Below are 42957 nucleotides of genomic sequence, written 5' to 3' on the forward strand. Positions count from 1 at the left end.
CGTGAAGGGCATCATGCGCCCCGACGACGCCCGGCGCGCGGTCGACATCGGCGCCACCGCCATCTCGGTGTCGAACCACGGCGGCAACAACCTCGACGGCACTCCGGCCCCGATCCGGGTGCTCCCCGCCGTCGCCGCCGCCGTCGGTGGCCAGATCGAGGTCCTGCTCGACGGTGGGATCCGGCGCGGCAGCGACGTCGTCAAGGCCCTCGCCCTGGGCGCCAAGGCCGTCATGATCGGCCGCGCCTACCTGTGGGGCCTCGCCGCCAACGGCTCGGTGGGCGTGAACAACGTCTTCGAGGTGCTGCGCGGCGGCATCGACTCGACCCTGCTCGCCCTCGGCCGGGCCTCCATCGACGACCTCACCCCGGACGACGTGATCACGCCTATCGACTTCACCCACGGCCTCGAGAAGTGAACAGCACAGGAGCGAGAGCGATGCCCACGACGAACCGCTTGACGGTCTCCGAGGTCACGCCCGCCTATTGGCGCGTGGTCATCGACAATCCGCCGATCAACCTCTACGACCCGGAGATGTTCGCCGAGCTCAACGTCCTCATGGACACGATCGACGCGGCTGCGGAGCTGAAGGTCGTCGTCTTCGAGAGCGCGAACCCGGACTACTTCATCGCCCACTACGACCTGGCGCGCGGTGAGGTGGTGCCGGACCAGCCCGGAGCCGCCGAGTTCAGCGCGTGGCCGAGGTTCGTCACCCGGCTGGCGCAGTCGCACGTGGTCAGCGTCGCCAAGCTGCGCGGCCGGGCGCGGGCCCACGGCTCCGAGCTGGCGCTCGCCTGTGACATGCGCTTCGCGTCGAGGGAGAAGGCCGTCCTGGCGCAGGTCGAGGTCGGCTCGGCCGTCGTCCCCGGCGGCGGCGCGATCGAGTGGTTGTCCGCTCTGGCGGGCCGTTCGCGTGCGTTGGAGATCATCTGCGGCGCCGACGACTTCGACGCCGACACCGCGGAGCGCTACGGCTGGGTGAACCGTTCGATCCCCGATGTCGAGCTCGACGCCTTCGTCGACGACTTCGCCCGCCGCGTCGCCAGCTTCGAGAAGCGAGCGCTCGAGCTCGCCAAGAACCTCGTCAACGCCCGCGCCGGCGTGCCGTCGGAAGCGGACCGCTGGGCCTCCAACCAGTCGTTCGTCGGCACGACCTCCTGGCCCGAGACGCAGGCGCTCATCGGCAGGCTGATGGAGCAGGGCCTCCAGGCGGAAGGCGACTTCGAGCTCCGGCTCGGTCACCACATCGGCCACGCCGCCCGCTGACGCAACGACGTCGGCCCCGGCTCGCCGCGCCTGCGCCGGGCGAGCCGGGGCCGTCGAGCGTTCGGGGGAGGGAACGCTCGGTGCCATCGCGGCCCGGGCGGTCAGGCTCCGGCCCGAACCGACTCGGCGAGGGAGTCGGGGAGGGAGACGACGCCGGCGGTGATCTGGGCCATGATCCAGTCGTTCACCAGGGCGGAGGTGCTGTCGCCGCGCTGCGAGGCGATGGTGCTGATCAGCGCCCGTTCCGGCGACGCCCAGTACGGGGCCCACTCACCGGTGAGGGCCATCCAGTTGAGCGGCTGGGCCCCGGCCATGGTCATGCGGACCTTGGCGTCGTCGTGCGCTTCCTTCGTCACGCCGCCCGAGCAGTCGCTGACGAAGTAGACGTCGTAGCCGTCCTTGCGGGCGGCGAGCACCGACTGGGCGAGGCACACCTCGGTCACGAGGCCGGCCATGACCAGCTTCCTGCGACCCGTCGCCTCGACCTGACGACGCACCTCCGGGTGCGACCAGGCGTGCGACGACGGGCGGTCGATCGGCGTGACCTCGGGGAAGGCCTCGCTGATCTCCTTGAAGATGGGGTCGACGAGCACGCTCCCCTGGGCGCCGACCGTGGTGAGCACCGTCGGCACGCCGAATCCCTTGGCGACAGCGCTGAGAGCCGCGACGTTGTTGGTGAGGAGGCCGTGATCGATGGAGTGCACGTTCACGGCCACCGCAGGCTGGTGATCGATGAGCAGCAGCACCGAGTTCTCGATGGTCAGCTCGTTCGGATTTTCGGTGATGGTGATCGGTGTGTTCATGGATCGAGCCGACCACGGCGGACGTGGGTCGGTCCTCCGTAGTCCCTACCGGACTTCAGTCGGGGACTACTGACCCGCTCAGGAGGTGGGTTGGTTGCGGAGGGCCTCGGCCAGCTCGTGGCGGCCGGTGATCCCGAGCTTCTCGTAGGCCCGCTGGAGGTGGCTCTCGATCGTGCGGACCGAGAGGTGCAGGTCGCCGGCGATCTGTTTGTTGGTACGCCCCGCCGCGGCCTGGAGCGCGGAGTCGAGCTCGCCGGGTGTGAGGTGCACCCGGGCGGTGATGGTCTCCACGGGGGGCGTGGCGGCGCCTTCGCACCGGGCCAGGAGGCGCGCCGCGTGCTGCCCGGCGGCGGCGCCCTTCCGGGCCTCGCCGGCGTTGCGGAGGAGGACGGCGGTGTCGGCCCGGGCCTCGGCGGCGTAGAGCATCGCGCCGAGGTCCTCGAAGTCCTGGGCGACCTTGGCGAGGGCCTCGCGGTCGCGGGCGGCGATGGCGCCGGCGTAGGCGGCGCGGGTGGCGACCAGGTCGCCGTCGACCTCGTTGGCCAGCGCGGCCAGGCGGGCGGCCACCTGGCGGGCCCGGCCGAGGCGGGCCAGTCCGTGCAGGGCGCTGGTGGCGCCGATGAGGTCGCCGATCTCCTCGCCCACCTCGGCCGCGGCTTCGAGCCGGTCGCGGGCGGCGGGCAGGTCGCCGGCCGCGGCCGCGGTCCAGGCCCGGGCCTGGAGCAGCTCGGTCTGGGTCATCAGGAAGGGCGGCAGGCCGAGGGCGTCGAGCGCGTCGAGCGTCTCGGCCGCCCGGTCGGGCTGACCGGTCAGCGCCAGCGCCTGCGCGGCGGCGACGTAGGGCCACCGGGCGGCGTAGGTGCGCCCGAGCTGCTCGAAGAGCGTGTAGGCCTCGGCGGCCCGGCGAAAGGCGCTCACCGGGCGGCCCTGCTCGAGGTGCACGAGCGCGAGGTCCACGGCGACGAAGGCCCTCGCCTCGGTCGCCGGCTGGTCGACGAGCTGGTCGTAGGCCCGGGTGAGGAGCGCTTCGGCCTCGACGAGACGGCCGGCGTAGATCTGCGGACGGAGACGGCCGACGTACAGGGCCCACTGGTCCCAAGGTTCGTCGGACGCGGGCGTCGCTCCGCTGTCGTCGGGCGTGGTGAGCAGCCGGCTGGCGTCGTCGAGGCGGCCGAGTCGGGTCAGGCTGTAGCCGACCATCAGGTGCGCGGCGCCGAGCGTCGCTGACGGTGGGCGCTGGAGCAACGACGCCGCGGCCTCCACCGTGGCCCGCGGCCCGCTGGTCATGCTCATGACGAAGAAGCGTCGGCTCAGCAGCTCGTCGTGCCAGAACGGATCGGTGACGGCGTCGAGCGCGTCCTCGATGAGCCGGAACTCGGCGCGGCCCTCGAGGAGGTAGGTGTTGTCGAAGCGGAGGAGGGCGACCCGGGCCTGGTCGGCGTCGGTGGTGGCCTGTGTCGCGAGGGCGGCCAGCTCGTGTTCGGCCTGGTCGTGACGGCCTTCGACGTTGGCGGCCTCGGCGGCCAGGAAGCGGGCGTCGAAGCCGGCGCCGTCGTCGATGGCGGCACGGGCCAGCCGTTCGGTGAGGGCGTGGTCGTGGCGGGCCCGCGCCGCGCACGCCCCGGACAGGAGGAGCTCGGCGCTACCGCCGCCGCCGACGAGGCGCCACGACGCCACCAGCAGCGTGTCCTCCCGGCGTCGTGCTCCGGTCGCCTCGACCACCTCGGCCCGGGCGCGGGCGAGGTCCCGTTGGCGCAGGGCGCTGATGCCGACGCTCACCACGTCGCCGTAGACGGGATGGGCCAGCCAGACCTGGACCCGGCGGCCGTCGACACGGCTGGTGATCAGCCCCCGGCGCTCGAGGGTCTCGACGGCGGCCGGGTCGGTCAGCCGGGTCAGGGTCGCCTGGTCGAGCGGCTCGCCCAGGGTGAGCAGCTCCAGCACGGTGCGCTCGGGGTCGGTCAGGTCGCCCAACCGCAGCGCCACCAGCTCGACGAGGCGGCTCGTGGGTTGCAGGGCGCCCCGCAGGCGCCAGATCCCGACCACCTCCTCGACGAGCGCCCCGGTCTCGAGCGCCCCGGTCACCAGCTCCCGCAGGAACAGCGGGTTGCCCTGGCAGTGGTCGGCCAGCTGACGCCGCGACGCCGGCTCCACCGGTCCGCCGAGCACCCTGGCCAGCAGTTCGTCGATCGCCCTGCCGTCCAGGACGTCGACCTCGATGCGTTCGGCCGGGCCGTCCTTCCACAGCGCCACCACCGCGTCGGGCACGGCCTCCCCCGACCGCACGGTGGCGACCACGGTCGCTGCCCGGGTCAGGGCCAGCTGGTGGACCAGGGTGGCCGACCCGGCGTCGAGGTGGTGGGCGTCGTCGACGAACACCACCAGCGGGCGCCCTCCGGCCCCGTCCACCACCGCCTGGACGTAGCGTCGCAGCAGGTCACCGTGTTCGCCCCGGGCAAGACGGTCGTCGGCGGCATCCGGCGGTAGCAGCGATGCGAACGCCCCGAACGGCAACCCCCGCGACGCCCGGGTGGCGGTCGTGCGGGCCAGCGCCATGCCCCGCTCCTCGGCCAACTGCAGGGCCGCGGTGGCCAGCGTCGTCTTGCCCACCCCGGCTGGCCCGGTGATCACCGCCCCCTGCTGCGCCTCCACGGCGCCGGTCAACCGGGCGAGCTCGTCACTCCGGCCGACCAGTGGCCACGTGTCCACCCCCGAACCGTACCGCCCGTGATCAGGATCCCCGTCGGTCCCCGGGGCCAGAGTCCAGTAGTGACTACTGAGGTCTGGTTCCCCCCGCTGTGGTCCGCTGCACCCATGGACGAAGTCCGGTAAGACGAGCCGTGAAGGGGACAGCCACCATGACCGACCACAACTCCAGCCCCCGGGCGGTCGCCGAGCCGGCCATCGACCTCGCCGACATGTACGCCTTCCCCAGCCCGTCCCAGCCGGGGCGGCTGGTGCTGGTCATGACCGTCTTCCCCAACGCCCGGCCGGGAGCGCTGTTCTCGGACGCCGCCAGCTACCGGTTCCGCATCCGACCCGTGACCGTCCCGGCCGGCGGACTCGCTCCGCGCTTCGAGGTCGGCACCGACGAGTACGACGTCACCTGCACGTTCACGGCGCCGGTGACGTCGGACGACGCCGGGCTGCCGGTGCAGGAGGGCACGTGCACGCTCCCGAACGGTGCCACCGTCGCCTTCCGCGTCGACGACGAGCAGGCCGCATCGGTGCCCGGCGCGCGCGTCTTCGCCGGGCTGCGCATGGACCCCCTCTTCATCGACGGCGTCGGGTACATCAGGACGCTCGGCACCAGGAGCGTCGCCTTCCAGGCGGAGGGCACCAACTCGGCCGCCGGATGGGACGTCCTGGGCATCGTCGTCGAGCTCGACGTCGCCACGATGCTCGGGGGAGCGCCGGGAACGCTGTTCGCCGTCGCCTCGGAGACCGTCACGATGGGCGCCTTCCCGACACGGCTGGAGCGGTTCGGCCGGGTCTTCGTGAAGAACCAGCTGCTCGGCGAGTACGGCGTCGACACCGTCAACCAGGACCTCGACCTCCGTGAGCTCTACAACCAGGAGGACCCGTTCGACCTGGCGCCCAACTACCTCGGCGCCTACCGCGCCCGCCTGCACGCCAACCTGGCGGTCCTCGACGGCATCGACGGCAAGGTCGACTGGCCCGTGCAGCCGGACGGGGCCCACCCGCTGACCGAGCTGTACCTCGGGGACTACCAGGTCGTGGACGTCGCCAAGCCGTACCGCGAGGACAGCTACCTGGAGATCGAGCAGGCGCTGCTCCGGGGCCGCGCCCACGAGACCTCGGGCGGGCGGTCCCTCAACGGCGACGCGGTCGACGCGAACCTCACGTTCGTCGTCACCGGCGGCGACGGCCCGCACATCAGCGACGGTGTCGACCAGGCGACGGTGCGAGCGTCGGACACGTTTCCGTACCTGGCACCGCCGAACCTCGACGCCGCCGAGGCCGGCCGGGTCCTGGTCCCCTCCAAGCTGGCCGACCAGCTCGCCTTCCTGGAAGCCGCGTTCGGTGCTGCAGCCCGCTGAGCCGGCCGTGCGGCCCGGGCCGGGGCCGGTGACGACGGCGGGGGTCATCGCCGTCCGGAACCTCGAGGCGCGGATCGAGGGTCAGGTCGCACGAGCAGCAGCGGGACCGCCCACCGTCGACGACCGCATCGAGCTGATCGAGCTGATCGCCTTGCGGGGCCACGTGCTGGGCCGCGTCGCCGACGTCGAGCTGGCCGTGGCGTACGCGGACGAGCTCGTCGCCCGGGTCCCCATCGACGCCCGGTCCTTCGTGGCCCGGGCCAGGACGAGCGGCGTCTTCCACCGGTTCACGTCGGCCCTGACCGACCTCGACACGGCGGCCGCCTTCGGGGGCGACCGCGCCGAGATCGACGCGGAGCGCGCCGGGATCTACCAGGCGCTCGGGCGCTACGACGATGCGCTGGCGATCCTTCGACCGGCCGTCGACGGCCGGGCCGACTTCGGCCCGCTGGCCGCGCTCGCCGGGGTCCACGGCGAGCGCGGGGAGATGGACGAGGCCGAGCACTGGTTCGGGGCGGCCACGCACTCCTACCGCGGCACCTCGCCGTTCCCGCTGGCGATGCTGGAGCTCCAGCGCGGCCGGCTGTGGATCGACCATGACGACCTCGGCCGCGCCCGGGACTGGTGCGAAGCCGCGGTCCGCCGGCTCCCGGCCTACGTCCCGGCACAGGGCCACCTGGCCGAGATCGAGGCCGCCCTCGGGGAGACGGCGACGGCCATCGCCCGGCTGCGGCCCCTGGCGCTCGCCTCCGACGATCCCGACTACGCCACGCAGCTCGCCCGCATCCTCGGCGACGTCGGCCGGACCGACGAGGCGCAGGCGTGGCGTGACCGCGCGCAGGCCCGCTACGACGACCTGCTCGGTCGTCACCCGGAGGCGTTCGCCGACCATGCCGCCGAGTTCTGGCTCACGGTCGGCGGCGATCCCGCTCGAGCGCTCCGGCTCGCGCGGCGGAACCTCGCCCTCCGCCCGACGGCCCGAGCCCGTGCGCTCGTGCGCCGTGCGAGCGGCTGCTCTGACCCCAAGGAAAGGAAACATCGATGACGAAGGTCCTCTACACGGCGCATGCCCGTGTGACCGGCGGGCGCGTGAACGGTCACGGTCGCAGCAGCGACGGCCAGCTGGAGGTGGACCTCCGCGTCCCCGAGGAGATGGGCGGACAAGGCGGTGGGACGAACCCGGAGGAGCTGTTCGCCGTCGGGTACGCGGCGTGCTTCGAAGGCGCTCTCGCCACCGTCGCCCGGCGTCGTCGCCTGGATGCCGGTGACGCCACGATCGACTCGGCGGTCAGCCTGTTCCCGACCGGTGACGGCGCCTTCGAGCTCTCGGTGACCCTCGACGTGGCGCTGCCGTCGGTCGACGACCGCGAGACGGCCGCCGAGCTCGTCCGTGCAGCGCACCAGGTGTGCCCGTACTCCAACGCCACCCGCGGCAACATCACCGTCGACCTCCTGCTCGGAGGCCGGCCCGTCGGGGCAGGCACCCAGGACCCGCCGGCGTCCCGGTAGCGTCGAGAACCCTTCGGCATGACCATCACGACGATCGATCCGGCGACGGGCCAGCCCATCGCGACCCACGAGGAGACGAGCGCGGCCGGGGTCTCGGTGCTGCTCGACCGCGCCCGCGAGGCTGCGGTCCGGTGGGCGGCGGTCCCACCGGAGGGGCGGGCCGGGTCGCTGCGGGCCCTGGCCGTCGCCTTGCGGTCGGACGCGGGCGCGCTCGCGGCGCTGGCGACCCGGGAGATGGGGAAGCCCCTGGCCGAGAGCCGGGCCGAGGTCGAGAAGTGCGCGGTGGCCTGTGACTGGTTCGCCGACCACGCGCCTGACCTGCTGCGCCCGGAGGAGGTGAGCACCGGGGCGCGGCGCACCCGGCTGGCGCACCACCCGCTCGGCGTCGTCCTGGCGATCATGCCGTGGAACTTCCCGTACTGGCAGGTGGTGCGTGCCCTCGCCCCGGCACTCGCCGCCGGCAACGGGGTGGTCCTCAAGCACGCGCCGTCGACGACCGGGTGCGCGCTCGCCCTGGCCGGTGCGGCGCAGCGCGCAGGGCTGCCCGACGGCCTGTTCTCGGTGGTCGTGGTGAGCGCCGAGCGGACCGACGAGGTGGCGTCCGGGCTGATCGCCGACCGTCGCATCGCCGGCGTCACGTTCACCGGCTCGACGCGTGCTGGGCGGGCGGTGGCGGCTCGGGCCGGCCAGGCCCTGAAGAAGTGCGTCCTGGAGCTCGGGGGCAGCGACCCGTTCGTCGTGCTCGCCGATGCCGACCTGGAGAGCGCCGCGGCCTGGGCCGCGCGCAGCCGCTTCCAGAACGCCGGCCAGTCGTGCATCGCCGCGAAGCGGATCATCGTCGAGGAGGCGATCGCCGACGCGTTCACCGACGAGCTCCTGGGCCACGTCCGTGAGCTGCGGGTCGGGGATCCGTCCGATCCCGGCGTGACGGTCGGGCCGCTCGCCCGGGCCGACCTGCGCGACGCGGTGGAGCGCCAGGTGCGCGAGTCGGAGCGCCAGGGCGCCCGCGTCCTCATCGGTGGCGAGGTCCCCGACCGGCCCGGCTTCTTCTACCTGCCGACCGTGCTCGACGAGGTCGAGCCGGGGATGCCGGTGCTCGAGGAGGAGGTCTTCGGCCCGGCCGTGCCGATCCTGCGGGCACGGGATGCGGAGCACGCATTGGGGCTCGCCAACCAGACCGACTACGGCCTGGGCAGCGCGGTCTGGACGTCGGACCTCGACCGCGGCGAGGTCCTCGCGCTGCGACTCGAGGCCGGCCACACGGCGGTCAACGGGATGACTATCTCCGATCCCCGCCTGCCGTTCGGCGGCACCAAGGAGTCGGGCTACGGCCGGGAGCTGTTCCGGCACGGCCTGCTCGAGTTCGTGAACGTGCACGCCATCGTGGTCAACGGCCCCCACGGCCCCCGACGAGGACCGAACGACGGCCAGCGAGTGAGAGGTGCGAAGTGACGACGAACGGTGAGCCCGCAGGGGGCGTCGCGCGCCTGATCGTGCGGTGCCTGGAGAACGAGGGCGTCACCCACGTCTTCGGCATCCCGGGCGAGGAGAACATCCACCTCGTCGAGGCGCTGTCGGCGTCGTCGATCCGCTACGTCCTCGTGCGCCACGAGCAGGCGGCGTCGTTCATGGCCGAGGTCTACGGCCGCCTCACCGGCAAGGCCGGCGTGTGCTCGGCGACGCTCGGCCCCGGCGCCATCAACCTGCTCCTCGGGGTGGCCGACGCGACCACCAACTCCACGCCGGTCGTGGCGCTGTCGGCGCAGGTGGGGATGGACCGGAAGTTCAAGGAGTCCCACCAGGGCGTCGACCTCGTGTCGATGTTCGCGCCCGTGACCAAGTGGTCGGAGCTGGTCGCGACACCGGAGGCGGTGCCCGAGATGCTGCGCAAGGCGTTCAAGCTGGCGCAGACCGAGCGCCCCGGCGCCGTCTACCTGGCGGTGCCCGAGGACGTCGAGAAGGCCGCGGCGCCGCCGGGCGCCCGGCCGCTCGTGGTGAACACCCCTCGCCCGGACGAGCCGTCGGCGGACCAGCTGCGCCGCGCGGCCGACGTCCTGCGCACCGCTCGGAACCCCATCGTGCTGGCGGGCCACGGCGCGGCGCGTGCCGGCGCGAGCGACGCCCTGCGCCGCTTCGCCGAGACGCTCGGCCTACCCGTGGCCACCACGTTCCACGGCAAGGGGGTCTTCCCGGACGACCACCCGCAGGCCCTCGGCGCAGTCGGCTTCATGCGCCACGACTACGTGAACTTCGGGTTCGACGAAGCCGACGCCGTCGTCGCCGTGGGCTACGAGCTGCAGGAGTTCGACCCCGTTCGGATCAACCCGAACAGCGACAAGAGGATCGTCCACATCCATCGGTTCCCCGCCGAGGTCGACCTCCACTACGAGATCGAGGTCGGCCTGCAGTCGGACATCGGCCGCACGCTGGACGCGCTGGCCGCCGCGGTCGATCGGCGCTTCGACCCCGACGTCAGCGACCAGCGGATCCGGGCGAAGCTCGCCGGCGAGCTCGAGCGCGGACGACACGACGACCGGTTCCCCCTGGCGCCGGCGCGGATCGTGGCCGACACGCGGGAGGCGCTCGGGCGGGAGGACATCGTCCTCGTCGACACGGGCGCCCTGAAGATGTGGATGGCGCGGCTCTACCCGACCTACGCGCCGAACACGTGCCTGATCTCGAACGGTCTGTCGACGATGGCGTGGACGCTGCCGGGGGCGATCGGCGCCAAGATCGCCCGCCCCGACGCCCACGTGCTCGTCGCCACCGGGGACGGGGCGTTCATGATGAACTCCCAGGAGATCGAGACCGCGCTGCGGGAGCGGATCCCGATCGTCGTGCTGATCTGGGTCGACGACGAGTACGGGCTGATCCGGTGGAAGATGGACCTCGAGCTCGGGCACAGCGTCGACACGGCGTTCGGCAACCCGGACTTCGTCGCCTACGCCGAGAGCTTCGGCGCGCGCGGCTACCGCATCGACACACCCGGCGACCTGCTGCCGACCCTCCGCCGGGCGCTCGCCGACGACACCGTCTCGGTGATCGCCTGCCCGGTCGACTACTCGGCGAACCTCCAGCTCACCGACGCCCTCGGCGAGCTCGACGAATCGCTCTCGTGAACGCTCGTCGGGTGAACGAGCGGATGACCACCTGGCCCGCCCGGCCAGCCGATTGAGGAGCACCTCATGGACACCACGCCGCCGGCGAACGGCCTGACGCTCGGTCTGGACACGTTCGGCGACCTCACCAGCGACGACGAGGGCCGGCCGCTGACGCAGGCCCAGACGATCCGCAACCTCGTGGACCAGGGAGTCCTGGCCGACCAGGTGGGGGTCGACTACTTCGGCATCGGCGAGCACCACACCGAGATCTTCCCCCTCTCCGCCGGCGACGTCGTGCTGGCGGCGATCGCCTCACGCACCTCCCGCATCCGGCTCGGGTCGGCCGTCACCGTGATCAGCTCCGACGACCCGGTGCGGGTGTTCCAGCGCTACGCCACCCTCGACGCGCTCTCGAACGGCCGGGCCGAGGTGATCCTCGGCCGCGGGTCGAGCACCGAGTCGTTCCCGCTGTTCGGCTACGACCTGCGCGACTACGAGGAGCTCTTCGAGGAGAAGGTCAACCTCTTCGCCGAGCTGCGCAAGGAGGGACCGGTGACCTGGAGCGGCAGCACGCGCCCTGCGCTCGACGGCCTGGAGGTCTATCCCCACACCGAGTCGGGATCGCTGTCGACCTGGATCGGCGTCGGCGGCAACCCGGAGTCCGTCGTACGTGCCGCCCGCTACGGGTTCTCGCTCATGCTGGCGATCATCGGCGGCTCCCCGCAGCGGTTCGCCCCCTTCGCCGGCCTGTTCCGCGAAGCGCTCGCCAGGTTCGGGTTCCCGGAGCAGCCGGTCGGGGTGCACTGCCCCGGCCACGTCGCCGCCACCGACGAGCAGGCCCGCGAGGAGTTCTGGCCCTTCTACCTGGAGATCCTCTCCAGCGTCGCCGCGGAGCGCGGCTTCCGGGTGCCGACCCGAGCGTCGTTCGACCACGAGGTCGGGCCCGACGGCGCCCTGCACGTCGGTTCCCCCGAGACCGTGGCCCGCAAGATCGCCGACACCCTCAAGGCGCTCGACGCCACGCGCTTCGACCTCAAGTACGGCATGGGCGGGCTCTCCCACCCGAAGCTCATGACCAACATCGAGCTCTACGGCACCCGGGTCGCACCCCTCGTCCGCGACATGCTCGCCTGAGCACCCTCGTCGGCCACGGTCACGACCTTGCCCACGAAGGGCGAGGTCATGGCCCTGACCAGCGCGCTGTAGTTGAGCCGGAACGACACCTCGGCGCCGCTGGGCAGGCGGTCGCGCCCGGCGTCGAGGATCAGGTGGTCGCTGCTGGCGCCGAGCACCTCGATGCCGGCGGGTGCCAGCAGTCCGGACGGGTCGACGTCCTGGTGCCCCACGGCCACGATCGTGCGCACGCGATCCCCCCGGTCCCTCGTCGGCACCGCGGCACCGAACGCCGTCTCGCCGATCTCGCCTCGCGGCTGCGACGGCTTGCGCTTCGACTCGATCACCTCGGCCACCAGGGTGACGGCGTCCGTGTGCAGCCCCTCGATCGGGCGGCGGTGCAGCGGCTCGCAACCCAGCAGGATCGACTCGCCCAGGCGCAGGTCGTTGACGCGGCCGGGCACGACGGCGTCACCGAGCGCCCAGTCCAGGTTGCCGGAGTTGCCGCCGGACACCGTGTCGATCGTCAGGCCGAACCGGTCCTCTATCGAGCCGGCGAGCGCCGACAGCTCGCCCATGTTCGCCGCGTCGGGTGACACCCCGCTCTGGCAGGCCAGGTTGGTGCCGATGCCGGCGAGGACAACGGCGGGCAGCCGCTGCACGTCGCGCACCATGCCCATGAGGTCGCCGGGCAGGATGCCCTCGCGCAGGTCGCCGAGCTCCACCATGAGCACCACGCGGTGGGTGCGTCCCGTGGCCTCGGCGGCCGCGGCCAGCGCCGTGATCACGTCGAGCTCGGTGTTGAAGCTCACGGTCGCCGAGGCGACAACCCGGTCGACCTGGCTGAGCATCGGCGAGCGGACGAGGATCAGCGGCGCCGTCACCCCGGCGCCGCGCAGCCGCTCGATGTTCTCGATGCGCGAGTCGCCGAGCGAGCGCACGCCGGCTCGCAGCATGGCCCCGGCGACGTCGGGAGACCCGAGCGTCGCCTTGGTGATGCCGGTGACCGAGATCCCCCGCGGCGACAGCCGCTCCACCAGGGTGCGGGCGTTGTGGTGGAGCTTGAGGAGGTCGATCTCCAGCCGCGGAGCCTTCATCGGGCGACGGCGGCGAGCTTCTCCTGCAGCGCCGGGAAGGCGGCGACGACCATCTCCACCAGCCGGTCCGGCGAGCGGGTCAGCGCATCGGTGGCGGGCACGCCCAGCTCGATCTCGTACATCGCGATGGCGGCGGTGACCTCGGCGTCGGTCATGTTCTCGTGGTTGATCGTCAGGCCGATGACCTTGGTGTCGGCGAACGTCTCGATGAGGTTGATCTCGCTCGCCGGCGTCGGCATGGGCACCTTGCCGAAGTCGCCGAGGTGCGTGCGGCCGGGCGCGTGCTGCAGGACGACGCCCTGAGGCCGGCTGCCGCGCAGGATGAACGTGGAGGTCAGGTAGGCGGGATGGCTCAGCGCGCCCTGGCCCTCGACGATGATCACGTCGGGGTCCTCGCCCTCGAACGCCTCGACGACGGTGGCTTCCATCTCGCCGGAGCAGAACTGCGAGGGGATGGCGTCGAGCGCGATGCCGTAGCGGGCGCCCTGGATCAGGCCGGTCTGGCCGGTGCCGATCATGACCGCCCTGACGCCGCGATCGTTGAGGGCGCGCGTCAGGATCGTGGCCGTGGTGCGCTTGCCGATCGCCCCGTCCGTGCCGAGCACGGCGATGCGCGGGCAGGTCACCTCCTCGATGCGTCCGCTGAACATCCGCAGGTCCTTCTTGGCCCGCGGGCGGCGGACGTCGCGGATCTCGACCTCGTGCAGCGCGCTGGCCGCCACGAACTCCGGGTCGTCGTTCAGGAACTCGTGCAGGCCGTTGACGATGTGCATCCCGCGTCCGATGGCGTCGAGGACGACACCCCGCTCACGCGCCGACAGCATGCCGCTCGACGGCGCCATCCCGAAGATGAACCAGTCCGGCACGACCCCCGCCTGGGCCAGGGCGTCGGGCAGGTCGCGACACACGGGCACCCCGTTGGGTGCGTCGTCGAGCACCTCGCCGGCGTCGAGGCCCTGCTTCTCGCTGTCGATCACCGCCAGGATCTCGTAGAGCTCCGAGTGCCGGACGAGCCCGTTCGCCGTCTTGCCGTCGAGGGCACCGAAGTTCGCCTCGCAGTAGACCACCGCGGTGGCGCGGCGGTCGGTCGTGGCGGGCGTGGGGGGCCTGGCAGGCAGCGAGGCTATGGACATCTGCTCTCCTCAAGACGGGCTCAGAGGAGGCGACCAGGTGGCGGCGGCCGCTGGCGGCCGGTGGTCAACGAGAGGTCCCCACTAAGGCGTGGCGTGACTTCTCAATCTTACCCCCCGTTGTGGTCGCGCACCTCCGTCGAAGACACCTGTCAGGTCCAGCAGGTGTGACACGTCGACGCCGTCCTCGAACGCCTCGCAGCCCTCGCGCTGGAACAGGCGGGCACGCCCGGTCACGGACGCGTGGTCGCCACTGACCCGCAGCCAGGTCCCCTCGTACAGGGCGAGGACCGGGCAGTGGTTCTCCTCCAGGAACTCCTCGATGCGCTCCTCGCGGGTCTCGCCCATGTGGGTCGACGTGGGGTCCGCGTCGACGTAGTGGAGGTTGATCTGGAACGGCACGAGACCGAGCGCGTCGAAGAGCGGGGGCCGACAGATCGGCATGTCGTTGGTGGTGCGGATGGTGGGGCAGGCGACGTTGGTGCCGGCGGAGGCTCCCATGTACCGCGTGGCGCCGCTGCGCACCCGCTCGCCCAGGCCGTCGATGACGCCCAGCCCGTAGAGCGAATCGAGCAGCCGGAACGTGTTCCCGCCGCCCATCATCACGACGTCCGCCTCGAGGATCGCCCGGTCGGGTTCGGCGGCGTAGTGGGCGGAGGTGGCGTCGACGCCGAAGCGGCCCAGGGCGGCGATCGCCCGGGCGGCGTAGTCGTCCCAGTCCGCCAGCGCGAACGGGATGAACGTCACCCGGTCGCCCGCCGCGACGTCGACGAACGCGTCGGCCGCGTGCGAGAACATCGGCCGGCCGAAGTTCATGGAGTTGGACAGCAAGAGAAGTTCCATGGTCGCCGATCTGCTGCCCCGGTGAGCTCCGGCCGCCGCCCGCACAGGCTACGGCCGAGGGGCCGCACCAGCCACGACCTCCGGCCGCGGAGAGGATCGCCCGGGCGTTGACAGCGGCGGGTGCGGCTGGGACGATCGGTGGGGGCCGAGGGGTGCTGCGACGGGTGTTCCCGCCACGCTCGGTCCCGGTCCGTCAACCAAGGGTGCCCTGTCTCGAGGAGGCAGGCCATGGGCGGATCACCCGTTCGGGTTGGCGCTGAGGTCGGGCGGGTCGCGGCGGTGTGGCGCTATCCGGTCAAGTCGATGGCACCCGATGCGGTGCCGAGCGCGGAGGTGTCCTGGCACGGCGTGGCCGGTGACCGCCGCTGGGGGTTCGTCCGGGAGCGCGGCGAGGGGAGCGGGTTTCCCTGGCTCACGATCCGCGAGCGCCCGGACATGGTCCGCTACCGGCCCCGGTTCGGTGACCCGGAGCGGCCGAACCTGTCACCGGTCGTGGTGACGACGCCGACGGGGGCCGAGCTCGACGTGACCGACCCGGCGCTGGCCGCCGAGCTGGGTGGTGGCGTGCGGGCGTTGAAGCTCGACCGCGGGACCTTCGACACGCTGCCCCTCTCGCTGATCACCAGCCAGTCCGTCGGCGGCCTGGGGGTCCTCGCCGGCCGGCCGCTCGACGTGGGGCGCTTCCGGCCGAACCTCCTGATCGACGCCCACGCCCACCGTGGCGCCGCCTTCCCCGAGGAGGACTGGACCGGCTGCACCCTGCGCATCGGCGACGCCCTCGTCCACGTGGACGCACGCGACCAGCGCTGCGTCGTCGTCAACATCGACCCGGCGACCGCGGCGCGCGACCCGATCGTCTTCCGCACGATCGCCCGTGCCCGCAAGGCCCGCCTCGGCGTCTACGGCACCACGGCCCGACCCGGCCGCGTCGCGGTGGGCGACCCCGTCGTCGTGGCCGCGCTACCCGACCCCCACCTGGTGTCGACCCCCTGACGGGACGCCAGGCGGGCGCGCGCCCGGGCGGGAACCCCGGGGCGCGCCTGGTGGCGGCTCAGTCCTCGGGCGCCACGAACTGGAGCTCGAGCTCGACCGCGATCCTCTTGCCGAGGGCGAACCTGTCGATGCCCAGCGGCACGTTGAAGTCGATGCCGAAGTCGTCGCGGTCGACCGCGGTGGTGGCCGAGAAGCCGGCGTGGGTCGTGCCGTCGGCGGGGTGCGTCTCGACGCCGTTGAACTCGACGTCGAGGGTGACCGGCCGGGTGACGCCGTTGATGGTCAGGTCGCCGTCGAGCGCGTGCGCGCCGTCACCCGCGGCCCGGATGCCGGTGGAGCGGAACGTCATCAGCGGGTGCCGGTCGGCGGAGAAGAAGTCGGTGCCGAGCAGATGGGCGTCGCGGTCGGGTTGGTTGGTGTCGACCGAGGACATCTCGATCGTGGCCTCGACCCGGGTGTCGGCCAGGGTCTCGCCGACGCTGAGCGTGGCGTCGAAGCGGTTGAACCGGCCGCGCACGTTGGACAGGCCGATGTGGCGGACCTTGAAGTGGACGCCCGAGTGCATGGCGTCGAGCGGCCAGGTGCCGGTGGCCAGGGGCAGGTCGGCGGCGATCGTGGTGGCGGGATCGGTACTCATGGGTCTTCCCCTGCGATGTCGGGACGGATACGTGTCTGTACCGATGACACCCCGGGGCGGGAAGATGTGACCGATGAGCGAACACCGACGTGACAGGACCCCGGTGGCGGGCAGGTCCTGGTGATGCGATGGCTCGGATGACCAGGGCCTCGACGCTCGACGAGGCGGTGGACGCGTTCGTCGACCACCTCCTGCCCGTCATCGAGGAGCTGGCCGCCGAGGTCGCCGGCGTCGACGTCGGCCGGCTGCGCTCGGACGTCGTGGTCGACGCCTACAACCTGACGTGCGGGTTCGTCGACGCCGACGAACGCCACGGCGACGACGAGCTGTGGGATCTGATCTCGGTCTTCGGTCACCGCATGCCCACCCAGCTTGGCCAGGCCGCGCCGGCCGACCTGCGGGACGCCGGTCTGCTGGTCGGGCGTCGCTCGGTCTTCGACGAGCCCTCGGCGTTGCTCGGCCTGCTCGTCGCGGCCGACGCTCGTGACGGTGGTGACCGCGCGGTCCGCTACGGCCGGCTCGGCACCCAGATCGGCTACGTCGTGGCGTCCGTCGACCTGCTGCCGTCCCCGTCCGAGCTCGAGGCCATCGATCGGTTCCGGGCCATGGTGCATCGGACCATCGGGAACGCGCCGAAGGCCGGGGGCACCGCGACGGCTGCCGGGCCGGAGCCGGCGGCGGTGCCCGCTGTGCCGCCCCCAGCCCGCGAGCTCGAGGACCTGCTGGCCGAGCTCGATGCCCTCATCGGCTTGGAAGGGGCCAAGCGCGAGGTGCGCCTGGTCGCCAACCTCCTGCGCGTCCAGGAGATCCGCCGGGAGCGGGACCTGCCCGTCGCCGATCAGAGCCGCCACCTGATCTTCACCGGCAACCCCGGCACGGGGAAGACGACGGTGGCTCGCCTGTTGGCCCAGATCTACTGGACCCTGGGCGTGGTCGAGCGGGGCCATCTGGTGGAGACCGACCGGGCCGGGCTCGTGGCGGGGTTCGTCGGTCAGACCGCCAAGCGGGTCGTCGACGCCTTCGACCAGGCCGATCAGGGCGTCCTGCTGATCGACGAGGCCTACAGCCTGGCCAGGGGCGGCGAGAACGACTTCGGGCGCGAGGCCATCGACACCGTGGTCAAGCTCGTCGAGGACCGTCGCGACCGGGTGGTCGTCATCCTCGCCGGTTACCCCGAGGAGATGGCGACGCTCGTGGACGCGAACCCGGGCATGGAGTCCAGGTTCCCGAGGACGATCCACTTCCCCGACTACAGCAACGACGAGCTGCTGGCGATCGTCGAATCGCTCGGCGTCGAGGGTCGCTACCGCCTCGACCAGGCGGCCCGGGCTGCGGTGCAGGCCTGGCTGGTGGCCCAACCGCGCGACCGGGGGTTCGGCAACGGCCGGTTGGCGCGCAACCTGTTCGAGTCGGCAGTGGCCAACCAGGCGAGCCGCCTGGTGGCGATCGACGACCCGACCGACGACCAGCTCACCACCCTCACGGCCAGCGACATCCCGACCCCGGGCGTCGGGTAGCAGGGTGCGCTGAGCGACCGTTTCGGTTCGTCGGCGCCGCAGCGTGTGCTGGCCGGGTGGACCCGTGGTTCAACGGCTGGTGAACACCGAGGCGTCGGCGTTGAACGTTCGGTGGCGTCCGGGTGACATCTGCGTGCGAATCCCTTCGTGGTGGTCCTCCGAGGCGTAGACGTTGGACCCGGTTCACTCGGCCGACATGTTGGGAGGGAGGGATCTCGTGCGTGTTCTTCGCCTGTGCTCGGTATTCGAGGCGCCGCTGGGGGATCAGACGGTCCGTTTCGATCCTGTCGGGGGGATGCAGAACCACACGGCGGAGCTGACCCGTCGCCTCGACGGGCTGGGTGTGGAGCAGGTGGTGGTCACGACCAGGCCGCCGGGGGCGCCCGCCGAGCATGTCGTCGGTCAGCGGGCGCGGGTCGTGCGTGTCGGGCTACCGGTGCCGGCGTTCCGTCAGATGTGGTCCGTCCCGGCGTTGCGGGAGGCGTGGCGGCTGGCCGGGAGCGTCGACCTGGTGCATGCGCATCTGGCCGAGGACCTCGCCGTCGTCCCTCTGGCGCTTGCCGCGGCGCGCCGTGGTGTTCCGCTGGTCGTGACCATCCACACCAGCCTGAGCCACACGCTTCGGGTCACCAACGCGAGGGCGGTGGCGCTCAAGGCGCTGGGGGCGCCGTTGGAGCGCTGGGCTGAGCACCACGCGGATGCCGTGGTGACGTTGACGCCTCGCCTGGCGCGCCTGCTCGAGGGCAACGGGATCCGTCCCGATCGGCTCCACGTGATCCCCTCCGGCGTGGACTTCGGGTTGTTCGACGGGCCCCACGACGATCCGTTCCCGCACCTCGGCCGACCGAGGGTGGCCTTCGTCGGCCGGCTGGCGCCGCAGAAGGGCGTGAGCGGGCTCGTGCGCGCGGCGGCACAGCTGCGCACCCCGAACGTGCAGACGCTGCTCGTCGGCGACGGACCCGATCGCCAACGGCTCGAACAGGAGATCCGCGCTCTCGACCTGGCCGACCGTGTCCAGGTGACCGGGTTCCTCGCCCACGACCGGATCCCCGCGGTGCTCGCCAACGTCGACGTGCTCGTGATGCCGTCGGTCTACGAGGAGCTCGGATCGGCGTTGGTGGAGGCCATGCGCGTGGGCGTCCCGATCGTGGCGACCCGGGTCGACGGCATCCCCGACGTCATCCAGCACGGCGAGACCGGGATCCTCGTCACCCCCGGCGACCCACGCGCCCTCGCGTCCGCGATCGACGATCTGCTCGACGACCCCCAGCGGGCGGGATCGCTGGCCGGACGAGCCCGAACGGCCGCGCGGCGCTACGACTGGAACGTCCTCGCCGGATCGGTGCTCGACATCTACCGAACCCTGACCCAGCCACGCCCGGCAGCCCAGTCCCAGCCGTCCGGAGGCGATCGATCCACCGGCGTGGCAAGGAGCCCGGCCCCGACGAGCTGACCCCCACGATTGTCACAGATCGGGTGCGGGCGGTGTCTTGATGTCGACCACATCGACAGATCGACAGGAGGAGCTGCCATGTCCAGCACGACACGGATTCCCAAGGTGGAGATCACCGGCCCGTTCGGGTATCTCTTGAAGCGACTCAGCCGGAAGATGATCGGTGAGGTGCCCGAGGCGACAGGGGTGATGTGGCAGAACCGAGCGGTGCTCAGCAGCTCCATGGCGTTCGGCCGCAAGATCCAGAAGTGGGACCAGCTCGACGCCAACCTGAAGTCGCTCGCCCACATGGCGGTCGCCGCGCAGGTCGGCTGCTCGTGGTGCCTGGACTTCAACTACTTCCAGGCCCACAACGAGGGCCTCGACGAGGTGAAGGCCAGCGAGGTGCCCCGTTGGCGTGAGTCGACGGTGTTCACGCCGCTCGAGCGCGAGGTGATGGAGTACGCCGAGGCGATGACCGAGACGCCCCTGCAGGTCACCGACGAGATGTCGGCCCGGCTGCTCGAGCAGCTCGGTGCGCCGGCCCTGGTGGAGCTCACGGCCGTGGTCGGGTTCGCGAACCTGACGACGAGGGGCAACATCGCGATGGGGATCGAGTCCCAAGGGTTCTCCAAGGTCTGCGCGCTGCCTTTGGCGCAACGCTCGGCGGGGTACGCGAAGTCGGCATGAGCGAGGATGCGTTCGCCCGCCACCGGAGCCTGCTGTTCACCGTGGCCTACGAGATGCTCGGCTCCGCGGCCGACGCCGAGGACCTCGTCCAGGAGACCTGGCTGCGGTGGGCCGATGTCGACCAGGCGGCGGTGCGCGACCCGCGGGCCTACCTGGTCCGCATCGTCACCCGTCAGGCGTTGAACCGGCTGCGGTCGGTGGCGCGGCGGCGCGAGGACTACGTCGGCGAGTGGTTGCCGGAGCCGCTGTTGACGAGCCCCGACGTGGCCGCCGACGTCGAGCTCGCCGACAGCGTGTCGATCGCGATGCTCACCGTGCTCGAGACCCTCGGTCCGGCCGAGCGTGCCGTGTTCGTGCTGCGCGAGGTGTTCGACATCCCCTACGACGAGATCGCCGAGGCCGTCGGCAAGTCCCCTGCCGCCGTCCGCCAGATCGCCCACCGGGCACGCGACCACGTCGCCGCTCGGCGCCCGCGCGTGGCAGTCAGCACGACCGAGCAGCAGGAGGCCGTGGACCGGTTCCTCGCCGCCGTCCGGCACGGCGACCTGCAGAGCCTCCTCGACGTCCTGGCGCCCGACGTGGTCATCGCCGCCGACGGCGGGGGCTTCGTCGCCGCGGCCCGTCGTCCGATCCAGGGTGCGGAACGGGTGGCGGGCTTCCTGATCAAGGGTCTCCGCTCCGTGGACTTCGAGGCGACCGCCGTCTGGCTCAACGGGTCACCCGCCATCCGGATCGACATCGGGGGGCAGCTCGACACCGCCGTGAGCCTCGCCGTCGAGAACGGGCGCATCACCCGCATCTATGCCGTCCGCAACCCCCACAAGCTGGCCCGGCTCGACGGGGTCGCCGCCCTCACACGGACCTGACCCACGTCAGCCGGTGTTGCGGAGGCCGGCGGCGATGCCGTTGACCGTGAGCAGCAGCGAGCGCACGAGCGCGGGGTCGATGTCGTCGCCGGCGCCCACCGCCCACCGGTGGCGGGCCAGGAGCTCGATCTGCAGCTGGTGCAGCGGGAGGAGGTAGCGGTCGCGCACCGCCAACGTGCGCTGCAGCAGCGGCTGGCGGTCGAGCAGCTCGGCCTCGCCGGTGAGCCGGAGGACCTCGGCCACGGTCCGCTCGTGCTCTTCCTCGATGACGTCGAGCAGCCGGTGGCCCCGCTGGTCGACGAGCCGTTCGACGTAGCGCCGGCTGATCGACATATCGGTCTTGGCGAGGGTCATCTCGACGTTGGACACGAACGTCGAGAACCAGAACCAGCGGTCGAGCATCTCGGTGAGCGAGTCGCCGAGCCCGGCCTCCCGGGCGGCGGCCAGACCGGTCCCGACCCCGAACCAGCCGGGGATGATCTGTCGGGACTGGGTCCAGCCGAACACCCACGGGATCGCCCGGAGGCCACCCAGGCCGGCCCCGGCGTCGGGCCGGCGGGCGGGGCGCGAGCCGATGTTCAACGACGTCAGCAGCTCGGTGGGCGTGGTGGCCAGGAAGTAGGCCGGTAGCTCGGGGTCGTCGACGAGCCGGCGGTAGGCGTCGCACGCGGCGTCGCTCACCCGGTCCATCGTGGCGTCCCACCGGGCCAGCGCCTCGGCCGGCAGCCGCGGCGACGTGTGCAGCACGCTCGCCTCGAGCACGGCGCTCACGGTCAGCTCCAGGTTCTCGCGAGCCAGTGTGGGCAGCAGGTACTTGTCGCTGATCACCTCGCCCTGCTCGGTGACCTTCATCGCGCCGTCGAGCGTCCCCCATGGCTGGGCGAGGATCGCATCGTGGGTCGGCCCACCGCCTCGACCGACCGCTCCGCCCCGGCCGTGGAAGAGCCGGAGCCGCACCCCGTGCCGGGCGGCGGTGTCCCGCAGCGCCCGCTGGGCCTGGTGGATCTGCCACTGGCTGGTGGCCACCCCGGCGTCCTTGTTGGAGTCCGAGTAGCCCAGCATCACCTCCTGCACGCCGCCTCGGGCATCGACCAGCCGCCGGTAGCCCGGGATCGACAGCAGGTCGTCGAGGAAGCGCCCGGCGCCCAGCAGGTCGTCGACCTGTTCCAGGAGCGGTGCGAACCCGATGCGGGCGGTGCCGGCGACCGGGTCGACCAGCCCCGCCTCCCGGGCCAGGACCACGGCGGCCAGGAGGTCGTCCACGCCCTGGGTCATCGACACGATGTAGGTCTCGACCACCTCGGGACCGAACCGGTCGAGGGCCTCGCGGATCGTGGCGAACACGTCGGTGACCTGCTGGGCTTCGGGCTCGAGCGTCGTCGACGGCCCCTGCAGGGGCCGCCGCCCGTCGAGCTCGGCGACCAGGTGCCGGGTGCGATCGCCGTGGTCGAGCGAGGCGTAGCCCGGCGCCTCGCCCACCGCCCGGTAGAGCGCGTCGAGGGCCGCGTGGTGGGCGTCGGCGTGCTCGCGGACGTCGAGGGTCGCCAGGTGCAGCCCGGTGGCCGCCACCACGCGGACCGCGCCCGCCACCAGGTCGGACACCAGCGGGCCGCCGTGCTCGTCGAGCGAGCGCCGCAGCAGGTCGAGGTCGGCGACCAGATCGTCCGAGCCCAGGTAGTCGGCCCCCGGTGCGTGCGGGCCGGCGTCGGCCAGCCGGCGGCGGGTGCGGCCGAGCTTGGCCCGGATGCACGTGAGCTTGAGCCGGTAGGGCTCCTCGGCGTTGATCCGCCGGAACCGATCCTCCACCTCGGGGAGGGCGTCGAGGTCGGCGGCCAGGCTGGCCGCCAGCTCGTCGGTGGCCGGGGCCACCGCGTCGGACACGCTCAGCTCCTCGATGAGGTCGTCGACGATCCGCTCGACCCCCCGGATGCCGTGCTCGTGCTGGAGCAGCAGCACCTGCATGGTCATCTCCGGCGACACGTTCGGGTTGCCGTCCCGGTCGCCGCCGATCCAGCTCCCGAAGGTCAAGGGCCGGGAACCCGGGGGTTGCCGGGCACCGAGCCCGGCCAGCGTCCGGTCGAGGTCGGCCAGCACCTCCGGCAGGCCCGACGCCTCCAGCTCCACGAGGTGGTAGACCGCGTTCCGCGCCTCGTCGACGGGCTCGGGCCGGCTCAGCCGCAGCTCGTCGGTGAGCCACAGCAGGTCGATCACCTGACCCAACCGGCGGTCGGTGGCCTCGACGGTGCGGGGCCCACCGGTGGTGGCCAGCTCGGCCGCCTCGGCGTCGAGCAGGTCGGCCACCTCGCGCAGCTTGGTCAAGCGGGAGCGGCGGGCCGCCTCGGTCGGGTGGGCGGTGAACACCGGGCGGACCGCGAGCGAGGCGGCACCGACCGCCACCTCCTCGGCCGACAGGTTCCGCGCCTCGATCCGTCGCGCGGTCTCGGCCAGGGAACCACCGTCGTCCGTGCGCAGCCGTCGCAGCTCCCGGCCCCTGTGGACCTGCTCGGCCACGTTGGCCAGGTGGAAGAACGCGCTGAACGCCCGCACCAGGTGACCGGCGGTGGTGGGGTCGACGTCCCGCAGCAGCGCCGCGGCTGTGTTTCCAGAGTCGACCCGGGTGAGCCGGCGCACCGCTTCCACCCCGTCGAGGAGCTCCGGACCGACCTGCCGGGCCAGTGTCTCGCCCAGCAACCGCCCGAGCCGCCGGATGTCGGCCCGCAGCGCGAGGTCGGCCTCCTCGCTCCCGAACGCGCCCAGCTCGGCCGGCCCGGTCCGGGCGGGGGTGGTCGACATGTCCCCATCCCTACCACCACCGCGTCCCCCGGGCGGACACCCAGAGCGACCGCCCGACCACCGAGCCGGGAGCGGCCACGCCCCGGCGTCCGCCCGATCCAGGTGTGCGTCTCGCCTCGGGGGTGGCGGCGCCGTAGTTTGCGCCCGATGGGGACTGGGGGAGCGCGTGGGGTGCTGGCGGCGGCCGTGACGCTGGTGCTGGTGCTGGTGGCAGCGGGGTGCAGCGGCGACGGTGGTGGTGATGAGGAGGCGGCGCCTGGTCCCGAGGTGGTGGACACCGTTCCTCTGCCCCGGTTGCACGCCGAGCGGGGTGATCGTCCGGGGGTGTTCGACGAGGACGGTCGCCAGGTCGTCCTGCGGGGGGTGAACCTCAACGGGCTGGCGGAGTACGCCCGGGCCAACGCGGACCTCGATCCGACGTTGCCGGTGACCGAGGCGACGTGGGACCAGATCGCGGACGAGGGCTTCAACGTGGTGCGCCTCCTCGTCTCGTGGTCGCGCCTGGAGCCCGAGCGGGGCGAGATCGACGATGCCTACGTAGAGGAGATCCGCACGCAGGTGCGATCGGCCGGCGAGCGGGGGCTCTACACGGTGGTCGACATGCACCAGGACGCCTGGGGGCCGTTCGTGGCCACGCCGGCCGGGGTCGAGTGCCCGGCCGGTCGCGAGCCCGCCAACGGCTGGGACGGTGCGCCGGCCTGGGCCACGCCCGAGGCCGACGTGAGCTCCTGCCGGGTGGCCGAGGGCGAGGCCAAGCCCGGCAGCGACCTCGTCGTCGAGGCCTGGGACCGCTTCTACCGCGACACCGACGGCATCCAGACCCACCTCGTCGACGTGTGGGAGCACCTGGCCACCGAGCTCGCCGACGAACCGTCGGTCGCCGGCTACGACCTGCTGAACGAGCCGGGCCACGGCCAGGGCCCGACCGCGCCGGTCGGCGGGCTGCTCTCGGAGTTCCCGGCCCTGGGCGACTACTACGGCCGGGCGATCGACGCGATCCGGCAGGGCGAGCAGGCCGCCGGCATCGATCCGCGGCCGATCTACTTCGAGCACAGCGTGGCCGGCAACCCGCCGCCCGCCGCCTTCTCCGACGATCCCGGCCTGGTCTTCGCCCCGCACATCTACGGCGGCTCCATCGTCGAGCTCCTCACGGTCGACCAGAACTGGGACGTGATGCTGTCGCTCGCCGACGGGTGGGACACCAGCGTGTGGGTGGGTGAGTACGGCTGGTGGGACGACCCCGCCGAACGGCCCGAGGTGGTCGAGCGCGTCGAGCGGTTCGCCGCCCGGGAGGACGGTGCCCTCGCCGGCGGTGGGACGGGCGTCGTCCCGGTGGGCAGCGCCTGGTGGCAGTGGAACAACGGCTGCGGCGACCCCCACCAGATCACCGATGCCGGGATGGCGGCTCCCGACGAGATCCGCCAGTACCGGGTGACCGGCTGCATCGACGGCGGCGCCCGCGACGACGGCGTGGTGCCCGCCTGGCGGGACGTGCTGACCCGCCCGGCGGTCCGGTTCGCGCCCGGGTGGATCACGGCACTGGCCGTCGACGGCGACGCCGCCACCCTGGAGCTCCGCGCCGAGGACGCCACCCCCGGCGCGGTGCTCGAGCTGTGGATCCCCGGCGACGAGCGGCCCCTCGTGGGCGGCACCGGCATCGCGGAGGTCGAACCGACCCGACAGGGCTCCGGCTGGAACGTCACCGCGACCGTCTGCGCCGACACCTACGACGTCGTCACCGGCCCCGACGCGACACCCACCGAGAGCTCCTGCCCCTGATCGCGAGCGTCGTCCCCGACGCCAGGGCACGTCCCGTCGAGGCGTCAGGTGTTCAGTCGACGGATCGCACGGCCTCGTCGATCCGCCGCATCGCCTCGAGCGCCTCGGGCAGGGTGAATCGGCCGGCGTTGAGCGCCGTCCCGACGATCGAGCCCTCCAGGTTCGCGCCCGCGGCGGCGGCCTCGGCCAGGACGACGAGGTCCTCGATGGAGGAGATCCCGCCGGAGGTGATCACCGGGGCAGCGGTGGCGCGGGCTACCGCCCGGTAGAGCTCCACGTTGGGGCCGCGCAGCATGCCGTCCCTGCTCACGTCGGTGACGACGTAACGGGCGCAGCCGTCCCTGTCCAGGCGCTCGAGGGTCTCCCACAGGTTGCCGCCGTCGGCGGTCCCGCCACGGGCGGCGAGCCGGTGCTGCGCCGAGCCGCCCGGATCCTCGACGACGCGCACGTCGAGGCTGACCGCGACTCGCTCGCCGTGCGCGGCGATCGCCCGTGAGCACCACGCCGGGTTCTCCAGCGCCGCCGTGCCGAGGTTGACCCGCTCACAGCCGGTGGACAGCGCTCTCTCCAGCGAGGCGTCGCCGCGGATGCCGCCCGACAGCTCCACGTTGACGTCCAGCTCCCCGATCACGGCTGCGAGCAGCGTCGCGTTGGAGCCGCGACCGAACGCCGCGTCCAGGTCGACCAGGTGGATCCACTCCGCTCCACCGGCCTGCCACGCGAGCGCCGCGTCGCGCGGGTCGCCGTAGGCGGTCTCGGTGCCGGCGTTGCCCTGGACGAGCCGGACGGCTCGACCGTCGGCCACGTCGACGGCGGGCAACAGCGTGAAGGTCACGAACAGGACCGTAACGACCGACGGCCACCGCACCGTTCAGGTGTCGAGGAAGCGGCGAAGGATCGGCATGACGAGGTCCGTCTCGTGGAGCAGGCCGACATGGGTTGCGCCGGGGACGACCGCCAGCCGGGCGTCGGGCAGCACCTCGTGCCGCTCGGCGAGCGCGGCCAGCACGTCACCGAAGGCGACCTCGATGGTGAGGAGCCCGCCGTGCAGCAGCACGAGCGGCGGCCCCTCGCCGCGCAGCTCGTAGTAGATCGACAGGCCGTCGACCTCCACACATCTTCCCTGCGCCGGCGTCATCGTCATACCCCATGGGACCACGCCCGAGCCGCGGAGTCATCGGTGGCCACAACACGTCCGAGGCGGCCATCTGTCGTCGCGCCGACCGATCGCTACTTGTAGTCGAACGTGTAGCACCAGGCCAGCGGCTTCACGATCTCCTCGGCCGCCTCCGGGTGCCGCTGCCGGAACTCCGCCGTTGCCATGTCTCTCATCTCGATCGGGGTGTGGGCGACATGGCGGGCCTCCGATAGGTAGAAGTCATCCTCGAGGTCCTTCAGCACAGGGAGCACGTCGAGGGCGAGGTCGTCTCCGAACGCCCCAGCCAGCCTCGTGTCATCCCTCTGCGGCCAACTGGTGGTTCCCCACCCCGTCCACACTGCCATTGCCTTGACCACCAACCAGGGGTCCAGGAACACCGCCCCGCTGCCGCCACCCGGCTCCCGGCGGCTGGCGGAGAGAGTGACCAGCTTCCACCGGCGGGCGCTGAGCCGGGTCGCCACCATGAAGCCCTGCGACTCGAGGCTGGCACGGCTTCGACGCACCTGGCCACGGCTGACCCATCCGGTGCTCAGGCTGCGCTCCCACGCCGTCCAAAGGCGATGGACCGACGAGGGGATGGTGGGAAACATCCTGAAGCCCGATCGGCGGCTGGCGTGCAACGCATCATTGAGCATCTTGCGATCGTCGGCGTCCACACCAACAGACTGCCCCGGAGCGACGTGCGACGACGGCGAGATCCGCAGGGACTGTCAGGAAGATCTTGTTCTCCCGCTCTAGGACCCGAAGTGGGCGTAGGAGGCCCAGTGGACCGGTGCGGACGTGTCGGGCCGTTGCCGCAGGCGGCCGATGGCGTGATGGAGGGCGACTGCGGTGCCGTCGAACCCGGCCTCGTCGTGGGCGGCGGCGATGGCGGCATAGGTGTCGCGGGCGATGGTCGGTGCGGTGGCGTCGTCGATCGACCAGAGAGTGCCGATGATGTGGCGGGCGCCGGAGAATCCGAAGGCTGCTGCGAGGTGCAGCGTTTCGTCTGCCAGGTCGGGGTGGCCTTGTGCGGTGTCGCAGGCGGAGAGGAACGCCAGTTGGGTGTTGTTCCTCAGTTGACCGACGATCTCCTGCAGCCGGAGGGGGCCGTCGGCGACTGCGAGGTAGCTGGCTGCCGGGTTGGTGACGTGCTGGTGGCCGTGGCATGCGAAGTGCAGGAGGGTGTGGTGCCGGAGTGCCTCGAGTATGCGCTCCCGGGTGGCGTCGGCGGCTTGAAGGATCGTGTGGGGTCCTGCCAGGTGACGTGCGACGAGCTCGACCTCTTCCCGAACACTGCTCAAGGTGGAAAAGGTCGTGCCGTCGATGGGCGGTGCATCGGCCACGCCGACGATCAGGGCTCCGGTCGGCGGGTCGTCGACGTCCTCGATGCCGTCCGCCTCGTGGTCACAGTTGCGGACGAGCGTCCCGAGGGTTGGCGTGTACGAGGGGATGACCCGGCCGCCGACCCAGTCCTGGGTCGTGGAGTCGCCAGCAGCGTGGAGGGGGAGCCGCGCCAGCTGTCCGGTGGGGCACCACCAGAGCCGTGGCAGGGCATCGCCTTCTCCCGGTGGCAGGTCGAGGTGGTCGAGCACGGGTTGTGCGATGGCGTGCCACAGCCAGGTCATCGTGTCGGTGATGTGGCTGGACGCGGCGGTCAACGACGGCGGGTCGATCGTGGTGTCGACGGTGTCGACGGCGGCGGCGAAGGACTGGGCCCGGGATTCGACGTCGGTTGCGTCGAGCGCCGGCAGGCGGACGACGCGGACGTCGTCATGGTCGGGTGTGAGCAGTAGGGCGTCGCACCGGTAGGCGCTGACGTTGACCACCACGACTGGGCCTCGGGCGGCGGAGCGGCGGAGTGTGGCCAACTCAGGGGCAGCCAGGAAGTCCTCGAAGCCGGGCTGCTGCCGGACCTCGGCGAGCAGTTCTTCGTGGTCGCGGTGCAGTTGCCAGCGGTACTCGACGTCCTGGCGGTAGGGCGTGGCGCCCGGCACCGTGGCGCCGGCGCTGAGGGACCGACCGAACCCGTCGTCGGTGTCGGCGAGCTCGGCGACCAGGTGGTCGAGGCGCCGACACAGCTCCGGATGCTCCGCGGCGAGTCGTGAGCGGTCGGTTCGGGCGTCGAGCAGCTGGGACCAGATGAGGGTTCGGCCCTGCTCGAGCAGTCGCAGTGCCCGTGCCGGGTCGCCGGCGTCGAGGGCGACGGCGGCAGCGTCGGAGGCCAGGCCGGGGAAGTCGCGCAGGCGGTTCTCGCGAGACACCAGACCGAGGCCGCGCCAGGCGAGCAGGGGGAGCACCTCTTCGACCGCGGTCCGGTACGCCGCCGCGGCGTGGGCCGTGTTGCCGGTGAGGTGGTGGAGGTGACCGCTCATCTGGCACGCGCGCAGCCGGACCTCGCTCGATGCCGTGACCGACGCGGCCGCCTCGTCCGCCGCGGCCAACGCCGCGCGGCGATGACGCCGTCGCTCTGAGCGGCGGTACCGCAGCTCGAGGGCCGCAGCCAACGTCGAGAGCCGTGCCGCCCGCAGGGGATGGTGCTCGGGAGTGCTGCGGAGGCTGGCCTTCAAGGCCCGTAGTGCCCGCCACAGGTAGATGCCGCCGCCCGCCGCCTCCGCGTGGGTCAGCAAGGCCTGGGCGTACACGTGCTGACCTGACGCCCGAGCGGCGCCTTGGCTGCGTTCCATCGAGCGTCGTCCCGCGGCGACCGACTGCTGCAGGGTCGCTACATCGTCGGTGGCGCCGGCACGCTCCAGGAGCAGGATGGCCCGACCCGACTCGACCCCCGGGCGGTCGGGGTGCTGCCTCGGGAGGAGATCGAGCGCCTGTTCGCTGACGGCGATGGCGGCATCGAGATCGGCGAGCTCCCCCGAACGGTCGTGGCGCTGCAGCAGCAAGCCCCCCAGGTTGTGGAGGTGCATGAACCGGGCAGGACTGGCAGGGGGGACGAGGGCCAGTGCCTGCGTCTGGTGGGCGACGGCGCTGTCGAGATCGCCGTCGTCACCCAGAGCGAGGTATCGGTTCCACTGTGCCGTGGCCAGACCGGTCAGGCAGGCAGGACGCAACTCGACCGCGACGTCGGGGAGATCGCAGGCCATCTGGGCCGCCGCCACCGCCCCGTGGACGGCGGCGATGTCACCCGTTCGCTCCGACTGGCGGACCAGCGCAGTGGACAGCGCGCCGAGTGCGACGACGCGGACGCCGCCTTCCTCGACGAGCGTGGCGTCCGCCTTCCGCAGTTCGTCGATGGCCCTCTCGATCTCGGCAAGATCACCGGTCGCCTCGAAGCGGGCGCTCCGAGCTTGGCCGAGCACGCCTCGGGTGATGGCCTGCTGCCGTGGTGAGGCCTGGAGGTCGATGGCCTCCTCGGCGGCTCCCACCGCGGCGTCGATGTCGTCGGGTCGCCGGGTGCGCTCGTGCCGCGCCAGCAGGCACTGTGACAGACAGACGAGAAGCCGGGCCCGCTCCGGCACCGCCTCCGACAAGCGGGCCAGGGCCCGGCGGTAGATCTGGATCGCCTCGTCGAGGTGACGTATCTCGCCGGTGTGGTGGTAGCGGGCGAGGTGGTTCCTGTTGATCGTCTCCCACTGCTCGGCCTGCACCGGCAGCGACTGCAGCTGGCTCAGTCGCTGTGCCTGCTGCTCGAGCTTCTCCGCCTGTTGGGCGTCACGGGGATCGCCGCTGTGGTCGGCGCGCGCCTGCAACGCCGCGGCCAGCTGCAACCGCGCGATCGACTGGTGTTGGGGGAACGCTGCCACGACGGCTGCCTCGGCGGCTTGGATGCATGTGATCAGCGCGCCCTCGTCGCCGGTGAGTCGGTGGAGTTGCAGCAGGGCTTGGCTCAAGCCCGCCAGCGGAGTGGAACGGGTGGGGTCGTCACCGGGTGTCTGGTCGACCGCGGTCCGAAAGTTGACGACCGCGGCCTCGATGTCGGCCCGGTGGCCCAGGAGCTGGTAGCGCACCGTCAGCGCGGTACCGGCCGTGTTGTACGCAGTGGCTTCCAGGGTCGAGCCCCGGTGGTGCTCGATCGCCTCCATGGCCAGTGACACGGCCGTCTCGGCGTCGTCGCGACTGCCGGTGTTGCCGGCCCGCAGAGCCAGGCCTCCAGCGACCATCAACGACAGGCCCGACCGCTTGGAGCTGTCGAGCGGAAGCTGGACCAGGGCCTCTTCCAGCAGCTCCAGGCCGGAGGCCACCGAGTCGGGTGTCGCCCGGGACAGCAGGATCGTGCCCAGCTCCGCGACCAGTTCGGCACGTGAGGCGTCGTCGGGAGCGCTGCCAATGGCTGCCCGCAGCGAGGCCACCACCTGGTCGTGGGCATCGCCGTCGCCGGTCAGAGCTGCCCGCAGGCCCTGAGCCGACAGCAGGTCGCTCGAACCTTCGCCACCGACGGCTCGCTCGGCCCGGATGACCTCGTCGAGTGCCTCGGCGCCGTACCAGTGGTGCGCCTTCGACCAGGTGAGCTGAGTGAGGAGCCCCCCGGCGCTCTCCCTCTCCGGGTTGTCGACCGGCATTCCCTCCCAGGCCACCCACGCTGCTGCGATCGCTTCGTCCAGGTCCGGCCGGCTCCTCGGAGCCTCCCACCGCTCGCTGAGGGCCAAGGCCAGCGCCAGGTGCATGGGTGCGGCCAGCAAGTGCCCAGGGGTCGTTGCCGCGGCCGCCACTCGCCCCCACTCCACCGCCTCGTCGAGGTCGGCGCGGTCCTCGGTTGCCTCGAACCGCTGCAGGAGGGCAAACACGAGTCGGCTGAGGACGAGGGGGCGCTGGACCATGCTTTCCTCGGTCAGATCGACGGCGCCTCGCAGTTGCTCCACCGCCTGCTCGATATCCGAGATCTCCCCACGTGCCCGGTGACGTACGGCAAGCGCAGTGCCAAGGTGCAACAGAGCGTCGACACGGTCGCCCGCCTCCAACTCCTCGGCCAAGGCGGACCGAGCGACGGTGATCGCCGCATCGACCTCGCTGGTGACGCCGAAGGCCTCGGACAGTGTCACCAGCCCGATCGCAAGGGCGTTGAGCGCCGGGCCCACCGGCTGCTGGTGCCGACGTCCGCTGTCGACGATGTGGCGGGCGAGGCCGACGCCCGCTTCGACGCCGGCCCGATCGCCATCACCGCTCCCTCTGGCCACGAGGAGCGCCGCCAGCGCCGTCGCCCGACCCGAATAGTCCGGGTCATCGTCAGACGTCGCCTCGACGGCAGCCCGTAGCTCGCCGATGGCGGCGTCGAGGTCAGCGCGGCCAGTCGCGGCGATGTAACGCCGGCGCAGTGCCTGGCCCAGGTGATAGCGGGCACCAGCTCGTTGCTCCGCAGGAACCCGTTGGGAGTCGAGGGCCCCGTGGAGCTCCGTGACATGCCGATCCAACTGGTCGGCGTCGTCGTTGTCGGCCTCCCAGGCCTTCACCGCGTCGAGGGCCCGTTCCCACATCCCGCCTTCTCCGCCATCGATCGGGGACCAGTACACCACGCCGGCCGGTGCTGGGACGCCTACTGCAGGTGCCATGCTGGAACCATGGCGAAGGCGGTGCGGATGGCGTTCCCCGAGTCCCTGGCGCGGGATCTCATCGACGGCGGGGTCGCCGCGCCGGCACGCTCACCCCGCGGCCTGGCCGGCGACCTCTTCCGCCTCGCCGTCGACGGCATCGAGACGGGCGCCAGCATCGTGACCGTCGTGACCGCCCCCGAAATCCTGCGGCAGGTCGTCACACGGGCCCGTCGCATGCTGACGACAGGTGATGCAGGACCCATCCGCATCACGATCGAGGGCCCGAGCGGTCGCCGCACCCTCGAGCTCGACCGGGAGGCCTCCGACCATTCTGCAGCCGACCAGCTGGCGGCCTTCGTCGACGAGGTCGGCGGCGGGCCGGAAAGCTGACGCAGATACGGATCAGAAGGTTGGGGGTTCGAGTCCCTCCGAGCGCGCTGGCACCGAACCGCACTTGGGGGATACCAGGCGAGACGAGGGATGGCTGAACGATCGTGACCGGCGCCGCCCAACGGGGCGGCGCCGGTCACGTGTCCTGGCTGCTCGCCAGCTCCCGCGTCGTCAGCAGGTGCTGTTCAGGACCTTGCGGATCGCTCCGTCGGCGGCCAGCTCGTGGACCGCCATGGTCGAACCCTCCCAGAAGTGCAGCTCGGTGCCGATCTCCATGCGCCCGTCGCCGTTGAAGTCGGCGATCGCGGCCACCCGCACCACGTCCATGTCCCGCGGCGGCACCAGCTCGGGGGTGTCACGGCCCAGGGACACCTGGAACGTCGCCGTCGTCACCGCGCCGTCGACGACCTGGCGCACGAAGGCCACCGAGTAGTCGCCGGCACCGCCGTAGTTGTCCGCGGTGTCCCGGGCCTGCTCGGCGACCACGACGACCTCGTCGGTGCCGTCGCCGTCGAGATCGGCGGCGATCGCCTGCACGACCTCGGGTTCGGCATCGTCGATGCCCAGTCCGGCCAGGACCTCGGCCGCTGCGGCCTGGTAGACCTCGTTGGAGGTCGCTAGCCGGCGCACCGGACGAGGCCGCGGGTTCTCGACGCCCGTGACCGCCATCGGCGTGGGCGTACGCCAGTCGTCGTCCTGGGGCAGGGCGACCTCGACGACGCTCCCGGGTGGCTCGGAGATCCCGCAGCCGTCGCCCCACCCACCGGTGCCCGTGGTGACTTCGGGGTCGAGGCCGACGATCGTGTACTCCTCGTCGCCGGAGACGGGCAGGTCGCCGCTGTCCGGCGCCCTCCACGAGCTGCCGTCCCACCACCCGAGGGGACCGGACGGACCGACCACGACCGATGTCGTGGACTCCGGAGGGGGTGCCGCCGTGGTGCTGGATCCCGCCGTGGCCGGCGGCGTCGCCGTGGGGCCGCCGGAGGCGTCGGGCACCGTGGTCGGGGTGGTCGGCTGCGGGTTCGTCGGGTCGGTGCCGGGGCCGGTGCGCACCGCGTCACCGTCGCGGTTCACCGCGAGCAGTCCGACGACCAGGCACACGACCAGGACCGCCGCGGCGATCATCGCCGGCCGCACGGGCCACGCGTGGTCGGACCAACGCCGAGGGACCGTGCCGGCCTCGTCGCGCGACTGCTGGAACGCCGTGAACGCCGTCGACGTGTCGGAGCCGGGGAGCCGGTCCCTGGCGGCGACGTCGGCCAGGTGGGCTCGGAGCCGTTCCTCAATGGGCGTGGTCATTCTGGCCTCCCAGAAGGGTTTCGAGGCGGCGCAGCGCCCGGTGCAACCTGCTCTTCACGGTGCCCGCGGAGATGTCGAGGGCGGTGGCGACCTGCTCGATCGTCCAGTCGAGGTGGTAGCGGAGGATGACGACGGTCCGTTGCTCGACCGACAACCGGGCGAGCGCTCGGGCCATCGCCGGATCGGCAACCCCGTCGAGGTCGGACGACCGGGGGTCCGGTCGCAACGGCCGCAACCGTTCCAATCGTCGCCGTCGGTGCCGGTTGAGGCCGCAGTTCACGGCCACCCGGAACACCCATCCGGCCGGGTTGGTCATCGACTCGAGCGAATCCCAGCGTTCGTACGCCCGGACCAAAGCCTCGTCGACGCAGTCCAAGGCCAGGTCACGGTCGTCGAGCGCCATGATCACGGCCCGCAGGATGTCGGGTCTCTCAGCTCTGTAGAAGGCCTCGAAGCCCATGGATCTCTCCGCCATCGCTTGCACGCCGTACAGACACCTACCGGCCCCGAGAACGTTCCAGGAAATCCGTGGTCTTGTCCCTTCACGACGACGATCACCGGCGGGTTGCTGCCGGTGGCTGACGCGGTGGTGTTCGAAAAGCTGACCCGACCCCGATAAGTACGGGTTCCACTACTAATCTCCGTGCTCCGGGGCGGGCGGAGCGGCCGTGTGCCCGAACGCCGTGCTGATCGCGGTGGATCGGAACCTCATGCAGCGGACTGCGCCTCACGACCCTGTCGACATCGTTCCGGTCGACGGGGTCGCCACACTCGTCGAGCAGCTGGACAAACTGGCGCGCCGACGGCCTCGGCGCGATCCGCGGCTCCCGACGATGCTGATCACCGGGGTGCACGCGGACGAGCTCGTGCGGGGCTACGCCGCGCGGCTGATCATCGACGGGCGCCCAAGCGTCCCCCACGTCGTGTTCGACTGCTCGGGATCGGGATCGGGATCGGGATCGGCGCCCGATGCCGACACAGGACTTCTTGACCAGATGGCCGACGAGCTGGGCCAGTCCCTGCCCGGCGGTCTGCGGGGAATGCACGGCGTTCTCGGCCTGCGCTTGCCGCGCTACTGGACCGTCCGCCACGTCCTCGACGCCACCACGCCGGCCGCCACCGAGCCCGAGCGGAGCCGCCAGCTGCGCGATGCGCTCTACGCCCGTCGCGGCGAGCTCGGCGCCCCGGCGGGTTGGCTGGAGCCTCTCGCCTCCTGGCTGGAGAAGGTCGGGATCGGTCCGGTCAGCGGCGCCCTCATCGCCCGGCCCTTGCTCGCCGCCTCCCGGCTGGTGTTCGGGATGCGTCTGTGGGCGAGCTACCGGTTCAGGTGGTTCAAGAAGGAGATGCTGACGGTCACCGGAGTGCGCCGCTCGTTCCTCGGGTCCGGCCTCCGGCTGACCAAGGGCGGCCGCGAGCGCGCCAACGCCACGGTCGTCCAACGGGTTCTCGTCCTTGCGTTGCTCCACGACCTGCAGGCCGCGACGCGCGTCAGCTTCTTCTCACCCATGCGTCGCCGCCGGGTGACGCCGTTCGTCGTCCACCTGCTGCACGTGGCGGCGGACTCGCCGGCGCACTGGTTCCTCGGCGCGCTGGCCGCGCTCGAGGACGACGACCTTCGCCGCCACACGCTGCTGGTGCTGGCGACGCCGGCCGGCGACGGCCAAGGTGAGGGTGGCGACTCCGGGCGTGACCTCGGATCGCCCGGCGCGCCGACCTACAACCCGCGGGAGGCGGCCGTCGCCCTCGCGCCCCTCGCCGAGCACGGGGTGCCGCTACCGGCGCGCACGATCCGAGTGGACGTCCCCGACGGTCCGCCGAGCAGCTCTGACGAACAGTGGCTGCAGCGCCACCCGGTGGTCCAGCCCATGCCGGTGCGGTGGGCGGTGTTGATCCCCCTGCTCGCCGCGCTCGTGCCACTGGCCACCGCGGCCATTCTGGTCGTGGGCAGGCTCGGCAGCGAGGACCCGTCCCTCTGCCCGGAGAAGGTCAGCGATGAGATGATCGGCGTCGGCGACGGGTCCGACGGGTGCTCGTTCTTCCCCGACGCCCGCGACACGGACACCGAGGTCGACGACGCCATGGTCGCGGTGGAATCGGCCATCGCACGCGAGAACACCGAGGTGCTCGACAGCGGCGAGCCCTACAGCACGATCGTGTTCTTCGCACCGCTCACGATCCCGCCGGGCCCGGGCCGCCGGGGAGAGAACGCCCTCAACCAGCTGCGGGGGACGGCACTCGCCCAGCAGCGGGCCAACTACCTGGCCACCGGTGACCCCAAGCGGGTCATGACCCGCGTCCTCCTTGCGAACCCCGGCGACCGCTTCGCCAACGGCGTCGATGTCGCCCGGCAGATCGTCGAGCACGCCGATCGCGACGACACCATCATCGGGGTGGTGGGGATCAGCCAGAGCCGCCGCGCCAGCCGCGACGCCGTGCGCCTCCTCGGAAACGATCGCCTGCCCGTCGTGGCCGGACCCGTCACCGGCGACGTCATGGTCGACGCCTCGCCGCACTACTACCAGGTGTCGCCCCGGAACCTGCGGGTGGCCAGCATGCTCGTCGCGTTCAGCACCCACACCGAGATCGTGCGGACCGCCGACGGCGAGGCGGTGACCCCCGAGGGCGCCGTCATCGTCATGGACCACACCGACGAGTACAGCCGCAACCTGGCCTACGACCTGCACGACACCTTCACCGGCGCCGGGGGCACCACACGCTCGATCGTGACCTATCCCATCGAGGCCCCCGACGCCCCTGTGCCCGAGCCGCCCGTCGACGGCGCCCCCGAGCCCGTCCGCGTCGGCTCGAGCGACGAGCTGGCCCAACAGGTGTGCTCGTCGTTGGGTGAGCGCGACATCGTCTTCTACGCCAGCCGCTCGCAGGAGTTCGTCAGCTGGCTCCAGAGCATGCACGACGACAACGACTGCCCCGATACGTTCACGGTCGTCGGCGGCAGCGCGCTGACGAAGATCGTCGAGGACCCGTCGAACCCGCTCCCGGAGTACCGGGGTGTGAGCCTCTACTACGCCGCTTTCGCCTCGAAGAGCGTGCAGTACAACCGGGCCGGCGACGAGTTCATGCGGGGCTACGAGGACGCCTACGGCGATGACGTCATCGCTCCGGACATCAGCGACGGCGCGGTCGCCTATGACGCCTTCAACGCGCTGCAGCGGACCGCCAACTACGCGGTCCAGAACGGCCTGCCCGTCTCCGCCGACACGTCCGCCGGGGCGCTCGGCGGCGAGGAGATCGAGTTCGACGGCGCCAGTGGTTACATCGCTCTCGGCAACGGCCCCATCAGCAGCGACAGTCCCCGGGTGCCGCCGGCGAAGCCGGTGCTGGTCCTCCCGGCCGGCGCCGAGTCAGCGAACCAAAGCCTCGAGTGCGGGCGCTTCTCCGAACGCATCCAGCACGAGACCTGGGGTCGGGCCCAAGCCGACTGCCCGACCATCGACTGAAAGGGGAGTGGCGAGCGTCATCTCGAGTCCGTAGTCCTGCAACTCCTCGTCGGAGTACTGGAGCGACCACTCGTGCGGGGCGTCGATGTAGCCGTCGAGGGTGGCGTGGGTGAAGGTGATGATCTTGCGCACGGCAGGCTTCTCCTGGTCGGTCGCGGGTGGTCGGGAACGGGGTGCTTCAGGCGGGCCGGCGGCGTCGTGCCAGGTCGTCATCAAGCGGGTGGGGCTCCATCCGGGAACGGACTCGGCCGGTCATGAGCGGGTCACTCGCCGATAGCGCCGCAGGTGATGTTGACCTGGGTGGCGGTCATGGAGCGGGCGCGGTCCGAGGCGAGGAAGGCGGCGACGTGACCAACGTCGTCGAAGCTGGCGGCCCGGCCCAGCAGGGTCTGGTCGATGATGGCCTGCTTGGCCTCCGCCAGCTCGGGGATGTCCAGGAACGTCTCGGCGATGCCTCCGGTCAGCATCGTGAGGAGCCGCACGCCGTGGGGGCCCAGCTCGGAGGCCCACTGGCGTCGCAGCGCCTCGACGATGTCCATGCCCACCTGGACCGTGCCCATGTTCTGGCGGTCCTTCCGGGACACGTAGTCGGCCCCGCCGAAGAACAGGATCACACCGGACTGCTGGCGCACCATGTGGCGGGCGGCGGCTTTGGTGGTGTTCAGGTGCGACCGGACGACCTTGTCCATCGCCGCGGCGAAGTCGTCGACCGGGATGTCGCTCAGCGGCTGGAAGATGGCGTCCTGGGTGATGACGTTCACCGAGATGTCGAGGCTGCCGATCGTCTCGACCACGGAGTCGGCGTGATCGTTCACGGCCGTCTCGTCGAGGGCGTCGACGACCGCTGTCTCGACCTGGCCACCGTCGACCCGGATCTTGTCGGCGACGGCGTCGAGCGTGGCCGGGGTACGTCCCACCAGGACGCAGCGGGCGCCCTCGGCGGCAAAGCCCTTGGCCATCGCGCCGCCGATGCTCCCGCCACCGCCGTAGATCACGGCTGTCTTGTTCTCGAGCAACATGGGGGGTTCCTCCTGCACGGGTTGTGTCAGGAGGCATCATCCGCCAGGGGTACCACCCGCCGTATCGGTCATGTTGCCGTTCTGCCCGCGGTCATCGGACCCGTACATGGGTCATCTGGCCCCGCTCGCCCGGGCCCGACCCTGGTCACCGGGGTGACTGGGGCATCAGGGACCAGGCCGCCCCGTCGTCTGGGCACGTAGGGGTCAGACGGGGCAGCGCGGGTCAGAGGTCGAGCGTGGCCAGCTCGGTGCGCCGGCTGACACCGAGCTTGGGGAACACGTTGGAGAGGTGGTGGCCGATCGTCCGGGGGCTCAGGTACATCTGGGCGGCGATCTCCTTGTTGGTCAGACCGGCAGCGGCCAGCCGGACCACCTGGAGCTCCTGGGGCGTGAGGCGGGTGGCCGGGTCGGCGGCGTGCGGGCGGGCCAGCGGGCGGGCCCCGAGGGCGGCCAGCTCCGTCCGGGCCCGTTGCGCCCAGCGGTCGGCCCCGAGTTTCTCGAACCCCTCGGTGGCGGCCTGCAGCTGGGTGCCGGCCTCGGTGCGGCGGCGGCGGCGGCGCAGCCACTCGCCCGACAGCAGCTGGACGCGGGCCCGGTCGTAGGGCGACGCGCACCGCTCGACCGCCTCGGCCAGCAAGCCCTCGGCACCGTCGTCGTCGAGCAGCGCCCGGCAGCGGAGCGCCAGGGCCTGGGCGGTCGGCGTCGCCGCGTGCTCCGCCCATCGCTCCAGGTCGGCCGCCGGGGCCTGCGCCCGGTCGGGCTGCCCGGCGCGCACGGCCGCCTCCACCAGGTCGGCGACCGCCCGTATGGGGAGGTCCCGCGCGACCGCGCCGCGGCAGACGTCTTCGAGCTGGTCGAGCGCGGCATCGAAGCGGCCGGCGGCGAGGTCCAGCAGGCCCAGGCCCCAGGTCACGAGCGCCGCGCTGCCGGGGTGTCGCCCGGCCACCTTGGGCCGGACGGCGGCGGCCTGCGATCGGCAGCCGTCCTCGTCGCCGTGGACCGCCGCCAGCCAGACGGCGATCGACCGCAGCACGGCGGTCTGGGTGGTCATGCCCAGCTCCTCGGCCAGCGGGACGCCCTCCCCCAGGCAGGTCTGGGCGGCGGCGAGGTCGCCGCGCAGCATGTGCCCGAGGGCGAGGAGCTCCAGCGCGTACGGGATCCACGTCAGCTTCCCGTGAGCGCGGGCGTCGTCGACCATGGCGCTCATCACGGCCACGGCGGCCTCGTCGTCGGCCACCAGCAGGGCGCTGAACCCGGCGACGACGCGGTGGAGGTCCTCGAGCGGCTGCTCCCGGGCACGCCGTAGCAGCTGCCCGATCGGGGCGACGGCCCGCTCCGGCCGGCCGTCGAGCACGTCGGCCCAAGCGATCATGGCCGCGTTGGCGAGCGCCTGGTCGGAGCCCTCGGGCAGGCGGAGCCGCTGCAGGTGCTCGACAGCCTGCCGGAGGAGGCCGAGGTCGCTGGCGTCCTTCGCCGCGCACATGGCCTCGATGAGGATGAGCCCAGCGCGCCCCGGGTCGTCGTCGGGCACCAGGTCGGCGGCCTGGAGCGCCAGGGCGCCGTCGGCCTCGGGCGACACCCGCTCGTAGCGCACCTGGGCCCGGAGGAACACGGCGTCGGCGAGGACGCTGCGGTCCCCCGTCAGCGACTCGGCCTCGGTGGCGAGGCGCTCGGCCCGGCCCGGATGACCCGCCGCGTAGGCTGCGTGGGCCGCCTTCACCAGGCGCACGGCCTTCAGCTCGGGGTCGGTGCTCAGCCGGGCGGAGCGGTCGTAGGCGGCGGAGACCGCCATAGCGCCGCCCCGGGCCTCGGCCCGCTCCGCCGTCCGCTCCAGCTCCGCCGCCACGGCCTCGTCGGGCGCGGTGGTCGCGGCGGCGAGGTGCCAGGCCCGGCGGTCGGTGTCGGTCTCGGCGTTGGCGAACGCCCGGTGAACGGCAACCCGGCGGTGGTGCGGGGCGTGCTGGTAGGCGGCGCCGCGGATCAACGGGTGGCGAAACGTCAGTCCCGAGGTCGACAGGCTGATGAGCCGCGCCTGCTCGGCGGGCTCGAGGTCGCCCGGCGACGCGCCGACCGCGGCCATGGCCCGCAGGATCACGTCGAGGCGGGCGGCGCTGTCGGCGGCCGCCACCTCCAGGGCCAGGCGGGTCGCCTCGGGAAGGCCGGCGATCTGGGTGCGGAACGTCTCCTGGACCCGCCACGTCACCTGCAACGGCCCGACCTGCTCGGCGGGATCGAAGGTCCCGGTGTCCTGCGCCGCACGGCGGGTCGTGCCCAGCTCGATGATCGCCAGCGGGTTGCCGCCCGCTTCGGCCAGCACCCGGTCCCGGAGGGGCGCCGCCAGCCCGGGCGCCTGCCCGTCGAGGAGCCCGGCGGCGGCCGCTGCCGGCAGGCCGGTGACCTCCAGCGAAGCTACCCCGGGGGCGGCGAACGGGACGGCGGCGTGGCGGGCCGCGAACAGCATGGCCACCGGATCGACCTGGAAGCGGCGGGCAGCGAACAGCAGTGCGTCCGACGAGCTCTGGTCCAGCCACTGGGCGTCGTCCACGACGCAGAGGAGCGGCTCGTCGGCGCTCAGCTCGGCCAGCAGACCCAGCGTCCCGGCACCGACCAGGAACCGGCTGGGCGCCGGGCCGTCGGCCAGGCCGAACGCGATGCGCATCGCCGTCGCCTGCGGACCCGCGAGCCGGTCCAGCCGGTCGAGGAACGGGTACAGGAGCAGGTGGAGCGCCCCGAACGGCAGCTCGGCCTCCGACTCGATCCCGACGCCCCGCACCACCCGCATGCCCGTCGCCGTCGCCGACCCGACCGCGTGGTCGAGCAGCGCCGACTTGCCGATCCCCGCGTCGCCCCGGACCACCAGTGCGCCACTGCGCCCGCGGCGCGCCCCGTCGAGCAGTCGGTCGATCGCCGCCTGCTGCACCTCACGTCCCACGAGCTCGGGCACACGCCTCCTTCGACTGGTCGAGGTCAGAGTTGGGATCGGGGGAACGCCAAGTCTGTCGCACGCCAACCCCGGTGTCAGCGGCGGTCGCTTCGCCGCCCCTGACCGTCGGACACGAGGTCACCGCCGGCGCCCTCGCTCAGGTGACGACCGTTGTCAGGTGGGCGCTGGCGGTGGGATTTCGGTGTTGGGGTGGATGTGTGGCGAGCGGCTGGGTGGGGTGGGCAGACTCGACGGGTGGTGGTGATCGACTGGGTACTGCGTGACCGTCGGACGGGGCGGATCGTGGTGGCGCAGTGGCCGAACCTGCCGCTCGTCGTGTGGCTGGTCGCGACGGCCGTCGGAGCGTTGCTCGAACCCAGCGGGGTCGCTGGCGCGGTGACGCGGACGGTCGGGACGCTGGGCCTCGGCTGGTGGGCCGTGGCCGAGATCGGCTGGGGTGTCAACCCGTGGCGTCGCCTGCTCGGCGCCGTGGTGCTCGCCGGGCAGGTGGCGTCGCTGCTGCGCTGACTACCAGGTCACCGGTCCGGAGGGGCGGCCACCGCGGCCTTGCTGCGGGCGTCGGCGACCATCGCGACCATGGCCTGGCGGACCTGGTCGCCGTCGGAGCACGGTTCGGGGAAGGCGAGGCGCACGGCGGCCCGACCGGAGGGACCGACGGCGATCATCTCGAACCCGTAGCGGTCGACGGCGGACATGGTGGCCTCGGTGGTCTCGGTCCGGCCGGCCAGGTGGCGGCAGTACAGCACCTGCGCCTCGCTGTGGTCGGCGTTCATGTGCTCGATGATCCCGGCCGCGGCCGGCGCCAGCGGGTCGGGCTCCGCTGCGGCGTAGGCCACGGGGTCGACCCAGCTCATGCGCCCGTAGCCGCCGACGTAGCGGATGGAGTCGACCGCCAGCCGGTAGAAGGCGAAGTCGCCGAAGTCGATGTAGTACTCCGCCGTCGGGTTGGCGGCGAGGTAGCGGTCGCGGACGCCGGGCCGGTCGCTCTCGTCGACCTCCGAGAGCTGCCCCAGGAGCGTCGCCCTGCCACTCGCCAGCGGATCGGCGCCGTCCGGAACGGGCTCGGTGGCCAGCAGGCTGGCGCGCGGGTCACGGATCGCGTTCTGGGTGTGCTCGGCCATGAGGCTGACGAAGAACAGCGGGTTGCCGGCGTCGTCGAGGGCGTAGCTGGCGACCGATCCGTAGGGGTAGCCCTCGGGATCGGCCGCGATCGTGCTCAGCGAGCCCCGACTGGCCCCGGCCACCAGGGTGCGGCAGCGCTCGGCATGCGAGGGCTCGGCCGGCGGCGGCCCAGCGGGCGCGGCGGACGGTGGAGCGCCACCTTCGTCGCCGGCCGGAACCTGGTGCCCCACGGGTCGATCTGCCATCACGACACGCTACGCGTGCTGAACCTGCGACCGTGACCCAGGAGTTGGCCGCCGTAGGGCCGGTCGGGGCACGACACCGGGCGCTGGTATGACCCCGTTGGGCTTCGAGCTCACGGCCTGCAGGGCCGCCGGCAGGTTGGGGGCGGCGAAGTTGCCGGCCGTCACGAGCGCCACGAGATGTGCGCCGGCCGAGTGGCCGGCCACGATGACCCGGTTCGGGTCGACGCCC

General features: G+C 72.2%; 34 protein-coding genes and 1 riboswitch. Of the genes, 17 read left to right on the top strand and 17 right to left on the bottom strand.

Features of this window, described 5'->3' with window-relative positions:
• A partial coding sequence (locus VK611_12115) for an alpha-hydroxy acid oxidase (GenBank protein ID HMG42071.1) occupies positions 1-418 on the top strand: 418 nt, incomplete at its 5' end.
• Positions 419-438: 20 nt separating this feature from the next.
• Entirely contained in the window at positions 439-1266 is an 828-nt protein-coding gene (locus VK611_12120; protein ID HMG42072.1) for an enoyl-CoA hydratase/isomerase family protein, read from the top strand.
• A 101-nt stretch (positions 1267-1367) separates the two neighbouring features.
• Here VK611_12120 and VK611_12125 read toward each other — a convergent pair whose 3' ends face one another.
• On the bottom strand, positions 1368-2069 hold the full coding sequence (locus VK611_12125) for an isochorismatase family protein (GenBank protein HMG42073.1): 702 nt from the start codon (positions 2067-2069) through the stop codon (positions 1368-1370).
• Positions 2070-2147: 78 nt separating this feature from the next.
• Complete coding sequence (locus VK611_12130; protein HMG42074.1) at positions 2148-4778, bottom strand: AAA family ATPase; 2631 nt, start codon at positions 4776-4778, stop codon at positions 2148-2150.
• Positions 4779-4927: 149 nt separating this feature from the next.
• On the opposite strand from VK611_12130, the gene VK611_12135 reads away from it, so the two are divergent.
• The 6 genes from VK611_12135 to VK611_12160 all read left to right on the top strand — a co-directional run bounded on the left by VK611_12135 (position 4928) and on the right by VK611_12160 (position 11874).
• Complete coding sequence (locus tag VK611_12135) at positions 4928-6130, top strand: DUF4331 family protein (protein ID HMG42075.1); 1203 nt, start codon at positions 4928-4930, stop codon at positions 6128-6130.
• Positions 6114-7175 carry a tetratricopeptide repeat protein gene (locus VK611_12140; GenBank protein ID HMG42076.1) on the top strand — a complete coding sequence of 354 codons (1062 nt, stop codon included), beginning with the start codon at positions 6114-6116 and terminating at the stop codon, positions 7173-7175. Before VK611_12135 ends, VK611_12140 begins: the two co-directional genes overlap by 17 nt.
• Entirely contained in the window at positions 7172-7639 is a 468-nt protein-coding gene (locus VK611_12145; GenBank protein HMG42077.1) for an organic hydroperoxide resistance protein, read from the top strand. Before VK611_12140 ends, VK611_12145 begins: the two co-directional genes overlap by 4 nt.
• A gap of 18 nt (positions 7640-7657) precedes the next feature.
• Positions 7658-9091: an aldehyde dehydrogenase family protein gene (locus tag VK611_12150; GenBank protein ID HMG42078.1), complete on the top strand. Its 1434-nt coding sequence runs from the start codon at positions 7658-7660 to the stop codon at positions 9089-9091.
• Positions 9088-10758, top strand: a complete 1671-nt coding sequence (locus tag VK611_12155; GenBank protein HMG42079.1) for an acetolactate synthase large subunit — start codon at positions 9088-9090, stop codon at positions 10756-10758. Before VK611_12150 ends, VK611_12155 begins: the two co-directional genes overlap by 4 nt.
• Before the next feature lie 66 nt (positions 10759-10824).
• Entirely contained in the window at positions 10825-11874 is a 1050-nt protein-coding gene (locus VK611_12160; protein HMG42080.1) for an LLM class flavin-dependent oxidoreductase, read from the top strand.
• Here VK611_12160 and VK611_12165 read toward each other — a convergent pair.
• The 3 genes from VK611_12165 to pepE all read right to left on the bottom strand — a co-directional run bounded on the left by VK611_12165 (position 11829) and on the right by pepE (position 14923).
• A complete protein-coding gene (locus tag VK611_12165) occupies positions 11829-12950 on the bottom strand; it encodes an alanine/ornithine racemase family PLP-dependent enzyme (GenBank protein HMG42081.1) in 1122 nt (373 codons plus the stop codon). The genes VK611_12160 and VK611_12165 overlap by 46 nt on opposite strands.
• On the bottom strand, positions 12947-14083 hold the full coding sequence (locus VK611_12170; protein HMG42082.1) for a DUF1611 domain-containing protein: 1137 nt from the start codon (positions 14081-14083) through the stop codon (positions 12947-12949). Before VK611_12170 ends, VK611_12165 begins: the two co-directional genes overlap by 4 nt.
• Before the next feature lie 81 nt (positions 14084-14164).
• Entirely contained in the window at positions 14165-14923 is a 759-nt protein-coding gene (gene pepE / locus VK611_12175) for a dipeptidase PepE (protein ID HMG42083.1), read from the bottom strand.
• A 141-nt stretch (positions 14924-15064) separates the two neighbouring features.
• Positions 15065-15139, top strand: a riboswitch (S-adenosyl-L-homocysteine riboswitch).
• A gap of 12 nt (positions 15140-15151) precedes the next feature.
• Here pepE and VK611_12180 point away from each other — a divergent pair.
• Positions 15152-15916: an MOSC N-terminal beta barrel domain-containing protein gene (locus VK611_12180; protein ID HMG42084.1), complete on the top strand. Its 765-nt coding sequence runs from the start codon at positions 15152-15154 to the stop codon at positions 15914-15916.
• A 58-nt stretch (positions 15917-15974) separates the two neighbouring features.
• Here the strand turns inward: VK611_12180 and VK611_12185 are convergent, their stop codons facing one another.
• Positions 15975-16553, bottom strand: coding sequence for a YceI family protein (locus tag VK611_12185; GenBank protein HMG42085.1), 579 nt, complete (start codon positions 16551-16553; stop codon positions 15975-15977).
• A gap of 137 nt (positions 16554-16690) precedes the next feature.
• On the opposite strand from VK611_12185, the gene VK611_12190 reads away from it, so the two are divergent.
• From VK611_12190 to VK611_12205, 4 genes are all read left to right on the top strand, one after another.
• Entirely contained in the window at positions 16691-18070 is a 1380-nt protein-coding gene (locus VK611_12190; protein ID HMG42086.1) for an AAA family ATPase, read from the top strand.
• A gap of 295 nt (positions 18071-18365) precedes the next feature.
• A complete protein-coding gene (locus VK611_12195) occupies positions 18366-19523 on the top strand; it encodes a glycosyltransferase (GenBank protein HMG42087.1) in 1158 nt (385 codons plus the stop codon).
• Between the two features lie 78 nt (positions 19524-19601).
• Positions 19602-20192, top strand: a complete 591-nt coding sequence (locus VK611_12200; protein HMG42088.1) for a carboxymuconolactone decarboxylase family protein — start codon at positions 19602-19604, stop codon at positions 20190-20192.
• Positions 20189-21058 carry an RNA polymerase sigma-70 factor gene (locus VK611_12205; GenBank protein HMG42089.1) on the top strand — a complete coding sequence of 290 codons (870 nt, stop codon included), beginning with the start codon at positions 20189-20191 and terminating at the stop codon, positions 21056-21058. The genes VK611_12200 and VK611_12205 overlap by 4 nt, the downstream gene beginning before the upstream one ends.
• A 6-nt stretch (positions 21059-21064) precedes the next feature.
• On the opposite strand, the gene ppc is transcribed toward VK611_12205, so the two are convergent.
• Positions 21065-23851 (bottom strand): phosphoenolpyruvate carboxylase, encoded by a 2787-nt coding sequence (gene ppc / locus VK611_12210; GenBank protein HMG42090.1) that lies wholly within the window; start codon positions 23849-23851, stop codon positions 21065-21067.
• Between the two features lie 147 nt (positions 23852-23998).
• Here ppc and VK611_12215 point away from each other — a divergent pair, with 147 nt between their 5' ends.
• Positions 23999-25630 carry a cellulase family glycosylhydrolase gene (locus VK611_12215; GenBank protein ID HMG42091.1) on the top strand — a complete coding sequence of 544 codons (1632 nt, stop codon included), beginning with the start codon at positions 23999-24001 and terminating at the stop codon, positions 25628-25630.
• Between the two features lie 52 nt (positions 25631-25682).
• Here VK611_12215 and priA read toward each other — a convergent pair whose 3' ends face one another.
• From priA to VK611_12235, 4 genes are all read right to left on the bottom strand, one after another.
• On the bottom strand, positions 25683-26465 hold the full coding sequence (gene priA / locus VK611_12220) for a bifunctional 1-(5-phosphoribosyl)-5-((5-phosphoribosylamino)methylideneamino)imidazole-4-carboxamide isomerase/phosphoribosylanthranilate isomerase PriA (protein ID HMG42092.1): 783 nt from the start codon (positions 26463-26465) through the stop codon (positions 25683-25685).
• Between the two features lie 36 nt (positions 26466-26501).
• On the bottom strand, positions 26502-26768 hold the full coding sequence (locus VK611_12225) for a hypothetical protein (protein ID HMG42093.1): 267 nt from the start codon (positions 26766-26768) through the stop codon (positions 26502-26504).
• Positions 26769-26860: 92 nt separating this feature from the next.
• Positions 26861-27445, bottom strand: a complete 585-nt coding sequence (locus VK611_12230; protein HMG42094.1) for a hypothetical protein — start codon at positions 27443-27445, stop codon at positions 26861-26863.
• 78 nt (positions 27446-27523) lie between these two features.
• Positions 27524-32269, bottom strand: a complete 4746-nt coding sequence (locus VK611_12235; GenBank protein ID HMG42095.1) for a CHAT domain-containing protein — start codon at positions 32267-32269, stop codon at positions 27524-27526.
• Between the two features lie 9 nt (positions 32270-32278).
• On the opposite strand from VK611_12235, the gene VK611_12240 reads away from it, so the two are divergent.
• The gene (locus VK611_12240; GenBank protein HMG42096.1) at positions 32279-32641 is read left to right on the top strand and encodes a hypothetical protein; all 363 of its coding nucleotides are present in this window, start codon (positions 32279-32281) and stop codon (positions 32639-32641) included.
• A 171-nt stretch (positions 32642-32812) separates the two neighbouring features.
• Here the strand turns inward: VK611_12240 and VK611_12245 are convergent, their stop codons facing one another.
• Positions 32813-33940, bottom strand: coding sequence for a VCBS repeat-containing protein (locus tag VK611_12245; GenBank protein ID HMG42097.1), 1128 nt, complete (start codon positions 33938-33940; stop codon positions 32813-32815).
• On the bottom strand, positions 33924-34415 hold the full coding sequence (locus tag VK611_12250; GenBank protein HMG42098.1) for a sigma-70 family RNA polymerase sigma factor: 492 nt from the start codon (positions 34413-34415) through the stop codon (positions 33924-33926). The genes VK611_12245 and VK611_12250 overlap by 17 nt, the downstream gene beginning before the upstream one ends.
• 358 nt (positions 34416-34773) lie before the next feature.
• Here VK611_12250 and VK611_12255 point away from each other — a divergent pair, with 358 nt between their 5' ends.
• Positions 34774-37398: a hypothetical protein gene (locus VK611_12255; GenBank protein ID HMG42099.1), complete on the top strand. Its 2625-nt coding sequence runs from the start codon at positions 34774-34776 to the stop codon at positions 37396-37398.
• Positions 37399-37661: 263 nt separating this feature from the next.
• Here VK611_12255 and VK611_12260 read toward each other — a convergent pair whose 3' ends face one another.
• Together VK611_12260 and VK611_12265 are read right to left on the bottom strand one after the other, a co-directional pair.
• On the bottom strand, positions 37662-38417 hold the full coding sequence (locus VK611_12260; protein ID HMG42100.1) for an SDR family oxidoreductase: 756 nt from the start codon (positions 38415-38417) through the stop codon (positions 37662-37664).
• A gap of 223 nt (positions 38418-38640) precedes the next feature.
• Positions 38641-41361: an AAA family ATPase gene (locus VK611_12265; GenBank protein ID HMG42101.1), complete on the bottom strand. Its 2721-nt coding sequence runs from the start codon at positions 41359-41361 to the stop codon at positions 38641-38643.
• 240 nt (positions 41362-41601) lie between these two features.
• Between VK611_12265 and VK611_12270 the strand changes: the two genes are divergently transcribed.
• Complete coding sequence (locus VK611_12270) at positions 41602-41868, top strand: hypothetical protein (GenBank protein HMG42102.1); 267 nt, start codon at positions 41602-41604, stop codon at positions 41866-41868.
• An 8-nt stretch (positions 41869-41876) separates the two neighbouring features.
• Here the strand turns inward: VK611_12270 and VK611_12275 are convergent, their stop codons facing one another.
• Complete coding sequence (locus VK611_12275; GenBank protein HMG42103.1) at positions 41877-42728, bottom strand: DUF2470 domain-containing protein; 852 nt, start codon at positions 42726-42728, stop codon at positions 41877-41879.
• 9 nt (positions 42729-42737) lie between these two features.
• Positions 42738-42957 (bottom strand): hypothetical protein (locus VK611_12280; protein ID HMG42104.1); only part of this gene is annotated, 220 nt, incomplete at its 5' end.

The organism is Acidimicrobiales bacterium, assembly GCA_035316325.1.
GTDB lineage: Bacteria > Actinomycetota > Acidimicrobiia > Acidimicrobiales > VFJN01 > DASXTK01.

Coding starts and splice junctions, on each gene's coding strand:
- VK611_12180 (HMG42084.1), top strand. CDS start 15,152: ATGGGCGGATCACCCGTTCGGGTTGGCGCTGAGGTCGGGCGGGTCGCG.
- VK611_12185 (HMG42085.1), bottom strand. CDS start 16,553: ATGAGTACCGATCCCGCCACCACGATCGCCGCCGACCTGCCCCTGGCC.
- VK611_12240 (HMG42096.1), top strand. CDS start 32,279: ATGGCGAAGGCGGTGCGGATGGCGTTCCCCGAGTCCCTGGCGCGGGAT.
- VK611_12170 (HMG42082.1), bottom strand. CDS start 14,083: ATGTCCATAGCCTCGCTGCCTGCCAGGCCCCCCACGCCCGCCACGACC.
- VK611_12250 (HMG42098.1), bottom strand. CDS start 34,415: ATGGCGGAGAGATCCATGGGCTTCGAGGCCTTCTACAGAGCTGAGAGA.
- VK611_12150 (HMG42078.1), top strand. CDS start 7,658: ATGACCATCACGACGATCGATCCGGCGACGGGCCAGCCCATCGCGACC.
- VK611_12255 (HMG42099.1), top strand. CDS start 34,774: ATGCTGATCACCGGGGTGCACGCGGACGAGCTCGTGCGGGGCTACGCC.
- VK611_12215 (HMG42091.1), top strand. CDS start 23,999: ATGGGGACTGGGGGAGCGCGTGGGGTGCTGGCGGCGGCCGTGACGCTG.
- VK611_12135 (HMG42075.1), top strand. CDS start 4,928: ATGACCGACCACAACTCCAGCCCCCGGGCGGTCGCCGAGCCGGCCATC.
- VK611_12200 (HMG42088.1), top strand. CDS start 19,602: ATGTCCAGCACGACACGGATTCCCAAGGTGGAGATCACCGGCCCGTTC.
- VK611_12195 (HMG42087.1), top strand. CDS start 18,366: ATGCAGAACCACACGGCGGAGCTGACCCGTCGCCTCGACGGGCTGGGT.
- pepE (HMG42083.1), bottom strand. CDS start 14,923: ATGGAACTTCTCTTGCTGTCCAACTCCATGAACTTCGGCCGGCCGATG.
- VK611_12260 (HMG42100.1), bottom strand. CDS start 38,417: ATGTTGCTCGAGAACAAGACAGCCGTGATCTACGGCGGTGGCGGGAGC.
- VK611_12245 (HMG42097.1), bottom strand. CDS start 33,940: ATGACCACGCCCATTGAGGAACGGCTCCGAGCCCACCTGGCCGACGTC.
- VK611_12125 (HMG42073.1), bottom strand. CDS start 2,069: ATGAACACACCGATCACCATCACCGAAAATCCGAACGAGCTGACCATC.
- VK611_12165 (HMG42081.1), bottom strand. CDS start 12,950: ATGAAGGCTCCGCGGCTGGAGATCGACCTCCTCAAGCTCCACCACAAC.
- VK611_12225 (HMG42093.1), bottom strand. CDS start 26,768: ATGACGCCGGCGCAGGGAAGATGTGTGGAGGTCGACGGCCTGTCGATC.
- VK611_12275 (HMG42103.1), bottom strand. CDS start 42,728: ATGGCAGATCGACCCGTGGGGCACCAGGTTCCGGCCGGCGACGAAGGT.
- VK611_12235 (HMG42095.1), bottom strand. CDS start 32,269: ATGGCACCTGCAGTAGGCGTCCCAGCACCGGCCGGCGTGGTGTACTGG.
- VK611_12205 (HMG42089.1), top strand. CDS start 20,189: ATGAGCGAGGATGCGTTCGCCCGCCACCGGAGCCTGCTGTTCACCGTG.
- ppc (HMG42090.1), bottom strand. CDS start 23,851: ATGTCGACCACCCCCGCCCGGACCGGGCCGGCCGAGCTGGGCGCGTTC.
- VK611_12145 (HMG42077.1), top strand. CDS start 7,172: ATGACGAAGGTCCTCTACACGGCGCATGCCCGTGTGACCGGCGGGCGC.
- VK611_12120 (HMG42072.1), top strand. CDS start 439: ATGCCCACGACGAACCGCTTGACGGTCTCCGAGGTCACGCCCGCCTAT.
- VK611_12160 (HMG42080.1), top strand. CDS start 10,825: ATGGACACCACGCCGCCGGCGAACGGCCTGACGCTCGGTCTGGACACG.
- VK611_12190 (HMG42086.1), top strand. CDS start 16,691: ATGACCAGGGCCTCGACGCTCGACGAGGCGGTGGACGCGTTCGTCGAC.